Below are 57,671 nucleotides of genomic sequence, written 5' to 3'. Positions count from 1 at the left end.
ACCCCGTACCGGCCAACAACACGGCCACGGCGGCCACCGCCGTTCAGCCCCCCGCCGGCGTGGACGTGTCGGTCACCAAGAGCGGGCCGGCCACCGTCAGCCTGGGCGATGTCCCCTCGTACACCGTGACGGTGACCAACAACAGTGCCACCCTGCCGGCCACCGGGGTGACGCTGGCCGACATCGTCAGCGGTCCCGGTTCCCTGGTGTCGGCCGTGCCCGGCCAGGGCACCTGCACCACCACGGCCACCACGGCCTCCTGTGCGCTGGGCACTCTCGCGCCCGGCGCCGGAGCCACGGTGACCGTGACCGTCGAACCGACCGCCACCGGTACGGTCTCCGACACCGCGACGGTCAGTGCCGCCCAGTCCGACCCCGTACCGGCCAACAACACCGCCCGGGCGACCGCCACCGTGAACAACGCCCACGGCTGCACGATCCTCGGCACCAGGAACGCCGACACCCTCGTCGGCACGAGCGGCAACAACGTGATCTGCGCCTTCGGCGGCAACGACTCCATCAGTGCGGGCGGCGGCGATGACATCGTCTACGCCGGGTCCGGGAACGACATGGCGGACGGCGGCTCCGGCAACGACACGTTGAACGGCGGGCCCGGCAACGACACACTGACCGGTGGACTCGGCAACGACACACTGACCGGTGGACTCGGCAACGACAGGCTCGACGGCGGCCCCGGCACCGACACCCTGAACGGCGGTTCCGGTGTCGACACCTGCACCACCACGCCGGGCGACACGGTCATCAGCTGCCCCTAGCGGGGACCGGAGCACGGCACCCCGACCGCGCCACCGAAGGCCCGGACCACTGGGTGGTCCGGGCCTTCGACCTGCGCCCACGACCGCGCGGGGTCGCAGGCGCCCGGCCGCCGACGCCGTCGCGTCGGACCTCAACCCGGCCCGGTGCAGAAGGACTTGCCGATCCTCCCGCACGTGGAACCCTGCGGGATCGTCCTCGGCCGGCCGGGTCACCTCCGTCGATATTGGTCCAGACCTATTTTGGTCCAGACCTATTGACGCGCCCCGCCACCCCTTCTACGATCCGGTGCGGCACAGCCCCACATGTCCCCACCTCACCCAGAGCCGGGCGTCACGCCCCCACGCGTCGGTCATGTCCATGACGCTCGGCGGGAAGGGAGCACAGCATGTTCCGTCGGAGGTCACGTACTCCACGTCTGTCGGGTGAATTCCGCCCCAGTCCGGCTCCCGGCCGCCTCGAAGGCGACCTGACCGGTGGCGATCCACTGCGGGCCACGCACCCGCAACGGGCGCCCCTGGAACGCGCATCGCAGGTGAACCGGGCCGGCCGCCCCACGCACCGGCCGACCGTCCTGCGACGCTCCGTCGCCGGCGTGAGCGCCGCAGCCGTCATCGGTGCCGCCGTCGTCGTGGCGGGATCCGTCACGGCCGGGGCCGCCACCCCCAACCTGGTGGCCAACCCCGGATTCGAGAGCGGACTCTCCGGCTGGACCTGCTCCGGCGGCGCCGCCGTCGCCAGCCCGGTCCACGCCGGCACCTCCGCGCTCAAGGGCACGCCGAGCGGCCAGGACAACGCCCAGTGCGCCCAGACCATCAGTGTGCAGCCCAACTCCCAGTACACGCTGAGCGCCTACGTCCAGGGCAGCTACGTGTACCTGGGCGCCACCGGCACCGGCATCACCACTGCCCCGTCCACCTGGACGCCCAGCAGCCCGGCGTACAGCCAGCTGAGCGTCGGCTTCACCACCGGGGCGAGCACCACCTCGGTGACCGTCTACCTGCACGGCTGGTACGGGCAGCCCGCGTACTACGCGGACGACGTGTCGCTCACCGGTCCCGGCGGCAGCAGCCCCACGCCGACGGTGACGCCCACTGTCACGCCGACGGTGACCCCCACCGTGACGCCGACCGTCACTCCGACGGTGACGCCCACCGTCACCCCCACGGTGACGCCGACCGTCACATCGACCGCCACGCCGACCGCCGGTGAGACCTGCGCCACGAAGCCCAAGCCGTCGGGCAAGGTCCTGCAGGGCTACTGGGAGAACTGGGACGGCGCCTCGAACGGCGTCCACCCCGGCCTCGGCTGGGTCCCCATCACGGACAGCCGGATCGCCGCGCACGGCTACAACGTCATCAACGCCGCCTTCCCGGTGATCCTCTCGGACGGCACCGTCCTGTGGCAGGACGGCATGGACGCCGGCGTCAAGGTCTCGACCCCCGCCGAGATGTGCCAGGCCAAGGCCGCCGGGGCGACGCTCCTGATGTCGATCGGCGGCGCCGCCGCAGGCATCGACCTGAGCTCCAGCACGGTCGCCGACAAGTTCGTCGCGACCGTCGTCCCGATCCTCAAGAAGTACAACTTCGACGGCATCGACATCGACATCGAGACCGGCCTGTCCGGGAGCGGCAGCATCAACACGCTGTCCGCCTCCCAGTCCAACCTGATCCGCATCATCGACGGCGTCCTCGCCCAGATGCCCGCCGGCTTCGGCCTGACGATGGCCCCCGAGACCGCGTACGTCACCGGTGGCAGCGTCACCTACGGCTCGATCTGGGGTTCCTACCTCCCGATCATCAAGAAGTACGTCGACAACGGCCGCCTGTGGTGGCTGAACATGCAGTACTACAACGGCAGCATGTACGGCTGCTCCGGCGACTCCTACTCGGCCGGCACCGTCCAGGGCTTCACCGCGCAGACCACCTGCCTGAACAACGGCCTGGTCATCCAGGGCACCACGATCAAGGTGCCGTACGACAAGCAGGTGCCCGGCCTGCCGGCCCAGTCCGGCGCCGGTGGCGGCTACATGGCGCCGAGCCTGGTCAGCCAGGCCTACAACTCCTTCAGCGGCCAGCTGAAGGGGCTCATGACCTGGTCGATCAACTGGGACGGCTCCAAGGGCTGGACCTTCGGCGACAACGTCAAGTCCCTCCAGGGGCGCTGACGTTCAGCTGATTCCGCGCTGGTTCCCCGCAGAGTCCGCGCAGATTCCGCGCTGATCACCGGGCCCCGGGAGTGTTGGACGCTCCCGGGGCCCTCCCGCGGGGAAGCAGGAGCGGGGTGAGGAGGACGAGCAGTCCCACGACCGCGAGAGCGGTACGAGGGCCGGTACGGCCGGCGAGCAGCCCGCCGAGCGCGGTGAAGACGGCGATCGACGACTGCTGGCCGATCGACCAGGCCGACAGGGTGCGGGCGACCAGATGCCTCGGCGTGCGTTCGAGCCGGTAGGTGGCGAGCACCGGGGTGTACAGGCTCATGTTGACGACGACCGCCAGCTCGACGGCCATCACCGTGAGGAGGCCGACGACGCCGGGACGGACGAAGGCCAGGCCGATCAGCCAGACGACGCGCAGGGTGCCGACGACCCGGAAGACCCGGTGCCGCCCGTGGCGGGCCACCACCCGGCGGGCCAGCCGGGAGCCGATGAGCCCGCCGAGACAGGGGACGGCGAAGGCGAGGCCGTACTGCCAGGCCGGGAACCCGAGCCGGCGGAGCATGAGCACGGCCAGCAGCGGTTCGGTGGCCATGATCAGACCGGAGACGAGCAGGTTGTTGAGATAGAGCGCCCGTAGATCCGGATCGCCCATGATGTGCCGCCAGCCGTCGATCAGTCCGCCCGCCCGGACCGGGCTCCCGCCGGCCGGCCGGGGCGCCTCCTCCCGGCCGCGGATCGCGGTGATGCCCAGCGCGGAGAGCAGGTAGCTGACTGCGTCGGCCACCACGGTGACGAGCGGCCCGAACAGGCCGACCGCCGCCCCGCCCAGGGGCGGCCCCACCGCGATGGAGCTCCAGTTCGTGGACTCGAAGCGCGCGTTGGCCACGAGCAGGTCGTCGGGGCGGACGAGCGCCTTGAGGTAGGCGCCGCTGGCCGCGCCGAACGTGATCCTGGCCGCGGCGAGCACGGCCGAGACCACGAGCAACTGGGCGATACCGAGCCGGCCGAAGGCGTGGGCGACCGGGACCGACGCCAGGGCCGCGAACCGGATCAGGTCCATCACGATCATGACCGGCCGCTTGCGCCGGAACTCCACCCACGGCGCGAGCGGCACCGCGATCAGCGCACCCACCGCGGGCCCCACCGCGGACAGCGCGGACACCTCGGCGGGCCCGGCGTGCAGGACCAGCACGGCGATCAGCGGCAGTGCCCCGAACCCCAGCCCGGACCCGTACGCGCTCACCGCGTACGCCGCCCACAGCCAGCCGAACTGCCGGCCCAGCGGCCTCCTGCCCACCATGCCCGGCGTGCCCCCTCGAAGTACCGGTCGGACAAACAACCGTTGACCGATGAGAGCTAAGCGGGGAGCACAACACCAGGTCAAACAACCATCCGGCCGTCCAGTGACAACCGCTGGTTGTTCAGTAGGGTCGGGGCGTGGATCTCGAAACCGTACGCACCTGTGTCGCCGCCGCCGACGCGGGCCAGTTCCAGAAGGCCGCCGCCGACCTGTCGATCACCCAGCAGGCCGTCTCCAAGCGCATCGCCGCGCTGGAGCGCGACCTCGGCGTCCGGCTGTTCACCCGCACCGCGCGCGGCGCCGAACTCACCATCGACGGGCAGGCGTTCCTGCCCCACGCGCGCGAGTTGCTGCGCGCCGCCGAGCGCGCGGTCGCGTCCGTGCGCACCGGACACCGTCCGCTGCGCGTGGACGTGATCAACTCGCGCGGCGCGGCGTCCGGCCTGATGCGCGGGTTCCATCGCGCGCACCCCGGGACGGACCTCGACGTGGTGATGCTGTTCGACGTGGAGACGGCCGTCGCCGCCATCCGGTCCGGTGCGATCGACGCGTCCTTCCGTGCCGTCGCCGCGCCCGGCCGGCCCCTGCCCGAGGACATCGAGTCCGTCCGGGTGCTCGACGAGCCCCTCCAGCTCCTCACCGGCCCCGCCCACGCGCTGGCGGGCGCCAGGTCGGTGACCGTCGCCCAGCTCGCCGGGCACCGGATCTGGATGCCCGGCATCGCCCCCGGCACCGAATGGGCCGCCTACTACGACGACCTCGTCGCCGAGTTCGGCCTGACCATCGAGGCGACCGGCCCGAACTTCGGCTCCGACGCGCTCCTCGACACCATCGCCGACACCCCGGCCCTGGCCACCTTCATGGGCGAGCACATCCGCCTCGTCTGGCCCGCCGGCCACGGCCTGCGCCGCATCCCGGTGACCGCCCCGACGCCCGTGTACCCGCACTCGCTCCTGTGGCACCGCGACAACCCCCACCCGGCGCTGGCCACCCTCCGGTCCCACCTCGCCGCCACCACCACCGGCCACGACGCCGCCGGGACGTGGACCCCCGACTGGGTGATCCGGCGCTGAACGCCGCCATCGGGCCCGAGCCCGCACCTGGGTCCGGGGTCCGGGGCCAGGGACGACGAGATGCCGAAGGCCCCGGCCGGTTCTCCCGGCCGGGCCTTCGGGCTGCCACAGCTCCTGTGCTCAGCCGCCGCCGTAGGTGGCCTGGGTGACGGCGAAGACGTTGCGTCCGCCCGCCGGCTCCTGCAGCGACCACAGCAGGTCCGAGGTGGTGGCGTCCTCCCAGTAGGAGAGGCTCTCGCCGCCGCCCACCCAGGCGAAGGTGGAGGGTCCTGCGGCCGGGGTCCAGTAGTAGAGCTTCTTCGACCCCGAGGAGTTGAACCACCACCGGCCGTTGTGGGAGGCCACGCCGTTGAGGTTGTACCAGGGCAGTCGGAGGGCCTGGCCGGCGGTCGTCGTCGCGGCGAACGTCGTCGCCCCGGAGGCGAACGGGAAGCGGACGGCCCTCGGCGGGCGGTTCGGGTAGTCGGTGCAGCCCGACGGGCAGGTGTACTCCGTCATCACCATCGACCGGCTGACCCGGTCGAGGGAGATCGACGACCACACCAGGCTGTCGTCGGAGGTCGTCTGCGCCGTGACCGTGCCGATCTGGGGCAGCACGTAGGCGTAGTTGTGGGCGTGGTAGACGGTCCCGGACTCGCGGCCGATCTGGTCGGCGGTGCCGCCGCTGTCGGTGTTGAGGATCTTGCGCATGTCGAAGACGCGCATGCCCTGCCCGGTGTCGGCGACGTAGAGGTGGTCGCCGTACCACGAGACGCCGCCGGCGTGGATCGGGATGTCCTTGAAGTCCGGTGCCGCCGCGGTGCCGGTCGGCTCCACCAGGAGGATCTTGCGGTAGGTGTTCGGGAAGTCGGCGTCCCAGTCGGCCAGGGTGATCCGGCTGCGCCGCTGTTGCGTGCCGCCGCATTCGTCCTTGGTGTACCAGCTCACCAGTACGAGCTGGTGGCCGTCGTAGTTGCCGCTGTTCGCGGTCCCGACGGCGTCCCGGCTGGTCGTGATGCCCTGCGGGAAGCTCTGGCAGTCGGAGTCGTCGCCGTCGTCGAACCGGAAGCCGGTGGACAGGCCTCCGACGGAGAAGGACGCGGGCAGAGCCTGCCGGACGTGGTTCGCGTTCTCCATCACCGTGTGCACGGGGGAGGTCCCCAGTGCCGTGACGAGGGCCGAGTTGAGCGTGTCGAACCGGTGGTAGTCCGCGGTGAGGGTGTACTCGGACGCGGGCAGCACCGTCGGCGCCGCAGCGGCCGCCGCCGGTGACGCGCCGACGAGCACACCGGCGACGAGCAGGCCGGCCGCGAGTATCGCGCTTGCTGTGGTTCTGAACTGACGTTTCATCAGGACGAGCCCCCGTCGCGAAGTGGACAGACGTTCGCACACGATAGGGGCGGGTGGGGCAGGGCGCAACACCTGGGGGGCGGGAGCGGGATCCGAGGCCGTCGCCACCACGGTCGGGCGCGGCCCGGGCCGCGCCCGGGCGCGGCCGGTACGGCGCCCGCTCCTCCGTAACGGCCCCACCCGGGGCGAGGGTGCCCGCCGTCAGCCGCGCAGGGTGCGGTCGAAGAGGTCGAGCAGCGCGACCCAGTGACGTTCCGTCGCCGCGGAGTCGAACTCGGAGGTGTCGGACTGCGTGTAGCCGTGCCCCGCTCCCCGGTAGACCTCGCAGCGGTGGGTGACGCCGGCCTCGGTGAACGCCTTCTCCAGGCGCTCCTGCTGCTCGGGCGGCATCGACTGGTCCTGGTCGGCGTGGCCGAAGTACGCCTCCGCGGTCATCGTGGCGGCCGCCAGGTGCGGGCTGTCGGGCTGGTCGGTGGCGAGCCGGCCGCCGTGGAAGCCGCCGACGGCGGCCACGCGGTCCGGGAAGGCGCCCGCGGTGTGCAGGGCGAGCCGGGCGCCCATGCAGTAGCCGGTGATGCCGATCGGCCCGTCGGCGACCTGCGGGCAGTCGGCGAGCCAGCCGAGGTGGGCGTGCGCGTCGGCCACCACCAGGTCGGGAGTCAGACCCTGCATCAGCGGCATCAGCTGCGCGAACAGCGCGCCGCGGTTGTCGTGGTCGATGTGCGCGGGGAGCTCGACCACCGGGGCGCGGCCATGGCGGTAGAAGACGTTGGGCGTCAGGACGGCGTAGCCCTCGGCGGCCAGCCGGTCGGCCATCGCGTTCAGCGCGGGCCGCGGCCCGAACGCGTCCTGGTAGAGCAGCACGGCGGGGTACCGCCCGTCGCCCGCCGGGCGGACGAAGTAGGCGTCCGCCGTGCCGTCCTGGGTCGGAATCTCGACAGTGCTGCCTTGTACGGCCGTCATGCCCGGGACCTGCTTTCTTGGGGGGAAGCCCTTCCGGACTCCACCTTCTCACCTGGTCCCGGCGCCGGGCCGTCCGCCGGCGGAGGGCACGGGATCCGAACCCGTAGGGGTGTCCCCGACACAATCTCCACCGGCTGCCGCCGTTGGCCGTCCGCACGGGGTGCGCGGCGGGGCGCACCGGTCGAGAGGTCGGCTTGCGCACCGAAGTGCGGATCACGGCCGTGGTCGCACAAGGGCTTCCGAGGGTGCTCCCGTGCGGTCACCAGGGAGGTCCGTCGGCGGCCCGGGGGTGGGGATGAGCGAGGGCGAGGACGTTCCGGACGGGCAACCGGAGCAGGTCGGACCCGCGCCGTGGCCGGCGCTGGCTTGCCTGGTCGGGCTGCTTTTGGCCTACGTCGTGCTGACGAACTTCACCGGAGAGCTGCGGGCGGCACTGTGGGGCAAGCCCGGCACCGTGACCGAAGCCGACTGCCGGACGTACGACAACACCGTGGCCAACGCGGGAACGTCGACGTCCTGCTCCGGCAACTTCACCCCGGACGGCGGCGGCCGGCCGTTCACCGTCACCATCGAGGGCGACGTCGGCTCGCCACCCGTCCGTGCGTGGGTCGTGGACGGCACGTCCGACACCGCGTACGTCTCACCGACGCCGTTGACGGGGGTTGCTCCCGGTGGGGCTCTCTGCCCTCCGCGTCGGCGTCCCTTCGGCGGTGACGGTGGCCCACGCGAGCCGCGTCCGCACACAGCGCCCGAGGCCGGAGCAGCCGGCCCCGAGCGCCGACGACCCGGGGCTCTCGGACTTCTGACCGCACCACCCCTGCGGCCGCGCCGCAGTCCTTACGTCCCTGGTCGGCCTGCTACATCACAACCGGCTCGCCGAGGGTGATCCCAGGAGCCACAGCCTCGCCGTGCTCTGACGCATCCGACGGGTCTGACGGGAGTGAATGCAACCAAAACCGCAACCATGGCTTCAGGGTGCCGCCTTCCCGGCTCGCGGATGCCTTGTGGCACAGATTCACATCTGTTGCGTTCATTGCATGAGCGACCCCGTGATTGCATCCATGGCCCAACTCCGGAGCCAGCTTGTGGATGTTCTTGACCGCGCGCGTCGGGACGAGACCCCGACGGTCATCACTCGGCGTAGCAAGCAGGATGCCGTAGTGATCGACATCGCCGAGTACCGGCGTCTGAGCCGGCGGCCGAAGAGACTGAGAAGCCCTGGCTCAACCGGCTGGCCGATGAGGCGCAAGCCGAAGCACCTGTAGGCGCCGGAGCCGCATGGTCGGCGGTGCGCCTCAAGGCGGGTCTGCTGCCACCGGAGTTCCCGCAGTCGAGCTATGGTCCACGCGGACCAAAGCGGGTGGAACGCCGAAGGCCCCGGCCGGTTTCCCGGTCGGGGCCTTCGAGCTGCCATGGCTGGCAGAGGCGGAGGATACGAGATTCGAACTCGTGAGGGGTTGCCCCCAACACGCTTTCCAAGCGTGCGCCCTAGGCCACTAGGCGAATCCTCCGTGGGAGAGCTTAGTACATGTTTGGGGGTGCTCGCGACCAGCTATCCGCAGGTGGTCGTGGGTGGGTGCCTGCGGATCCGAGAGTGGGGTCGGCGGTAGGAGGTGGGCCCGGGATCCGCTACTCTGGGGGCAGCCCCTCGTGTGGCGTTATCTCTCTGAACCCCCCCAGGGCCGGAAGGCAGCAAGGGTAGGAGGGCTCTGGCGGGTGCACGAGGGGTCTTTGCGTTCTCCGGGGCCGGTGGTGGCCCGGTTGGGTGGGTGACGGGCGCCGCGTTTGTCCGTGCGTCCCGATATCGTCGGTGGTGTGTCCCTAGCCCTGTACCGCCGCTATCGCCCCGAGACTTTCGCCGAGGTCATCGGGCAGGAGCACGTGACCGCTCCGCTCCAGCAGGCCCTGCGCAACAACAGGGTCAACCATGCCTACCTGTTCAGCGGCCCGCGCGGCTGCGGCAAGACGACGAGCGCGCGGATCCTGGCGCGCTGCCTCAACTGCGAGCAGGGGCCGACGCCGACTCCTTGCGGGGAGTGCCAGTCCTGCCGGGATCTCGCGACCGGCGGCCCGGGGTCGATCGACGTGATCGAGATCGACGCCGCCTCGCACGGTGGTGTGGACGATGCGCGTGACCTGCGGGAGCGGGCGTTCTTCGCGCCGGTGCACAGCCGGTACAAGATCTTCATTCTGGACGAGGCGCACATGGTGACCTCGGCCGGCTTCAATGCGCTGCTGAAGGTGGTGGAGGAGCCGCCGGAGCACCTCAAGTTCATCTTCGCGACCACGGAGCCGGAGAAGGTGATCGGGACGATCCGCTCCCGGACGCACCACTACCCGTTCCGGCTGGTGCCGCCCGGCACGCTGCGCGACTACCTCGCGGAGGTCTGCGGGCGCGAGGGCATCCAGGTCGAGGACTCGGTGTTCCCGCTGGTGGTGCGGTCGGGCGCGGGTTCGGTGCGTGACTCGATGTCGGTGATGGACCAGTTGCTGGCGGGCGCGGACGAGGCCGGCGTGACGTACACGATGGCCACCGCGCTGCTCGGGTACACCGACTCGGCGCTGCTCGACGAGGTGGTGGACGCCTTCGCCGGGCAGGACGGGGCGACGGTGTTCCAGGTCATCGACCGGGTGGTCGAGGGCGGGCACGATCCGCGGCGTTTCGTGACGGACCTGCTGGAGCGCCTGCGGGACCTGGTGATCCTGGCGACCGTGCCGGACGCCGGCGAGAAGGGTCTGATCGACGCCCCGGCGGACCGGGTGGCGATCATGCAGGCGCAGGCCGACTCCTTCGGGGCGGCCGAACTGAGCCGGGCCGCCGACATCGTCAACACCGGGCTGACCGAGATGCGCGGCAACGCGGCGCCCCGCCTGCAGCTGGAGCTGATCTGCGCCCGGGTGATGCTGCCCGGCGCGTACAGCGACGAGCTGTCGCTGCAGGCCCGGCTGGACAAGCTGGAGCGCCGTGCGGCGGCCGGCGGCTTCGCGGCGGGCATGGCGGCCCCGGCGGGCATGGCAGCGGCGCCGATGGCCGTTCCGCCGATGGCCGCTGCCCCGCAGCCCGCCGTCCCGCAGGCCGCCTACGCGGCGCCTGCCGCAGAGCAGCATCCCGCGTCCGTGCAGGCCCCGATGCCCGCACCGGCGGCCGCGCCGGAGCCGCAGGCGCCGCCCGCCGCGCCGGCCGGGCCCGCGCCCGGGGCGTGGCCGATCGCGCGCAGTTTCCCGCCGGCCGGTGGTGCGCCGACGTCGGCGCCCGCTCCGGTCGCCGCGCCGGTGCAGGCCGCACCGGTACCGACCGTGCAGGCCGCGCCGGCGACCGGCGGCCAGCCGTCCGCCGCTGCGGCGCAGGGGGCGGGGCAGGTTCGGCAGATGTGGCCGCAGATCCTGGAGGCGGTGAAGAACCGCCGTCGTTTCACCTGGATCCTGCTGAGCCAGAACGGGCAGGTCGCGGGCTTCGACGGCAGTGTGCTCCAGGTCTCGTTCATCAACGCGGGTGCCCGGGACAGCTTCGTCAGCAGCAACAGCGACGACGTGCTGAAGCAGGCGCTCGCCGACGCGCTGGGCGTGGACTGGCGGATCGAGTGCATCGTCGACCCCTCGGGCGCGGGCACCCAGGCCGCTCCGGCCGGCGGTGGCAACGCCGGTGGAGGCTGGGGCGCGCCGCAGCAGCCGACCCACCCCGCCGCACAACAGCAGCAACAGCAACAGCAGCAACAACATCAACCACCGCAGCAGCAGCAGCAGGCGCCGCCGCAGCCGTCGGCCGCGTTCACGCCGACGGCTGCGCCGGCCGTGCAGCCCGCGCCGGTCCGGGCCCCGGGCCCGGGGACGGCCCCGCAGGTCCAGGCCCCGCCCGCGCCGGTGCCGCCGATGCCCTCGCCGGAGGAGGAGGCACCCCGGCCGGGGACGGCCCCGGGGGAGAGCTCCTTCTCCGGGCAGGAGCTGATCATCCGCGAGCTGGGCGCCACGGTCCTGGAGGAGATCCACCACACGGGCGGGTAGCGGTCGCAGGGCGATAAGGGCGATAAGGGCGACGAGGGAGACAGGGGCCACCGGGGCCACCGGGGCCACAGGGGGAGCCAGGGGAGTCAGGGCTCATCGCGGTGGGACAGGGGTGGAGGGGCGAGCCGGGGGCGGGCCGGACGGGTTCCGCGCCGGGTACGCCCGCGTCGGCCGTCCGCAGCACGTAGGCTCGCCAGTGACGTACGCCGCCGTACGCCACGTGGTGCGCCATGCGGGCCGCGGTGTGCCGTGGTGGCGTGATCCAGTCCGTACCAAGGTGTTCGTACTCAGGCAGGAGTGAGCCGTGTTCCCCGGTGGTGGCCAGCCCAATATGCAGCAGCTGCTGAAGCAGGCGCAGAAGATGCAGGAGGAGCTCGCCCGGGCCCAGCAGGAGCTGGCCGAGGCGAAGGTGAGCGGTTCGGCGGGCGGTGGCCTGGTCGAGGCGACGGTGACCGGGGCCGGTGAGCTGGTCGGCCTGACCATCGCGCCCGCCGCGGTGGACCCGGAGGACACCGAGACGCTCGCCGACCTGATCCTGGCGGCCGTCCGGGACGCCAACCAGTCGGCCCAGAAGATCCAGGCGGAGCGGATGGGCCCGCTGACCCAGGGCCTGGGCGGCGGGGGCATCCCCGGCCTGCCGTTCTGAGCGTCCGGGAAACCGTTCTGAGCGTCCCGGACGTCACGGGCGCCCTGAGCAGGCCGGGCCGTCCGAGCAGTTCGCGCGGGCCGGGCATTGTGTGATTTGTGCGGGAGTCGGGCGTCGGACGGTGTGTCCGGCGCCCGATTCGTTGGATGATGGCACCGGCGGCCCCTGACCGGGACCGCGGGCAGGTACGAGGGAAGGCGCGACGTTGTACGAGGGCGTGGTTCAGGACCTGATCGACGAACTGGGCAGGCTGCCCGGCGTCGGGCCCAAGAGCGCGCAGCGGATCGCCTTCCACATCCTGCAGGCCGACCCCACCGATGTCCGCCGGCTGGCGCACACGCTGCTGGAGGTCAAGGACAAGGTCCGGTTCTGCGCGGTCTGCGGCAACGTCGCGGAGTCCGAGCGGTGCCGGGTCTGCCTGGATCCGCGGCGCGATCTCGCGGTGATCTGCGTGGTCGAGGAGTCCAAGGACGTGGTGGCGATCGAGCGCACCCGGGAGTTCCGCGGGCGGTACCACGTGCTGGGCGGCGCGATCAGCCCGATCGAGGGCGTCGGCCCGGACGACCTGCGGATCCGTGAGCTGCTGGCGCGGCTCGCGGACGGTACGGTCACCGAGTTGATCCTGGCCACCGACCCCAACCTGGAGGGGGAGGCGACCGCCACCTACCTGGCCCGGCTGTGCAAGCCGATGGGCCTGAGGGTGACCCGGCTGGCGAGCGGTCTGCCCGTCGGCGGGGACCTGGAGTACGCGGACGAGGTCACCCTCGGCCGGGCCTTCGAAGGGAGACGACTGCTCGATGTCTGACCACACGCACGGGACCGGGACGCACGGGACCGGGATGCACGGCGCCCACACGCACGCCCAGGGTTCGGAGCCCGACGACTTCGCGGTGCAGATCGCGGACTCGGTGGAGAGCTTCGTCCTGGCCGTCACCGAGGTGGCGAAGGGCGACGAGCCGGGCAGCGCGGTGTCGCTCCTGCTGCTGGAGGTGTCGCAGCTGCTGCTGGCCGGCGGCCGCCTCGGCGCGATCGAGGACGTCCTGCCGGACGACCGCTTCGAGCCGGACACGGGCCCGGAGCCGGACGGCGTGGAGCTGCGCGAGCGGCTCGCGGAGCTGTTGGCGCCGATCGACGTCTACCACGAGGTCTTCGACCCGTACGGGCCGCCGGAGAAGCCGAACGCGTTCCGGATCTCGGACGACCTGGCGGGCGTGGTCAGCGAGCTGCAGCACGGGCTGACGCACTACCGCGAGGGCCGGGTGAGCGAGGCGCTGTGGTGGTGGCAGTTCTCCTACCTGTCCAACTGGGGTTCGACCTGTTCCGCGGTCCTGCGCGCGCTGCAGTCGCTGATCGCGCACGTCCGCCTGGACAGCCCGATCGGGGCGGCGGCGGACGGCGCGGACACCGACGACGACGGGCTGACGGACGAGCAGCTGGAGCAGCAGGCCGGCGACCTGATGGCGGCCGAACTCGGGCTGTAGGCCGCGCCACGGGGTGCTCCGAAGCAGCGGAACGCGTGGAAACCGGCGTGGGGCGGCCGTGGGGCGGGGACTGTGACGCAGGCCTCGGAAAAACTTTCCGGCCGTGGCCGGGCAAAGAATTCCGGGGCCCGGCAGCCGCAGCCCGCCGATTCTTCGGGTCCGCACCGACTCGCCCGCAGACCTGCCCGTCGGTGCGTCGGAGAACTGTCCGAATCCTGGAACGGATGTCTCACCAGCTGGAAAGCGCTGGTCGGACCACCCCCGCTCGGTAGACTGGCGCGGACCGCAGAACCCCCGGCACTTAGGGGGCCTGGGGGCCGTGAGGCGCCACCCGCGCCAATCCTCGGCCCCCGGAAAACCGACTCAAGTCGAGGAGCGCACGTGGGCCTTGTCGTGCAGAAGTACGGCGGCTCATCCGTTGCGGATGCCGAAGGCATCAAGCGCGTGGCACGCCGGATCGTGGACACCAAGAAGGACGGCCATGAGGTCGTCGTCGTGGTGTCCGCCATGGGCGACACGACGGACGAGCTCATCGAACTCGCGGAGCAGGTGTCACCCATCCCTGCCGGCCGTGAGTTCGACATGCTGCTGACCGCCGGAGAGCGGATCTCCATGGCGCTGCTGGCCATGGCGATCAAATCCCTGGGCCACGAGGCCCAGTCGTTCACGGGCAGTCAGGCCGGGGTCATCACCGACTCGGTCCACAACAAGGCGCGCATCATCGACGTGACGCCCGGCCGCATCCGCACCGCCCTGGACGAGGGCAACATCGCGATCGTGGCCGGCTTCCAGGGTGTCTCGCTGTCCAGCAAGGACATCACCACCCTCGGACGCGGCGGTTCGGACACCACCGCGGTGGCCCTGGCCGCCGCGCTGAAGGCCGAGGTCTGCGAGATCTACACCGACGTGGACGGCGTGTTCACCGCCGACCCGCGCGTGGTGAAGAAGGCCCGCAAGATCGACTGGATCGCGTACGAGGACATGCTGGAGCTGGCCTCGTCCGGCTCCAAGGTGCTGCTCGACCGGTGTGTCGAGTACGCGCGCCGCTACAACATCCCGATTCACGTACGCTCGTCCTTCTCCGGACTTCCGGGGACCATCGTCAGCAGCACCAACCCGACCAAGCCCGAAGGGGGCGAGATGGAGCAGGCCATCATCTCCGGAGTCGCCCACGACACGTCCGAGGCCAAGGTGACGGTCGTCGGCGTGCCGGACAAGCCGGGCGAGGCGGCCCGCATCTTCCGCGCCATCGCGGATGCCGAGGTCAACATCGACATGGTGGTGCAGAACGTCTCGGCGGCCGCCACCGGTCTGACCGACATCTCCTTCACCCTCCCGAAGGCCGAGGGCCAGAAGGCCATCGACGCGCTGGGCCGGGTCAAGGAGGGCATCGGCTACGAGTCGCTCCGTTACGACGACGCGATCGGCAAGATCTCCCTGGTCGGCGCGGGTATGCGCTCCAACCCGGGGGTCACCGCGACCTTCTTCGAGGCGCTCTCCGAGGCCGGGGTCAACATCGAGCTGATCTCCACCTCGGAGATCCGGATCTCGGTCGTCACCCGGGCCGACGACGTCACCGAGGCCGTCCGCGCCGTGCACTCCGCGTTCGGTCTGGACAGCACCACGGACGAGGCCGTCGTCTACGGCGGCACCGGCCGCTGAGCCTGCTTCAGGGCGTCTTTCGAGACGGACTGTCAGAATCCCCCTCCCACCCCTGGAGGGGGATTCTGCCTATGCGGAAGAATGTGCCGCGAGCTGGGCAACCATGACAGGGGATCGAGTGTCCAACGGGCGTGGCGAACATGGTCGGGGTAGGAGCCGGTGTCGGGGCGATCTCTGTCGCGGCACTGTCGCCGCGCGCCCCGCGGCCGGTGGATAGGCCGGTAGACAGGACGATGACGGCGGTCGCTGCCGGCACGGCGGGTACCAGCGAAGACCTGCTCACCGAGACCTATCAGGCCCACTACCGCTCACTGCTGCGGCTGGCGGCCCTGCTGCTCGACGACATCTCCACCTGCGAGGACGTCGTGCAGGAGGCCTTCATCCGGGTGCACTCGGCCCGGCGGCGCGTCCGCGAGCCGGAGAAGACCCTCGCCTACCTGCGGCAGACGGTGGTCAACCTCTCCCGCTCCACCCTGCGCCGGCGCATCCTCGGCCTGCGGCTGCTGCCGAAGCCGATGCCTGACATGGCCAGTGCAGAAGAAGGCGCCTACGATGCGCTGGAGCGCGACCAACTGAAGGCCGCGCTGCGGGGTCTGCAACGCCGTCAGCGGGAGGTGCTGGTGCTGCGCTACTACGTGGACATGACGGAGGCGCAGGTCGCCGACACCCTGGGCATCTCGCTCGGCTCGGTCAAGGCGTACGGCTCGCGGGGGATCGCCGCGTTGCGGGTGCAGATGGAGGCCGGGCAATGACCGAGGACCCTCGGCCGGGTGCCCGGCCGGCCGCCGGCCCGCCGGGGCTCTCGGCGGACGAACAGGCCCTGCGGGAACTGCTGCGCCGCTCGGTCGCCGACGTCCAGCCGGACGGCGCCGCGCTGGCGCGGATCCGCAGCGGGGTGCCCCGGCGCCGGGCCGTCCGCCGGGGGGCCTGGACGGGCGCCGCCGCCGTGCTGGTCGGCGCCGCCGTCGCACTGCCCGCCCTGCGCATCCCCGAACAGCTCGGCCTCACCGGCCCGGCGGCCGCCAGCACGGCCGACGGCGGCGGCGCCGACGACGGCCACTCCCACACCGGTGGGGACGGCAGCCCCGCCGGACACCTGCCGCTCCCGTACACCTGGAGCGGCCCGGGCGCGGCCCCGAGCAGCAGTGCGACGGCGGCGCAGAGTGCCGCTCCGAGCGCGGCCGCCGGCGTCCCGCCCTCCGCCGCGGCACCTCCGGGATCCGGCAGCGCGGTGGCGGCCGTCCCGGAATGCGCGCGGACGGACCTCGGCCAGGGCACCTCCCAGGTCGGCGTCCCGGACGCGGCGGGAGCCGTCTACGGCTCCTTCACGCTGGTCAACACGTCCGGGCACAGCTGCACGCCGGCCGGGCCGGGGGCGGTCGCGGTGAGCGGGGCCAACGGCGGCGATCCGGCACTGGTACGGGTCGTCGACCACCTGGCGGGCGACGCCGCGACGGCGCTGCCCGACCCCGGCGGTGTCGCGGCGGCCGGGCCGCTCGTGCTGGCACCGCACGGGTCGTACCGGGTGCTGTTCGGCTGGGTGCCGGGCGCCGCCTGCCGCCGCCCGGGCAGCGCGGCCACGGCCTCGCCCTCCCCGCAGGTGCCGGTGACGGCCTCGCCGTCGCCCGCGGCGGCGGCACTGGCCGCGGGGACCGACGCGGGGGAGGCGGCGACCGCCGCCCCCGGGCCGAGCGCCGAGGCGGAGCCGGGCGCGGGCGGCGGCTCGCCGTCCCCCACGGCCACCCCGACCGGCGCGCCGACCTCCACCGCACTCCCCTCCCCGACCCCGAGCGACCCGGCGCCGAGCATCACGCTCGTCTACACGCCGCAGCCCACCGGCTCGACCACCGTCAAGGCCGTCGTCGACGGCGCGTGCGGGGGCACGGTCTACCGGATGGCCCCGCAGGCAGCGCCCGACCGCCCCCAGGGCGTGCCCGCAGCGGGCTGACCGGCCCCGCCGGGCCAGGGCGCACCCCGACGGTCCGGCCGGCCGGGGGCACTGGTTACCGTGGGGGGTGTGTACCGGTTCCTCCTGACTCCGCGCTGGCTGAGCAGTACCGCCCTCGCCCTCGTGGCCGTCGCGGTCTGCCTGTGGCTGGGCTCCTGGCAGCTCGGCCGGTTCGAGGACCGGGTCTCCGCGCACCACGACACCGGCGTCGCCGTGGCCGCCGCCGCGGATGCGCATGCCGCTCCGCTCGCGGGCGTGCTGACGGACGCCGCGCCCGAGGTCAGCACCACCACCGTCGGCCGCACCGTCACGGTCGTCGGCAGCTTCGATCCGGCCCACCAACTGCTCGTCCCCGACCGCGTGCTGGACGGCCGGGCGGGTTACTACGTGCTCACCCCGCTGCGTACCGCGGACGGCCGCACGGTCGCCGTCGTCCGCGGCTGGGCGCCCGGCGCTCCCGAGGGCCGGGCCCCCGAGGCACCGGCCGGCGAGGTGACCGTCACCGGGCGGCTGCAGGCCGGCGAGAGCAGCGGCAGCAACGGCGCGGTCGCCGGCGGGCTGCCGGCCGGCCAGCTCGGCACGATCAGCCGGGCCGCTCTCGTCAACGCGCTCCCGGCCGACGGCTGGTACGACGGCTGGGTGGCCGCCGACAGCGTGCCGGCCGGCCTCACGGCGGTGCCGACGGTGCAGCCGCAGGGCGGTGACGGGCTCAGCCTGCGGGCGTTCCAGAACCTCGGCTACACCCTGGAATGGTTCGTCTTCGGCGGTTTCGTGGTCTTCATGTGGTTCCGCCTGGTGCGCCGCGAGGCGGAGGCGGAGCAGGACCGGGCCCTGGGGCTGGACCCGGTCCTGGAGTGAGACTCCTGGGGTGACGGTCCCGGGGTGACCCGCCGTCCGGCTACCTGGACGGCTTGACGGTCGGCGTCGGGACCACCGGCGGCACCGGCTTGGACGCCGAAGGCGATACCGACGGCGATACCGAAGGCGACGGCGACGGGGAGACCGACGGGTACGTGCCCACGCAGTCGCTGCTCGACCGGCTGCTGCTGCCGGCCGTGTCGTCGGAGTCGTAGTGGTCGGTGTGGTGGCGGACCTTTCGCCCGCTCTTCGAGCCCTTGGACCCGCTGCTCTTCGAACCCTTGGCGAGCACCCCTGCCTGCACCACCCCTGCCTGCACCACGCCCGCCTGCGTCACGCCCGCCTGCACCACGCCCGTCTGCACCACGCCCGCCTGCGTCACGCCCGTCTGCGCCGCCGTCCGGGTGGTGAACAGCGCCGGGACGGCCGCCGCCCCGGCCCGGCCGTCCGCCGCCGCCTTGGTGGCGCCCGCAGCGGGCGTCGCGGCCCTGCCGGCGGTGGGGCTCGCCGAGGGGCCGGAGCCGGCGGGCGACGACGGGTAGCCGGCGCACGCCTGTGCCTCGGCCTCGCTCGCGTCCGAGCAGCCGGCGAGCGCGAGCACGGCCGCCACGAGCACGGCAGCCGCCGGCACGGTACGTCTAGACAAGGGGTCCCCCAGGTACCAGGTGTCGCCGCGCGAAGTCGATCTCCAGGCGCAGCTGCTTGATCCGTTCCTCCACGACGAGCGAACCGTGCCCGGCATCGTAGCGGTAGACCTCGTGCGGCCGGCCGAGCTGTTCCAGCCGCTGGACGTAGTTCTCGATCTGGCGGATCGGGCAGCGCGGGTCGTTCACGCCGGCGCTGATGTAGACCGGTGCCCTGACCTGCTCGACGTAGGTCAGCGGCGAGGACGCCGTCCAGCGCTCCGGGACCTCCTGCGGAGTGCCGCCGAACAGCGTCCGGTCCAGCGACTTGAGCGCCTCCATCTCGTCCTCGTAGGCGGTGAGGTAGTCGGCGACCGGCACGGCCGCCAGGCCGAGCGCCCAGTGCTCCGGCTGCACGCCGAGCCCGAGCAGGGTCAGGTAGCCGCCCCAGGAGCCGCCCGAGAGCACCAGCCGCGCCGGGTCGGCCAGGCCGCTCGCCACCGCCCACTCGCGGACGGCGCCGATGTCCTCCAGTTCGATCAGCCCGACCCGCTCGCGCAGCGCGTCCGTCCAGGCCTGCCCGTAGCCGGTCGAGCCGCGGTAGTTGACCCGGACGACGGCGAAGCCGTGGTCGAGCCAGGCGGCGGGGCCGGCCGCGAACGAGTCGCTGTCGTGGTGGGTCGGGCCGCCGTGGACCTCGAAGACCGTCGGGTACGGGCCCTCGCCGGCCGGCCGCTGCACCAGCGCGTGCACCCGCCCGCCGGGCCCGTCCACCCAGACGTCCTCCACCGGGACCGACCGGGGCGGCACCTCGCCGGGGGCCCGCAGCACCACCGAGCCCGAGGTCGAGCGGACGGCGGACGGCTCGGCGGCGGAGGACCAGAGGAACTCCACCGTGCCGTCCGGGCGGGCGGTGGCGCCGCCGACCGTGCCGCGCGGGGTCTCCAGCCGGGTCAGCCCGCCCGTCTCCAGATCGAAGGTGAAGAGCTCGCTGCGCGCCTCGTACTCGTGCTCGACCAGCAGGGCCCGCGCCCCCGGCCGCCACTGCGCGGAGACGTCGCCGGGCAGTTCGCGTCCGTTCTCGTCGCGCAGCGCCAGTTCGGTCTCGGTGCCGGTCGCCACGTCCCAGAGCATCGGCTCCCAGCGGCCGCGGCGCTGGTGCGCGACCAGCAGCCGGGTGTCGCCGTCGACCGGGGCGAAGCCGAGGCAGGCCACACCGCGCGGCTCCGCGCGGCCGGTCACCTCGTCGAGTTCGGCGACCGTCGTGTTGTCGGCGAGCCGGACGATCCTGATCGCCGAGTGCATCGCGTCGCCGTGCTCGGTGTGGTCGACCGCCAGCAGCGTGCTGTCGTAGCTGAGGTCACCGACGCCCCCGTACTCCTCGTGCCGGTAGATCTCCACCGGCCCGGCCGCGCCGGGGCGGCGCAGGTGCAGGGTCGTCCCGTCCTCGTCGGTGGAGCGGCCGACCACGACGGTGCCGTCGCGGCCGAGCGCCAGGCCCGCCGAGTAGGAGGCGGCCAGGCCGGGCACGGCCTCCTCGTCCGGTCCGCCGGTGAAGGGCTGGCGGCGCCAGACGCCGAACTCGTCGCCGTCGCTGTCGTCGAACCACCAGACCCAGGCGCCGTCGGGGGAGAGTTCGGCGTCGGTGGTGCCGTTCGGGCGGTCGGTCACCCGGCGGTGCGCGCCGGTGCCGCGGTCCCAGGCGTACACCTCGTACGTGCCGGTGGAGTTCGACACGTACAGGGCCCGTTCGGGGGCGTCCTCGGCCCAGTCCGGCAGGGAGACCCGCGCCGCCCTGAACCGCTGCTCCCACGCCGGTACCGTGCTCTTCTCGTCGCTCATCCGCCCATCCAACCCGATGACGGCGGCGGCCGTGACCCCGAGGGCCCGGCAGCGGCTGCCGGGCCCTCGGACCTGTGACGTCGGTGCCGGTCACCGGGCCGAACGGTCAGATCCGGCGGGGGAGGAGCTGGACCAGGGCGGCCAGGGCCAGTTCCAGCACCGCCAGCACGGCGACGCTCTGGACGAAGCCCTGCGAGAGACCGTCGGCGCCGTAGAAGACGATGCCGATCAGGGCGATCCCGAGCGCCCCGCCCACCTGCTGGACGGTCGCCAGCACCCCTGCCGCCGAGCCGACCAGCTGCGGGCTGACCCGGGCCAGCACCGTCGTCGTCACCGGGGCGATCACCATGCCCATCCCGAGGCCGTCGACGAACAGGCCGGGCACCAGCCACCAGACGCTGCCCGTGCCGCCCGCCTGCTGCGCCGCGAGCGCGAGCAGCCCCAGGCCCGCCGCCATCAGCAGCGCGCCGGTCGCCACCACCTGGCGGCCGAGCCGGGCGGCCAGCCGGTGCGCGACGGTGGAGGTGAGCAGGTAGCCCGCGCCGATCGTGGTGAAGACCAGGCCCGATCCGAGCGCGTCCAGGCCGCGGCCCTGCTGCAGGTAGAGGGCGAGGACCAGGAAGAACGAGGCCTGGCCGAGCCAGAACGCCAGTTGGGCGAGGATCCCGGCGCCGAACGCTCGCTCCCGCAGCAGCCGGGTGTCCACCAGCGGGGAGGAGCTGTGCCGGTGCTGGTGCACCCCGAAGACGGCCAGCAGTGCGGCGGAACCGCCCAGGCAGAGCCACGTCCACAGCGGCCAGCCCTGGTCGCGGCCCTGGATCAGCGGCAGCACCAGGCCCGTCAGCGCGAGCGTGACCAGCAGGGCGCCCACCGGGTCGAGCCCGGGGCGCTGTGGAGCGCGGGACTCCGGCAGGCAGCGCCGGACCAGGCCGAGCGCGGCCAGGCCGACCGGCAGGTTGATCAGGAAGCAGCTCCGCCAGTCCAGCCCGAGGACGTCGGCCCGGATCAGCAGACCGCCGATCAGCTGCCCGAACACCGCGCCCACGCCCATTGTCAGCCCGTACATCGCGAACGCCCTGGCCTGCGCAGCGCCGCTGTACGCCGTGCGCAGGATCGCCAGCACCTGCGGCCCCATCAGCGCCGCCGCCAGCCCCTGCACCACCCGGGCGCCGACCAGTGCGTCGGCCGTCGGGGCCAGCCCGCAGCCCGCCGAGGCGAGCGTGAACAGGGCCAGCCCGAGCGCGAACACCCGGCGCCGCCCGTACCGGTCGCCGAGCCGCCCGGCGGTGACCAGCGCGGCGGCGAGTGCCAGCCCGAACCCGGCGATCACCCACTGGACGGCGGCGGGCCCGGCCCGCAGGTCGACCTGGACGGACGGGACGGCGACGTTGACGATGAAGAAGTCCAGGGCGGTCATGAACGTCGCGGTCAGCACGACCGGGAGCAGCCCCCGGGCCGGGTGGTCGGGCAACCCGGTCGATCCGTGGGGTGCGGGCCGGGTGGTGCTGCGTCGGGCGGCGCTGTGCAGGGTGGTACGGCTCATCTCGGTCTCCTCGGGAGGGCCGGGCCGGGGCGCGGGGCGCGCGCCCCGGCGGGATCGGGGTCGGAGTGCGGGGCCGGTCCGGCGGCCCCGGTCCGGCTGCTCGGGCTCAGCTGCTCGGGACGTGGTCCAGGAAGCCGAGCACCGACTCGACCAGCCCGTCCGGGCCCGCGACCAGGACGTCGAAGCCGACGATCAGGGCCTCGCCGCCGGCCGGTCCGAGGTCCCAGGTGAACCGGGCCAGGTTGTGGTGCGCGTCCACCGGGCCGAGGGTGAACACCAGGCCCGGGAACTGGGCCCGGGCGGCGCCGATCGCCGCCGAGATGTCCTGGTGGCCGGTGACGTCCAGCAGCGGGTCGGTGTAGCGGCCGCCGTCGCTCCACAGCTCGGCGACGAGCTTCTGCCGGGCGGCCGGGTCGCTCTCGTTCCAGGTGGCGATGTAGCGCTCGGCCAGCTGCTGGAGGTTGCTCACGGTGTTCTCCCTCGTCCTGTCTGCGGGGCGTTCCCGCTGGTCGAAAAGGTACGGAGGACGGCCGTCGGGCGAATCAGTCACGCATCGGTAATCACCGTCGGTCCTACCGGCGTTGAGGTGGGTAGGGTCGGGTCATGCTGTACGGGAGGGAACACGAGCAGGCCGCGATCGGGCGACTGCTGGACGGGGCGAGGGCCGGCCGCAGCGGCGTGCTGGTCCTGCGGGGCGAGCCCGGCATCGGCAAGTCCGCGCTGCTGGCGTACGCGGAGGCGGCCGCCGGACCGCACTTCCGGGTGATCCGGGCCACCGGGGTCGAGTACGAGGCGGAACTGTCCTTCGCCGGACTGCACCTGCTGCTCACCCCCGGGCTCGACCGGCTGCCCGCCCTCCCGGTGCCGCAACGCCGTTCACTGGAGGGCGCGTTCGGGCTGGCCGACGACCCCCACGGCCCGGACAGCCCCCACCGTCCGGACGGCCGCCCGGCTCCGGACGGTCACCCGGCTCCGGCCGGCGGCAGGCTGCTCACCGGGCTCGCCACCCTCGGACTCCTTGCCGAACTCGCCTCCGAGAAGCCCCTGTTGTGCCTGGTGGACGACGCACAGTGGCTCGACCGCGCCTCCGCCGACGCCTTGGTGCTCGCCGCGCGCCGGCTCCAGGCCGAGGGCATCGTCCTGCTGCTCGCCGCCCGCGACGACGAAGGCGCGCTCCCGTCCGTCGGCCTGCCCGAACTGCGGCTCACCGCGCTCTCCGAGGAGGCCGCGGGTGAGCTGCTCCAGGCCGGCCCCGCCGCCGTCCCGGCCGCCCTGCGCCGCCGCGTCCTCGCCGAGGCGCGGGGCAACCCGCTCGCGCTGGCCGAACTCCCCGCCGCCCTGGCGGCCGAGGCGCCTGGCGCCGCCGCACCGGGCGGACTGCCGCTCACCAGCCGACTCCAACTCGCCTTCCACAGACAGGTGTCCGGCCTTCCGGCGGCCACCCAGACGCTGCTGCTCGTCGCCGCGGCCGAGGAGGCCGGCGACCTCGGAGCCGTCCTGCGGGCGGGCGCCGCCCTCGGCGCCGGGCCGGAACAGCTCGCCCCGGCCGAGAAGCTCGGCCTGATCCACCTGGCGGCCGACCGGGCACCGGCCTTCCGGCATCCGCTGCTGCGCGCCGCGATCCTCCAACGGGCTCCACTGCAACAGCGGTTGGCCGTGCACCGGGCGCTCGGCGAGGCACTGGAGGACGGCGACCGCCGCACCTGGCACCTCGCCCTCGCCGCTACCGGCCCCGACGCCGCCCTCGCCGACGCCCTGGAGCGCACCGCCGAACGGGCCGAGGCCAGGGGCGGCCACGGCGGCGCGTCCGCCGCGTACGAGCGGGCCGCCCGGCTCACCCCCGACCGCGACGGCGCCACCCGCCGGCTCGTCCTCGCTGCCGAAGCCGCCACCGAGGAGGGGCGGTTGGAGCAGGCCGAGGAGCTCGCCGACCGGGCCGGCGCCCGGACCGACAACCCCTTCGCGCACGCCCTCATCGCCCACATCCACGCCGTCGCGCACTTCTGGCGCGGCGACTACCCCGCCGCCCACCGCCTGCTGCTGGCCGCCGCCGCCACCGACATCGAGGCGCCGCACGCCGCCCGGATGCTCTTCCAGGCCTTCCACGCCGCCTGGTACGTCGGCGAGCAGCCCGTCGGAGCCGTCCTCGACCGGCTGGCCGCGCTGCGGCTGCCGCCGGACGACCCCACCGCGCCGCTCGCCCGCCACCTGCTGGCCGGCGTCCTGCCGCTGCTGGGCCGCCCGGCGCCGCCGCTGCCCACCGCCCGGGAGACCGCCGCCGAGGCCCGGCTGGCCGGGGCGGGCCCGAGCGACCTCGTCCAGGTCTGCGGTGCGACCCTGATCCTCGGACGCGACGACGAGACGTACGAACTCGCGGTCGAACTCGTCGCCGAGGCCCGGGCCAGGGGCGCGGTCGGCATCCTGCCCACCCTGCAGTTCTTCCTCGCCGAGGCCGAACTCTTCCACGGCCGCCACCGGGACGCCGAGATCACCGCGGCCGAGGCCCGCGCCCTCGCCGAGGACACCGGACAGCCCCAGTGGGCAGGCCAACTCGACGCCCTGCTCGCCTACCTGGCCGCCCTGACCGGCAGCACCGGCACCTGCACCGCCCTCGCCGCGGCCGCGCTCGGCGGCGCGGGCGCCGCCTCCGGCAGCGCCCCGGCCGCCGGTGAACCGTGGGCGCAGTGGGCGCTGGCCCTGCTCGACCTCGGCCAGGGCCGGGCCGCCGACGCCGCCGACCGCCTCCAGCACCTCACCACCGGCCCGCACCGCCACCACGTCTCCGCCACCCGCGCGGTACCCGACCTGGTCGAGGCCGCCGTCCGGCTGGGCACCCCGGAGCGCGCCGCCGAACCGTACGAGCGCTTCGCCCGCTGGGCCGCCGCCACCGGCCGGCCCTGGGCCCAGGCCCTGCGCCTGCGCTGCCAGGCGCTGCTCGGCCCGGACGAACTCGCCGAATCCGGCTACCTGTCGGCCCTCGCACTGCACCAGGACGCCGGCCGCCCCTTCGAACAGGCCCGCACCGCCCTGCTCTACGGCGAGTGGCTGCGCCGCGAACGCCGCCGGACCGACGCCCGCCCCCACCTGCGCGCCGCCCTGGAGACCTTCGAACGGCTGGGCGCCCACCCGTGGGCCGAGCGCGCCCGCACCGAACTCACCGCCACCGGTACGGCCGCCCCGGCCGCGCCCGGGGCCGGCCCGCTCGCCGGCCTCACCCCGCAGGAGCTGCAGATCGTCCGCCTCGCCGCCCACGGCCACTCCAACCGCGACATCGCCGCGCAGCTCTTCCTCAGCCCCCGCACGGTCGGCCACCACCTGTACAAGGCGTATCCGAAGCTCGGTGTCGCCTCCCGCGGGGAGCTCGCCGCGTTGCTGTGAGCCGTCGGACGGCCGCGTCTCGCGCGTGCGGCCCGTGCGGCGCGTACATGGTCGCCCATGCCCCCCACCCGGCGGGCATGGCAGAAAAGGTGGGAAGCACGTCGTTGCTGCCGCCCGGCGCCGCTGCCAGGCTGACGGCATGACGACCCGCAGTGTGCTGATCGTCCTCTTCGAGGGCGTGCAGAGCCTCGATGTGACCGGCCCGCTGGAGGTGTTCGCCGGAGGCGGCGCCGCCGCCGGACGCCCGGACGCCTACCGGGTGCGGACCGCGAGCCTCGCCGGCGCGGGCGTCCGGACCGGCAGCGGCCTGCGCCTGCTGCCGGACGAGGACCTCGCTCTCGCCGGGCCGCCGCACACCCTCGTGGTGCCCGGCGGCGCGGGTACCGCCGATCCCGACCCGGCCCTCGTCCGCCGGATCGCCGAACTGGCCGCCGGTGCGCAGCGCGTGGTGTCGGTGTGCACCGGTGCCTTCCTGCTCGCCGAGGCCGGCCTGCTGGCCGGGCGGCGCGCCACCACGCACTGGGCGTACTGCGACGCACTGGCCCGGCGCTACCCCGACACCGAGGTCGATCCGGAGCCGGTCTACGTCCGGGACGGGCACGTCGCCAGCTCCGCCGGAGTGACGGCCGGCATCGACCTGGCGCTCGCCCTGGTGGAGGAGGACCACGGGCGGGACGCCGCGCTGCTGGTCGCCCGGCACCTGGTGATGTTCCTGCGCCGGCCCGGCGGCCAGGCCCAGTTCAGCACCCAGCTGGCCGCCCAGCTCGCCGAGCGGCAGCCGCTGCGCGACGTCCAGGTCTGGATCGCCGGGCACCCGGACGCCGACCTCTCGGTGGACGCGCTGGCCGCCCGCGCGGCCCTGTCGCCGCGCCAGTTCGCCCGCGCCTTCAGGGCCGAGGTCGGGGTCAGCCCGGGCCGGTACGTGGACGGCGTCCGGCTGGAGGCCGCCCGGCGGCGCCTGGAGGACAGCGCGGGCGGCATCGAGGAGATCGCCCGCGCCTGCGGCTACGGCACCGCCGAGTCGATGCGCCGCGCGTTCGTCCGCACGCTCGGCGTGCCGCCGGTGGACTACCGCCGCCACTTTCGTACCGACTGACCACCCCTGCCATCACCCTGGGAGACACCGTGCGGATCGCCGTGCTGCTCTACGACCGGTTCACCGCCCTCGACGCCGTCGGCCCGTACGAGATCCTCGGCCGGATCCCGGGCGCCGAGGTGGTCTTTACCGCCGCCCGCCGCGGGCCCGTCCGCTCCGACCTCGGCAGTCTGGCCCTCACCGCGGATGCCGCGCTCGACGAGGTGACGGCGCCCGACGTCCTGCTCGTCCCCGGCGGGCCGGGCACCGCCGGTGTGCTGGCGGACGGGGCCGTCCTCGACTGGATCCGCGACGTCGACGCCGCCACCACCTGGACGGCTTCGGTCTGCTCCGGCTCCCTGCTGCTGGCTGCCGCCGGGCTGCTCGGGGGCCGCCGGGCCACCACGCACTGGATCGCCCTGGAGCAGCTGGCCGCGCTCGGGGCCGCCGCCACCGGCGAGGAGCGGGTCGTGGTCGACGGCAAGTACGCCACCGCGGCCGGTGTCTCGGCCGGCATCGACCTCGCCCTGGAGCTGACCGGCCGGATCGCGGGCGACCGGACCGCCCAGGCCGTCCAGCTCGTCGTCGAGTACCAGCCCCGGCCGCCGTACGACGCCGGGTCAACGGCCACCGCGCCCGCCTCCCTGGTCGCGTCCCTGCGGGCGAGCAGCCTGGACGTCGGCCCCGCCGTCGCCGCCGGCTAGAGCCGGTCAGGCAGGTTCTGGCCCCGCGCCCCGGCGCTCCAGCGCGGGTCGCGGCCCGACAGGGCGAGGGCACGGACCAGGGCCGGGGAGTCCGCGGGCACCGCCACGGGCTCGCCGAAGCCCTGGTACTTCCGGTACAGCTCCGCGTTCGCCGCGACCACCCCGAGCACCTGCCCGGCGGTCTCCTCGGAGCACCGGAACTCCTGCCCGGTGGCCCGCGCGACGTCCCAGCCGTGCACGACCAGCTCGGCGAGCAGCAGCGCGGCGAGTTCGGGGGCGGGCGTCGGGCCGCCGCCGCTGTCGATCACGCCCTCCCACACCGCCGGTTCGGCCCAGGCGGCCACCGCCCGGTCGAGCTGCGCGGCGTACGCGTCGGCCCAGCCGGGCACGGCGGTGAAGTCGCGGTGCTCCAGGTCCGCCGGGAGCTGCTCGCGGCGGGCCCGGTGCTCCAGGCCGTGGGAGGTGTACAGCACCCAGTGGTTGACCAGCGTGCGGGTGTCGAAATCTCGGCAGGGCGTGGCGCCGGTGAGCTGCCCGGGGGTGATCCCGCGGGCGACCCGGGCCGCCTCGGCGGCGCCCTCCGCCAACGAGCGGTGCAGTGAGCTGTGCAGTGCGCTGTGCAATGCGCTGTGCAGCGAGTTGTGCGGCGAGTCGAGCAGCGGCCCGGCCGTGGACGTCTCGGTGTTCGGGTGTCCGTTCATGCCACGACCGTAGGCAGCCGGCCGGTCCGCGGTATTGAACAAACGCGACAGCTACGCTGGAGCGATGACCGATCCCGGGATCGGGCGGGGCGTGCTCCGGCCGACGGCCGCCGCCGGACACTTCGAGCTGCTGCGCCGCGAACCGGCGGCCGACCTCGCGCCGTTCGTCGAGTTCCACTGGATCGTGCGGTGGGACCTGCGCGGCCGGGCGGCGCACCAGCAGCGCGTGCTGTCCCACCCGAACGTCCACCTGGTCTTCGAGGCACCGCACGCCGCCGTCTACGGGGTGCAGCTCGGCGTCTTCGACCGCCGGCTGGAGGGGGCCGGCCACGTGCTCGGGGTGAAGTTCCGCGCCGGTGCCTTCCGTCCGCTGCTCGGCCACGCCGTGGCGGATCTCGCCGGCCAGGTCCGGCCCGCCGCCGACCTGCTCGGCCCGGGCGTCGCCGCGACGCAGCGCGCCGTCCTGGCCACGGCCGACCCGGCCGTGATGACCGCGCGGGCCGAGCGGTTCCTGCGCACCGTACTGCCGGGCCCGGAGCCGGGACCGGCCGCACTGCAGGCCGAGGAGATCACCGCCCTGATCACCGGCACGCCCGGCCTGCTGCGGGTCGACCAGGTGGCGGCCGAGGCCGGCCTCTCGGTGCGCACCCTGCAACGGCTGTTCGCCGAGTACGTCGGCGCGAGCCCCAAGTGGGTGCTGCGCCGTGCCCGCCTGCACGAGGCGGCCACCCGCGCCGAACAGGGCGCCGGCATCGACTGGCCGGCCCTCGCCGCCGACCTCGGCTACGCCGACCAGGCCCACCTGGTACGGGACTTCACCGCCACGGTCGGCTCCCCGCCGGCCCGCTACGCCCGGTACTGAGACCGGCCCGCGCCCGGGGAGCCGTCACTCACGGGATGGACCAGAGCGTCAGTTCGGTCGTGAAGTCGTAGGCGGTGCCGCTGGGTTCGACCGCGGTGATCCGGAGCATCGCGAGGTTCCCCTTGCTGGTCACGGTGCACAGGATCGTGCCCGGCGTCAGGGTGGCGCCCAGCTCCTTCGCCTGCATCTCCCGGCGCACGGCGTTGGCGCCCGCGTCCGACCGGCACTCGTCGGCCGAAGTACCCGCACTGGTACCGGTGGTGGTCCTGAAGCTCAGCTTGGAGTGCTCGCTGTGGGCATCCTGGTAGACCATCTCCATCTCGTCGTCCCCGAACGGGGCCGAGATGGAGACGACCTGCGGGGCGTCGAGGTCGATCCGGCTGAACTGCGCATCGCCCGGCCCGCGGATCGAGAAGGGCTTCCGGTCGAAGATCAGCTCGTACCTGCCGGTGGCCTTGGGCGTCACCTTCGCGGGCGTGGCGGATGCCGACGCGGCTTCGGCGGGGGAGGACTGCTGCGGGGCGGGGGCCGCGCCGGGTGCGGTCGTGGTCGGGCCTCCGGCGCTGCGGTTCCCCTTCGGATCGTCCTGACCGGACACCCAGACGGCGCCGGCCACCAGGACGGCTGCCGTCAGCACCGCGCCCACCAGCAGCGGCGTCTGCCGCCGGGCGGGCCGGGCGGCAGCCGACGGCGGTCCGGACGGAACCGGTCCGGACGGAACCGGTCCGGACGGAACCGGTGCGGACGGAACCGGTGCGTACGGCAACGGTCCGGACGGCGGCGATGCGGGCGGCGGGTACGAGGTGGAGAGCGGCGGCTGCGCCGGGGGCCGGGTCGGGGCCGGCGGGGCGTAGGTGGCCGCGCTGTCGGGTTCGGCCGGCTCGGGCACCAGGGCTGCGCGTTCCCCACGCCGGGCGATCTCGGCGGCGAGCGGTTCGGGCAGCCAGCCGGAGAAGTCCCGCAGCCGCCTTCCGGCCGCCTGCTCGCAGAGTGCGGCCAGCTCCTCGGGAGTGGCCCGGTCGGCGGGGTCGGCGGTCAGGCAGCGTTCGAGGATCTGCCGCAGGGGCTCGGGATACCCGCTGAGGTCCGGCGGTCGGGCCTCGGTGTTGGCGATCTTCGTGGCGAGGGTGATGGCGCCCGCGTTGCCGTACGGGTGAAGGCCGGTGGCGGCGACCGCCGCGACCAGGCCGAGCGAGAACACGTCGGTGGCGGGCGTCAGCGGCCGGCCGTCGGCGTGCTCGGGCGACATGTACTGCGGCGTCCCGATCAGGCCGCCGCTGCGGGTGAGCTGGGTCGCGTCGGCGGCGCGGGCGATGCCGAAGTCGATCACCCAGGGGCCCTCGTGGCCGAGCAGGATGTTGCTCGGCTTCATGTCCCGGTGGATCACCCCGGCCGCGTGCACCGCCCGCAGGGCCTCGGCCGCGCAGCCGGTGAGCTGCAGGGCGGCGGACAGCGGCAGCGGCCCGCCGGCGCGGAGCGCCTCGTCGAGGGGCAGGCCGGGGACGAACGCGGTGGCGAGCCAAGGCTGTTGGCCGGCGGTGTCGTGGTCCACCACCGGGACGACGTGATACCCCCGGACCTGGCCCGCCGCCTGCGCCTCGTGCTCGAACCGCCGCCGGAACTCGGCGTCCTGGGCGTACTCCCGCCGGATCACCTTCAGCGCGACGGGTTGCCCGCCCCGCGTGCGGGAGAGGTAGACGCTGCCCATCCCGCCCTCACCGATCCGGGCGAGCAGCCGGTAGCCGGACACCTCGCGCGGGTCCTCCGGCCGGAGCGGTTCCAGATAGCCGTTGCTGTCATAGGTGTTGATGAGGTCATCCTCCCCGGGTCGCCAAGCGCGATGCTACTGGGAGCCGAGGACGCCCGGGGTGGATCCGCAGCACTGGCCGGCCCGCCTCCCACCGCCGTGCCACCGGGTTTCGGTGCGGCCCGCCCGGCGACCGCGTGCCCCGGCGGAGCGTGGTCGGGGGGAGCCGCTTGCGCGGCCCGGTACGGCCTCTCCGTCGGGTGCGGTGGTCGGGTCAGCGGGTGGGGGCGACGAACTCGGGCTGGTCCAGCAGCCGCAGCCAGCTGCCGTCGGGCTGGCGCCGGACGACCTGCGCGCGGGCCCCGGAGCCGTCCTTCGGCGGCGTCGAGGTGAGCGCGATGTCCCCGCTGACCAGCGTCGGCAGCGGCTGCTCGGCCTCGAAGACGGGGCCGTTGGCCAGCACCTTCTCCCACAGGGCCTGGATCGCCGCGCGGCCCACCGTCCGGCTGCCGGGCGGGTAGGCCATCACCGCGTCCTCCTCGTAGAGGGCGGCGACCGCGGCGGCGTCGCCGGCGTTGGAGCGCTCGACGAAGAGGCGGGTGATGTCCTCGGGCTGCATGGCCTTCTCGTACTCGGGCACGGGGTTCCTCCTGGCTGACGTCCCGGGGTTCGGGTCTCTGCGTCCAGCCTGGCCGTCCCGCAGTCAGAAATCCAACAGATGGTTCTGCTCGCAGCTAGAATCCACAGTCATGGAACTGAGGCAGCTGGAGTACTTCGTCGCGGTCGCCGAGGAGCAGAACTTCACCCGGGCCGCCGAACGCGTCCACATCAGCCAGTCCGGGGTCAGCGCCCAGATCCGACAGCTGGAGCGCGAGCTCGGCGCCGAGCTGTTCGACCGGTCCGCGCGCACCGCCACCCTCACCGTCGCGGGCAAGGCCGCGCTCGAACACGCCCGGGCCGCGCTCGCCGCCGCCGGTGCCGTCGGCCAGGCGGTCGGTGAGGTCACCGGCCTGATCCGGGGCCGCCTCACGGTCGGGATGGTGATCGGATGCACCGTCACCCCGCTGTTCGAGGCCCTCGCGGCATTCCACCGGGCCCACCCCGGCGTGGAACTCGCCCTCCTGGAGGACGGCTCCGACCGGCTCGTCGAGGGCGTCCGCGCCGGCACCGTCGACCTGGCCCTGATCGGAGCCGCCGCCACCCCGGCCGGGCTGGAGGCCCACACCGTCATCAGCGAACCGCTGGTGGTCGCCGTGCCGCCCGGACACCCGCTGGCCGGACGGCAGGCGGTCACCCTCGGCGAGCTGGCCGCCCACCCGGTCGTCTGCATGCCGCCCGGCACCGGCCTGCGCGCGGTGTTCGACCAAGCCTGCGCCGGGCGGGGCATCCGGCCGCGGATCGCGCTGGAGGCCAGTGCGGCGGACGCGATCGCCGACCTGGCCGCCCGCGGTCTGGGCGTCGCCCTCCTCAGCCGCTCGATGGCCGACCACTACCGCGACCGGCTGACCGCGGTCCCCCTCGACGACGTGGACGCCCCGGCCCTGCTCGCCCTGGTCTGGCGGCCCGCCCCCGGCCCCGCCCTGCGCGGACTGCTCGCCTGCGGCCGGAAGGCCTTCGCCACCGGACCGCTCCCGGCAGCCGACGGCCCGCCGGCCGGCTGACGCAGGGTCTGCATGACGTGGTGCTGCGGGCCCGTCCGTAGCATGGGGCGATGCCGCAGCTCCGACGCCTCCACCCCGATGACGCCCGGGCCCTGCTCGCCTTCGAGCAGGAGAACCGGGACTACTTCGCCGCGTCCGTCCCCGACCGCGGCGACCACTACTTCGCGCACTTCGACGCCCGCCACCGCGACCTGCTGGCCGAACAGGCCGCAGGCCGCTGCCACTTCCACCTCCTGGTGGCCGACAGCGGCGAACTGCTGGGGCGCGTCAACCTGATCGACGTCGCGGGCGGCTCGGCCGAGATCGGGTACCGGATCGCCGGGCACGCCGCCGGCCGGGGGCTGGCCACGGCCGCCGTCCGCGAGGCCTGCGCCCTGGCGGCCGGCGAGTACGGCCTGAGCGTGCTGCGGGCCGTCACGACGGTCGACAACGCCGGCTCGCGGGCCGTCCTGGCCCGGACGGGGTTCCTGCCCGACGGCGAGATCCGGCTGACGGGCCGGCCCGGCCTCCGCTTCGTACGGAACCTGCACCCGGAGCCGTAGCGCGGCGCATCGGACACCGGCGGGCGCCGGGGGTCACCGGTAGCGGGAGACCGGGACGGCCGCCGCGACGCAGACCCCCGTGCAGAGCAGCAGGGCGTACGCGGTGCCGTGGCCGGTGGCCGTCCCGCCGGCGGTCAGGAAGGCGCCCAGGACGCCGACACCGACGGTCGAACCACCCTGCCGGACGGCGTTCAGCAGCCCGCCCGCCATGCCGCCCGCACCTGCGGGCGCTCCCGCGACGACGGCGGCGGTCAGCGCGGGCAGGGCGGACGAGACACCGAAGCCGGCGCACGCCAGGCCGACGGCCAGGACGGGGTACGGCGCCCCGGTCAGGACGGCCGTGCCGGACACCAGGGCGCCGACGGCGAGCAGGCCGAGCCCGGCCAGGACCGGCTTCCACGGCCCCGTCCTGGCCACGATCCGTCCGGTGAGCAGCGGGTTGAAGGCGGTCGGCAACGTCATCGGCAGGAAGGCCAGGCCCGTCTCGACCGGCGTCAGGTGCCGGGTCTGCTGGAACAGCAGCGGCAGCAGGAAGAGGATGCCGCTCATCGTGAAGTTGACCGCCGCACCCGCCAGGAGCGCCGGACGCATCGCCGGAGCCTTCAGCACCGCCGGGGTCAGCACCGGGTTCCGGCTGCGCCGCTCCAGCCGGAGGAAGACCGCCCCGGCCGCCAGCGCGGCCACCGCGGCCCAGGCGCCGTGCGTGCCGGAGCCGGAGCCGAAGGCGATGACGGCGTCGGTCGCCAGGCCCAGGGCCGCGCACACGGCCAGTTGTGACGGCCAGTCGATGGCCCGGTCCCCGCGCGGGCAGTGCACGGCCCGGCCGGCCGTCAGCGCCAGGACGACGAGGGCGAGCGGGACGTTGACCAGGAAGACCGCCCGCCAGCCGGACAGTTCGACCAGCAGGCCGCCGACGATCGGGCCGGCCGCCATGGCGGCTCCGCTCGTCGCCGCCCAGACGGCCACCGCCCGGGCCCGGGCGGCCGGCTCCGGAAAGAGCCGGATGATCACCGCCATCGAGGCCGGCACGCAGGCCGCCGCCGCGACGCCGAGCACGGCCCGCAGGACGACGAGCACCCCGAGCCCGGGTGCGAAGGCACTGAGCAGCGAGCCGAGCCCGAAGACGGCGATGCCGGCCCGGAAGACCCGGTGGGCGCCGAACCGGTCGGCCACCGCCCCCGCGGACAGCAGCAGTCCGCCGAAGGCCGCGGTGTATCCGGTGACGGCCCACTGCAGACCCGCCGCCGAACTGCCCAGCGAGCGGGCCAGGTCGGGCTCGGCCACCGCCAGCACCGTCGCGTCGAGCAGCACCATGAAGTAGCCGAGCGAGATTCCCAGCAGCGGCAACGACGTCCGGCGGCTCCTCGCGGGGGGAGGGGAAACGGTGGCGCGGGGGACTGCGGAGGTCATCAAGGGCCTTACGCCGGAGGGACGGGGACGACTGCGCCCACTCTGCGATCACGCCGAGTACGGCTCCACCGGCTGAGCCGTACGCGGCGTTCGGAATATCCGAACGCTGCCCCGGGTTGCGGCAGTCGGGAGGGAGCCGGGTATGGAACTGCGGCAGTTGCGGACGTTCGAGGCGGTCGTCGCCAACCGGACGGTCACCGAGGCCGCGAGCGCCCTCGGCCTCGCGCCGTCCTCGGTGTCGGAGCAGATCCGTACGCTGGAGAAGTCCCTGGGGGTGGCACTGTTCGAGCGCGGCCCGCGAGGGATGCGCCCGACCCCGGCCGGTGAACGGATGCTCGGCTGGGCCCGCCGTCTGCTGGACCAGGCGGAACAGGCCCGGCAGGAGGTCGTCGCGGCGCCGCCGGTCCTGAGGCTCGGCGCCCTGGAGACGATCGCCGCCACCCACGTGCCGGCCGTGCTCGCCCGGCTCGCCGAACGCCGCGCCGACCTCAGGGTCGAAGTCCGCGCCGACGGCGCCCGCGACCAGCTCCTCAACGCCGTCGCCGGGGCGGAACTCGACGCCGCCCTCATCCTGGACACCGACGGCCCGCTCGGGGAACTCGGCTTCGACCTGCCGTCCACCCTCCTGGCCTTCGTCGACCTGGAGCCCGTCCGCCTCGCCCTCGTCGCGGCGCCGTCCCACCCGCTGAGCACCGAGCCGCACCTCACCCACCACCGCCTGCGAGGCCACCGACTCCTGGTCAACGTCCCGGCGTGCTCCTTCTGGCTCGCCGGAGAACGACTCCTCGGAGCAGACCTCGAACGCGTCCGGGCAGGCGGCATGGCCGTGATGAAGGCATGGGCCCAGCAGGGCCTCGGTATCGCCCTGCTCCCGGAGTTCGCCGTCACCGACGAACTCGCCGCCGGCACCCTGGTACGCCTGCCCCTCGACATCCCCCCGCTGACCCTGCGCCTGGTCTGGCGCCCGGACCGCGAGGCCCTCCCCGGCGTACGCGACATCCTCTACGCCGCGAGCGCCTGACCCGGGCCCGGCCCCCCGACAGCCCGTCAGGGCTCCGGGCATCCATTCCCGAACGGCGGTCAGGAAACGCCAGAGGCCCTACCGGATCTCTCCGGTAGGGCCTCTGTACTGCTGGGTCGGGGTGGCGGGATTTGAACCCACGGCCTCTTCGTCCCGAACGAGGTACGGGTGCTCGGCTGGCCTGCGGAGAGCCGCATCGTCACAGGTCAGAGAGGCGGTCAGCGTTGGTCTCATTAGGCCCAGTGCGGCCCGGAAAGCAAGATCTTCTCCCGAACTTCTCCCAGAGGTTGTCTCGTGGAACGAGTGTCAGCGGCTTTACAGTCCTCTAGCTGTCACTGGGCTACACCTTCACTGACCTGCATCCCAGCTCGCTCTGGCACTCTGGTCGCCTCCCTTGGCCCGGATCATGTTCTGGCAGCGCGAGGGGCACGGCGCACGCGCGTCGGGGAACACCGCTGTGACTGGTCAGTCCAGGAGAACTTCCTCTGGCCGGCGGCTGAGCACGTCGAGCGAACGGCTGCTCAGCAAGTCTTCGACACAGCCCATCAAGTCGCCGCCGTGGTCCTTGGCTGCGATCTCGCGGAGTTCCTTGATCAGGTTCTGACCATTGATCAGGACGACCGGGTACTGATCCTCAACCATCTCCAACTGCGCCGGTTCCGAGTAGGACCCTGTGGTCACGTAGATACCGATCCACCCCCGCCTGAGTCTGGCAACCACCCTGGCGATCTGCTCGGCCGACACCAGGTTTTCCGGCTTGATGCACTTGGCCTGCCCCAGGACGACCAGCTTTGTGCCAGCGAGACCACTCCCGAGGTCCAGGCGCCCGACGAAGTCCGCTCCACCGTCTCCTGACCGGCGAGTGAGCCAGCCTTCGGTGTAGTTGTGCCCGGACCCACGCATCACCTTCGCGGCAACGACCGCGGCCAGGACCTCGAACGCGTGCTTGTCGTTGTCGAAGCGCTTGTAGACCGCTTGGAGGTCCGCAGCCGCAGGGTTGTCAGATGCCAGTTTCTGGTCGCGCACTTTGACTACCTGCGAGCGCGCCACCCGCCGGCGCACCCGTGGCAATACGGAGTGGCCGTGCTTCACCCACTCCTGCCAAGCCTTGGGCGCCAGGGTGAGCACATCTGAGTCCGTCTGCTCGGGATCGCGCCGCGCAGTGATCCAGTCCCAATTCACCTCGTCCTCCTCCGCAGTGAGGTCGATCACCACGAGGTCGAAGACATAGTTGGTGAACGTTGACCGTGCCTTCCCGCCCCACTGCACCACCCGCTCCGCTCGCTCGATCAGCGCCACCCCACAGAACTGGACGTGCCCCTTGTCCACACCGTTCCTCGTTACCGACCGGAACAGCAACAACGGCGCCGCAGCTGCCCGGCCGTCGGCTGTAGGGGCCTGGTGACTGTTGAACGCCTCCAGCAAGGCAGCGTTGCCAGTGGTGGTACCGACCGGCTTTGTGGTCTCCGGCTTGTGATCACCGAAGTAGCGAACGTGCCCGTTGTCGATGTCGAACACGTCATGCCACGGCGTCTGCTCCGATCCGGCCTTCCAAGGGCTCGACCGCACCATGATGGCTGGCCGCCGCAACGCTCCCTCCGCCTTGACCTTCCGCATGGGGTTGATGCCCTTCTCAAGCTGGGCACGGGCAAGACCAGGACTGCTGGTGACGAAGTAGAAGTTGTCGAACCCTCCAACCTTCGTTGGCAGCGCATCCTTCACAGCCGGGTACCGCAGCACCCTCCCTACACGCAACGAACGCCCCACAAGCCCCCCTCAACGGTCAGATCGTTCCACCCACGATCTTGGCACGCTGGCAAGACACTTCGGACTTACCGCTGAAACACCCGGCTGCGCAAGATTGACCATGCATCAACCAAGGGTCTGAGCTCCACGCCGCTTGCTCCCGAAGCAACCCGGGTGCCTAGCTGATCAGAGGTCAGACCGTCACTGACCTGCGAATACAGTCTCCCATTGAACGTGGTCGTCCGCTGGAGTACAGGTCCGTTGTAGCGCAGTTAGACACTCAGCGATTGGCACCGTAGAGCCGTTGACTACTCATGGGCCTGAAGCGTCCTTCATCCGCGATCTAGATCGTCGTCACCCTCTGCTGTCTCAGCGCGGCCGTGAAGGCGGTCAGCAAGATCCTCATCTCTGAGCTTGGAAGCAGAGGTCTTCTTCCTGGCGTCAACCAGAACGGAGATGATCTGGGCCCCCGAGTTCTCTGATGCGATTTCAGCTGCACGCTTTAGCTTATCCCGGACCTGGGTGCTGACCTGCTCGTCCCTGTACGCGACTCCCACGAAGATTCCGAACTTCACCTCTTCTGAAATCTGATACTGGGGCTGCTGGGCCAGGATCCCGTCCCAGAACCTAGTGTTGCGAACTAGCTTCATCTCGATCAGCGCGCGCGAACTCCACCCTTGCGAGAACTTGAAGTCGACCGGACCACGGCCGGCGTTCGACTCCCCGGTGAAGTCAATATCATTTGCACGGCAATAGTGGATCACTGAGCTGCGGAAGAGGGCTTGCGCCAAGCGTTCCTCTCGCCCGGTATTTCCATCCCAGAGCAACTGCCATCCATCTTGCTCTTCGATATTGTGCTTGAAAGCCTCGACGACGGCCTGAATGAACTCGGAGAATTCATCGGGGCTTGTCGGTGCAAATGACAGTGGCGACCGCTTGGCAAAGCTTGCCCCTGCCTCGTACCACTTGATCAGGTAGCGAGGGTCGTCATCGATCGGATAAGGGTGCTTCGGCTCTTCTTCCAGGTGATTCAGGTAGAGGACGGCGACGTCGGGGTTTGCCCGTGCGAGCTTGGCCTTATCTCGGCGCTCGACATGGCGTGCGATGTCGTAGGTCAGATCGCCTCGGAGTTCGTCGGACATCTCGCCCCAGGCCCATGTCCAGAAGCCATCAGGCGTTGCAACTGGGATGTCGCGAAGGAAGCGAGAAGGCGTCAGAAGAACGGCCCTATCGATACGATCGTTCATCGGGAGAAGGTATTCGGCGTCACTCCACCGGTGGAAGTCGGGACTCCACTTGGCATTCTTCACTTTGATCGGCTGCATGGGGATTCCGTGGCGCTTGCAAATTTCCTGAGTGTATTCGATGAAGTACGTCTTCAGAATATTGCAGGTCATGTCACTGAGGCGATCGACTCCCATTCCGCCCTGGAAAAGGCCGATGATTTCCGAGTGCGCCGGGCGAGACATACCCAGCCCTGTAGCTACCCGGATTCCTTCGAGCATATCTTTCTGTAGTCCGTATCCAGATCCGGATCCAAGCGGAGTTCCTTCGGCCACCCCAAGGCAGAATTCGGCCGGCTCGGGAAAGAGTAGGAGCTTAGCGGCCTGGCGCCATGCGAGAGACCTCTCATTCCCCTTGGATTCCTTGATAAGGTCGAATACCATCGCAAAGAAGTCGATCAGATGCTCGTGTGCGCCAGCCCAACGGCCATCCTTCTCTTCCCAAATCAAAAACGGATCGACAAACAGCTTCGTATCCGCCGGCAGGAACGGGTCGAACCAGTCGTCATCGGGGCCAATGCCAACTGCGAACTTCTCGCTGAACCTCATCGAGCGCCCTCCTGAGTTCCACGCTGAACTGAACGACCCGTACGCCCACCCCTGGAAGCTTGCAGGCTGGCTAAGACTCTATGGGCCACCTCTGACAAGTGGGCACACGTTGCGCGAAGTAGCTCATAAGTTCGATTCCAACTGGAGGGGGTGGAGCGTTTTGGTCGGTGTCCTGTCGGGGTTGGGTCCGAGCATGATCGGGGGGCCGTAAGCTGACCCGCGATCTGGTCGAGTGGCCCCCGGTCTTGCTCGGTGCGGGCCCCGGGCTCGACAGGTGGGTAAAACCGTGGAACCGCCCCCAGTCACGGCGGGGTTAGCCGCCCTCGGACCGTCCGTCACCTGGCGCGGCTGGCCGCCGCTGAAGCGGGGCGAAGACAGGAGCGACGGCGAGCGGCTGAGGCCGCGCGGCGCGCTTGCGTGCCCTTGAACCCGCAGAGAAGGCTTTTACGCGTCCAACGTTGCCCCTCCCAACGCCCGTGCCGCTGACCCAAGTAGCTCAGAGCAGGGCATCTGCAATCACCTGCATTGAGTCCACGATGGCAATGGCACCAGCAGCAGCCAGCCTGGCGTCCTTCCCCGGCTTGTTCGCGTAGCCGACGGTTGGGACACGGGCGGCGTCTCCGGCTTCCACGTCCCGAACTGCGTCACCGATGAAGACGCACTCCTCCGGCTGGGTGCCCGCGGCTTCCATGGCTTCCAGCAGGAGGCGCGGGTTCGGTTTCATGGATGACGGGTCGCCCGGGGCACGGCCGAAGACTCCACTCACGTAGCCGCTCAGACCGTGATCGGCTAGATAAGTCTCGATTGCCACGCCCGCGTTGTTGCTGACCACCGATACCGTCCGGCCCGAGCGTGCGCAGGCAAGCAGAACCGATTCCCCTCCCGGGGTCGGCCGACCGACACGGACCGCTTCGCTCTCCAGCGCTGCCAGCATGCTGTCCGAAATGCCGGTGAGATCCGGTCGGGCATCCGAGATCAAACGAAGCAGTGCGAGCGGATCCACCTCGTGCTCGCCTCCCGGCGGGGCCTGCTCACCGGTAGCGAGCAGGCCCTCACGGAGTCGTTGCGCCACCTCAGGGGCTGGGAGCCCCGCGAAAACGGAGCACACCGGACCGTCGAAGTCGAGCAGGACGTGCTTCACCGGCCGGAGCACGTCCGCGAGCGACTCTGGCGCCGCGCTCATGGCTGACGCTCGTACGCGATGGTGGACCACACGCTGTCGAACCACGTCTGGGACTGCTGCACGTACTGCGATCCCAGTGAGGCATCGTCCGGGCCGGCGGAGTGGTGGAACAGCGTGGTGTCCTTCCCCGTCACGTCGTAGAAGGTGTGAGAGTCGCCCTCGACGGTCACGGACCGCTCGCGCAGCGGGTAGAACCCGAAGAACGCTTCGGAGCGATTCAGGATGTAGAGCTTGAAGAGGCTCGATGCCCGGTGCACCTTCACCTCGACCGTGGCGGACTGGACGAGCCCGAGTTCGGCGAGCACCCCCACAGAGTGCGCGATGCCGCCAGCGTTGGTGAGCGCAATGTTCCGCGCGCGGTCCCGCAGGGCGGCCTCATCCCGCAGGCCGTCGACCAGCACAGGCACAGCCATCGGTGCCGAGGTGTCCGGCAGCAACAGTCGGACCGCGATGGACTCGGGGGCAAGTCGCCCGGAGCGGATCTTGTCCAATGGCTCCTGCATCGCGTTGTACAGGGTCTCGCTGGAGAACCCCGCGAAGTCGATCGTCACGTGCGGCTGCGCGAAGGCCGTTTCGATGTGGGGGCGGAGGCCGACGGGCCTTTCCGTCCGCTCGCGGACGAAGGACCCGCTTCCCTGTCGGGTCACGATCAGTCCTTCCCCGCGGAGTAGGTCGAGGGCCTTGTCCACGGTGCCCCGCGCCACGCCGTAGTGCTTGGCCAGCTCAGGGCCGGAGGGAAGTTTGTCGCCCGCCTCGAACCCCTCCTTCTTGGTGAGGATCGCAGCCCGAAGTGAGCTGGTGACCTGCTGATACGGGGGGCGGGGGTCGTCCGGGTCGAGGCTCATGCGCTCATCGTAGTCGGCATGCCCAACAGGGGCGAGAGACCCAACTCTCTTGACCTGCCTAGGCAAGTTGTCTATGTTGAGCATGTCGGCACCGAGAGAAGCGGAAGCGACAAGAGGGGCTTTCTTAAGGCTGCTCTGAGCTGCATGAATGCGTCCCCTGAGCGGCTGAAATGCCGCTCACGGGATGAAGGAGCCCCGGACAGATGGGGCTGAGGCACCCGGCGCCTGGTCAGTCCGGAGGGTTCGAGGCCGAAGGGTCTCGCGTCGTCACACCTAACCGGGAGCGCGCTCCCCAAGGTGACGACACACGTGGGCCTCGCACCGCCGGGAGACCGGCCGGTGCGAGGCCCGCACAGCTTGACGAGTGACTTTGACCCTCGATCCGCCCTCTTCGGGCGGGTCGCGGTCCATGGCTTCTCGTCATCCGACGTGTTGCCCGGGCCCATGAGTCGGGGCCGCCGCGCCTTCCTTGGCCGGAGCGCGGCAGCCCCTGCGGGCCCACCACCACTAGAAGAGGTAGACCCGTGAAACTGATTGTTGCAGGCCAGGAGGCCGCTACGGCTTCCGAGTTCGCCGAGTTGGCCCTCGGCATCGACGTGGAGCTGTTCGCCGGCATCGTCGGTGAGGACGACCTCGACCGGCGGACCCGGCTCGCGGTCGCCACCGAGGTGCTGCGGGACCTGGCCCCGGAGGCCGCCCGCTACGCCAGGGCTCTGATGCGCAACGCCGCCGAGCGCCGCCGGGTCCTCACCTGGAGGGCCGCTTGATGGCTCCCGTTCCGGTCCGCCGGCTCGCCGGCACCATCACCCCGCACCTGACCGGCCGCCCGGCCGTCCTCACGATCGCCGACCTGCGCACCGCCCCCGACCAGGGCCTGAGCGGCGCGGCCTGCACCACCGCCGACCCGGACCTGTTCTTCCCCGAGCCCGGCGACACCTTCGCCGAGCGCCGCGCCAAGGCCATCTGTGCCGCCTGCCCGGTCTGGGCGGCCTGCCTGGCCGGGGCGATCGACCGCGCTGAACCGGTCGGCATCTTCGGCGGCCTGAACGAGCAGGAGCGCGGCATGCCCCGCTGGCGGGAGATCCGCGAGAGTGACCGGCCCGCCGCAGTAGTCCGGGTGCCGGCGGCGGTGACCGGCGCGCTTCGCACCTTCGTCGCGGACCTCACCCAGCAGGCCCGCCAGCTGCACACCTCCGCCGGGGGTGCGGCATGAGCGCCGCCCCGCTCACGGCGCTCACGGCCACCGCATCCGCGCTCACGGTCCGCTCATCGCTGCTCGGGTGGTGGTCGTGGTGAAGGCGTCGGTGAGTCCGGAGCAGATCCGCTCTGCCGAGCGGGCGCTGAGCACCGGGACGTGGACGATCACGTTCGGCGCCGTCCTCTACAGCGTGCTCACGGTGACCCCCCTGATGGCCGGCCACACCCCGGAGGGTTGGGAGTGGACGGCTCCGATCCTGCCGTTGGTGGTGGACGCGGCGGTGGTGATCGTGGTCCGGATGGACAGCATGTTGGCCCGCCTCGGCGGTGACGGCGGCCGCTGGCCGGTGGTGCTGCGGTGGATGACCGGCCTGATGACGGTGCTGCTCAACGTGGGTCTGTCCGCGCTCGACCGGGATCCGGTCGGGGTAGCGGTTCACGCGGTGGCTCCGCTGCTGCTGATCGTCACAGCGGAGACCTCCCTGGCCTACCGGCGGGCCATCGCCGCAGCTCTCACCGCCCGGGACGCTGCTCAGCGGGCCGAGCGGGCTGAGCGGGAGCGGCTGGCGGATGAGCGCCGGCAGCGGGAGCGCGCCGAGCGGCTTGAGCAGTGGGAATCGGCTGAGCGGCGTGAGCGTGAGCGCCGTGAGCACGATGCCCGGATGGCTGCCGAGCAGCGCGAGCACGAAGCCCGGATCCGCCGTGAGGAGCGCGAGGAGGCCGCCCGGCGGGAGGCCGCTGAGCGGTCCGAGCAGGAGGCTCGTGAGCGCACCTTGAGCGAGCGTGAGCGCCGTGAGCGCCAGGAGCGGCAGGCCCGTGAGGACCGTGAGCGTCGCGAGCGGGTCGAGCGTCAGGAGCGTGAGGAGGGAGCCCGACGGGAAGCCGCCGAGCTGGCCGAGCGGGAGGCTCGTGAGCGCGAGGTGAGCGCTCGTGAGCGCCGTGAGCGCCAGGCTGCCAAGCTCCTGGCCCAGGGGCCTGCGGGCGAGCGACTGCCCGAGAGCATCGCCCGGGAGGTCGCAGCGGCGGCGTTCGAGGCCGGCCTGTCACAGCGCCAGGCCGTCGAGATGACTGGCTGGTCCGCCGGGTGGATCGCCGCCCGCTACAAGGACGCGGCGGCACCGGAGCGCCATGCTCTCCACGCAGTCCCAGACGCTGAGGTGATCGCGTCGTGAGCCGCCCCAGGTTCTGGGATCCGGCCGGTGAGCGGTTCGGGATCCCAACGTTCCCGTGGCGGATGGCCCCCGACAGCCTGTGTACCCGCCGCCAGCTCCGCGCCCGGGGCCTGCGGCCGAACGGCCAACCGGTCGCCGCGCAGATCCTGTGGCGCTCCCGCAAGTCGAAGGACGTGCGGGCCGCGTACCTGTACCAGCCCGAACTGGCCTGTCCCGTAAGGCCGATGACCCCCGCCAAGTGGGCCGCCCTCGCGGCCGCGAACCGCGCGCGCCGTACCTGCCCCGGCTGCGGCAGGGACGCCGGATACGTCCTGCCCGCTCGGTACGGCACCTGCCTCCCCTGCGCCGACGACATCCCGAACGCCGCCTGACCTGCGATGAGGAGTCCTGCACATGTCTGAGAACGAGACCTTCGAGGCCCTGCGCTACACCGCTGACGTGGTGTGCTTACGGGGCGAGAGTGTGTTGCTGATCGAGCGTGGCTGGCCGCCCTTCCAGGGTTCGTTGGCGCTGCCGGGCGGCCACGTCGACCCGGGTGAGACGTCCCGGGACGCTGCCGCCCGTGAGCTGCTGGAGGAGACCGGCGTCCGCATCGCCCCGGCCGGCCTGGTGTTCGTGGGTCTGTACGACGAGCCCGAGCGGGACCCGCGTGGCCGGTACATCGGCGCCGCCTACGCGGTGCGGGTGCCCGAGGACACCGAGGCCCTGGCCGGCGACGACGCCGCCGCCGTGCGGTGGGTGCCCCTTTCGGACCTGCCGCGCCTGCTGGCGTTCGACCACCACCTGATCGTCGCCGACGCCCGGCGCACCGTCTTCGACCGCTGATCCGCCCGACCACGAAGGGAAGTCCCGTCATGACCCGCCACCTCGCTCCCGTCCCGTCGCCCGGGGACGGTCCGCACGTCGACATGGAGCTGTTGGCCGCGCTGGTCGCCGCCCAGCTCAACACCAACCAGACCAACACCCTGCTGCCCGCCCCGCCGCCGGCACACCTGCCCGTGCAGCAGGCGCCGGTGAACCCGGTCGTGCAGCGCTACGGCGGCTACCTCGCGATGGGCGCGGGGGCTGCGGCGGTGCTGATCCCGGTGCTGCTGGCGACCACGGCCGCGCTGCTGGCCGCCGGTATGGGGGCCCTGGCCCTGGCCATCTCGGCGCTGGTGATCCGGTGGATCATCCGCGACATGCGCCAGCACTGACGATTGCCCGTCCTCACCCGGCCACGGTCGGGTGGGGGTGGGGAGTCGGGACAGTCCCGGCCCGCAGGGGAGGCACCGCAATGACCACCAGCGAAAGGCCGCCGACCAGCGGCACCAGCAGCAGCCGTCACGGCTTTGGGTCGGGAGCGTCGTTCTCCCCCGGGCTGAACGTCAACATCAACACGAACAAGGGCGTGCCGCCGCAGATGGGCGCCGCCGCGAACCCCGGTACCGGCGTGAACCGCAGCTCGGCCCTGGCGCTGCCGGAGCCGGCGTTCTACTCGGCGGCCGACGTGCGCACCTACTGCGAGTCGCTGCGGGCGTTCGCCGCCTACTCCGCCATCGAGGTCGAGGTGGCGGCGGAGATCCTGAAGGCCGCGCTGGAGCAGGCGCCGGCCGCCCCGGGTGACCACGTGTTCCAGCGCAAGATGCGGGCGCGGGCCGTTGCCCGCAAGCTCGCCAAGGCCGCCGACGCGCTCACCGACGCGGCGAAGGACTCCGCCGCCGCGTGGGCCGCGTTCGAGCGCGAGTACGCCGACGTCATGACCCCCCGCCAGCAGCGCCCGCAGCAGCGGCCCTTCCAGTTCTGACAGGAGGCACCACCGTGGCCAAGCACCACAACAGCACCGACCCCGAGGTCCAGTATCGGGAGAGTTTGGAGGGCGCCAGCGGCGGGGCGGGTGTGCTCGCGTGGGTGGCCCACCGGGCGAAGCCCCACACCCCGCCGTGGCTGATGACCGGCGCCACCGGCATCGGCGGGTCGCTGGCCTACCTTCCGGCGCACGGCTCCGCCGGCTACGCGGTCGGGCTGACCCTCGGGTCGGTCGGGCTTACCGCCGCGACGGCGTGGGCCGGAAAGACGACCACGCCGCAGCGGCGCCTGCACTCCGCCGTCACGGTCGCCGCAGCGTCCGGCTGGTTCACGGGGGTGGCGCTGGCCGGGTGGAACGACCTGACCTTCGGCACGTTCTGGATCGGCGGCGCGGTGCTGGCCCTGTCGTGGAACGTGCGGCAGGTGATGCGCCGCAACCCCGACGCCGTCTCGGCGGCGGCGGACGCGGACGGGTCGCTGCTGGAGAAGGTCAAGCTCGCCGGGGCGAAGATCCGCCGCACCGAGGTCGGACCGAACCGGGTCACCGCCGATCTGGTCCTGCCCGCCGGGGAGTTGAACAACGACGACGTCACCAAGGCGCTGGGCAACCTCGCCTCCGGCCTGGACGTCGCCCCCACCGCCGTCCGCTACCTCCCCGACCCGGACTCCGCCCGCCGGGGCACCCTGACCGTGGTCCCCCGGGACATGCTCGCCGACGTCGTGGAGTGGGAGATGCCCACCCACGTCGGCGGCTCGATCGCCGATCCGCTGGTGATCGGCCGCTACGACGACGGCGCGCCGCTGCTGCTGTGGCTGCCCGGCGACCCGCAGGCCGGCCGCAACAGCACGCACCTGCTGATCTGCGGCATGTCCGGGTCCGGCAAGGGTGACGGCGCGCTCAACGTCCTGACCGAGATCATGGGACGGCGCGACGTCATCGTGTGGCTGTCCGACCCGAAGGCGTTCCAGGATTTCGGCCCGCTGCGGCCCGGCCTGGACTGGTCCGTGGAAGGCGGCGCGGCCACCGAGTCGATGGTCAGCGCGGTTCAGGGCGTCATCCCGGCGCGCACGCGGTGGCTCGGTGCCCACGGCTACCGGCAGTGGGTCCCCGCCGCTGCCGAGCAGCAGAGCGACCCGGCGCACTCGTGCCGCAAGGGCCGGGCCTGCGGGTGCGAGGGGATGCCGTTCCTGGTCGCCTGGTTCGAGGAGGCCGCGAACACCCTGCGGTTCATGGGCGAGGACGCCTTCACCGGCGCCGCGCAGGAAGCCCGGTCCGCCGGTATGGCCCTGGTCATCTCCCTCCAGCGTCCCAGCCACGACCAGATCAGCACCAGCACCCGCGCGTCCCTGCCCTCCGTCCTGGCGTTCGGCCTGGACCAGCGGGACGAGGGCATGGCCCTGCCCGGCCCGGTGCTGGACGCCGGCGCCCACCCCGGTGCGTGGGGCAACCGCCGCCCCGGGTACTGCTACCTGGTCACCCCCGGCATCGACGAACAGCGCCACCCCGCCCCCGGACGCACCTGGCGCTTCACCGGCCAGGCCGCCCGCGTCATGGAACAGCTCGCCGCATGGGCCCAGCGCAACGGCGCCACCGTCGACCCGGTCACCGCCAAGGCCGCCGCCGCCACCGTCGGCAACGCCTACACCCACCGCCACACCCAGAGCGCCGAAGACCCGGACGGGGACAGCGTGTACGTCGACCAGGACCAGGACGGCGAAGCCGGCGACGGGGCGGAGGGCCGGGTGGACCTGGAGGACACCGGCCTGGACCCGCAGGCCGAACTCCCCCCGGTCCCCGACACCCTGGCGTCCTTCATGCTCGCCGGGCCGTCCACGGTCCCGGACTTCACCCCGCAGGAGGCCCGCGCCGCGATGGACGCCATCGTGGCCGGCTTCGAGCAGGCCGGCGTGATGGTGATCGGCCCGAAGGACGTCATGGACCAGGCCGCCCAGTTCGGCCGCTCCCGCCCTTGGGTCTCCGGGGAATTCCGCCGCATGGTCGAGGACGGCCGCCTGGTGCCCGCCGCACAGAAGGGCCGCTACCGGATCGTCCCCACCCCGGCCCTGGTCTGACACCCCTGACACCTGACACCCGCTGACACCCGAACCCCTAGGCAAACACGGGTGTCAGAGGCATCTGACAGCCCCTGACACCCGGGCCTGACACCTCACCTGACAGCCCGGCAGGGCGGCCGCGACAGGCCGTCCCGCCGGGCTGTCCCACGACCGGAGGCAACATCGGTGAACCTCTCCGACCTTCCGTCCAACGGGTTGCGGATCCTCGACGCGTTCTGCTGCGCGGGCGGCGCCGGAACCGGCTACAACCTCGCCGGGTTCGACGTCACCGGCATCGACATCCGCCCCCGCCCCAACTACCCGTACCGGTTCGTCCAAGGCGACGCCGTGGAGTACATCCGGGCCCACGGCGCCGAGTACGACCTGATCCACACGTCCCCGCCCTGCCAGGCCGGATGTGCCCTCACCGTCGGCACCAATACGGCCATGGGGTGGGGCACCGCGCACGTCGACCTGGTGGCCGCGACCCGCGACGCTGCCGAGGCCACGGGACGGCCGTACGTGATCGAGCAGCCCAACGGCCGCGCCGCCGTACGTAAGGACATCAGCCTGTGCGGGGAGATGTTCGGGCTCGGTGTGCTGCGGCATCGGAACTTCGAGTTGGGCGGCTGGACCATGCCCAGCCCCGCACACCGCCCGCACCGGGGCAGGGTGCGGGGCTGGCGCCACGGCCAGTACTTCGACGGCCCCTACGTCGCCGCCTACGGCTCCGGCGGCGGCAAGGCCAGCATCTTGGAGATGCAGCAGGCCATGGGCATCACCTGGACCGACGTCCGCGAGGAACTCACCGAGGCCATCCCCCCGGCCTACACCGAGCTGATCGGCCGCGCCGCCGCCCACGCGCTCACCGGTGCGGCCGGCGCGCTCGCCGCGTAGGAACCCGCGCCGTGGCCGCTCTCGACTGGCGCGACGCCCGGCACTACGGCCGCACCCGCGGCCTGCCCTGCCGCTGGTGCGGCCGCCCCACCCCACTCCGGGACGAGACCCGCAGGCCCTCGCACAAGGTCTGCGCCGAGAACGCCATGAACGACAGCGGCGGCCCCCTTCCGCCAAGAACCGGGGCCGCCGCCAACCCAGCACCTCGAAGAGAACTGGAGACCCCAGCATGACCCAACCGACCCACATCCGGGCAGAGCACCTGCCCGCCGCTCTCACCCTGGCGGCCTCCGGCGTGCCCGTGCTGCCGCTGCGCGCCGGGAAGGTGCCGTTCGGCAACTGCCGCCGGTGCACCGGCAACGCGTGCGGCGGCCGGCCGAACATGAAGACCCCGGGCCCCTGCACCTGCCCGGCCCCCTGCCACGGATGGGCCGCCGCCACCACCGACCCCCACGTCATCAACTCTCAGGAGTGGACGCGGGCGTGGCGGGAGGCGGCGGCGGTGGCCTACCACCCCGGCGGCGCCGGGGTGACCGTCGTGGACCTCGACAACGCGGGCGCCATCGCCTGGGCACGCGCCTTCCTGCCGCCCACCCGGACCGTGTACACGACCCGGGGCGAGCACTGGATCTACCAGGGCGCGATGCCCTCCGCAAACGCGGTGCGGCCCGGCGTGGACATCAAGTCCGCCATGGCCTACGCCCGGTGGCTCGGCCCCGGAGAAGGCCCGATGGCAGAGCTTCCGGACGTGGTCCGCACGATGATCCAACGGGCGCCCGTCCGCGTCCTGCTGACGCCCGTCACCGCGGCCGCCCCGGCCGGGGACGGAAGGTGCCCGCACCGGACACCGGCCTATCTGGAACGGGGCATCGTCATGGCCGAGCAGCGCATCACCGACGCACGCAGCGGGGTGCACGCCACGGTCTTCGAGACGTTCCTCGCGGTGCTGTCGAGGCACGGCCGGTGCGGGTGCCTGACCGGGGCGCAGACGGAGCGGCTGTTCGCGGCCGCGCAGGCCAAGGGCGAGTCGCCCCGGCACTGCGCCGACGCCTGGACCAACGCCCTCCACAGGTTGGGGATGTAGCCGTGTCCGAGGACGACAAGAACCCCGCTCGCGCGGTCATCGCCGATTACGCCCAGGCGCACTTCCGGTACTTCCGCACCGCCGACGGCACCGTCTACGCGCAGCGCAACGGCCACCCCGTGGCCCGGCCGATCCGCTCCCAGGGCACGACCGGCAGCCACCGCCAGGAACTCATGGTCGGCCTGTACCGGGACGGCATCGGCGTCTTCAACGGAACCGCGATGAAGGAGGCGTTGGACTTGATCGAGGCGCTCGCCCTGACCGAGGACGTGCAGCCCGTCCACATCCGCGTCGCACCCGGGTTCGACGGGGCGACGTGGCTGGACCTGGGCCGCGACGACGGGCAGTCGGTGCGCATCCACCCCACCGGCTGGGACATCGCCACCCCGGACCCCCGGGAGGTGTGCTGGCGGCGCACCCAGCTCACCGGTGAACTCCCGATGCCGGTCAAGGACACCGACGGCAAGGGCATCGACCTGCTGTTCGGCCTGACCAACTTCGCCAACGCGCAGGCCGAGTGCCTGGCCATCGCGTGGCTGATCGGCTGCCTGGGCCCGTCCGTGCCCGTCCCGGCCACGTTCCTCACCGGCCCGCAGGGCGCCGGCAAGTCCACCGCCGGCCGGATGCTCACCAGGATCATCGAAGGCACGAGCGGCGACCTGCGCCGGGCGCCCAAGGACGAGGAGAACCTGATCGCGGCGGTCGCGGCCGGATGGGTCACCGCCCTGGACAACCTCTCCTACATGACCCCCGACCTCTCAGACGCGATGTGCTGCATCGTCACCGGGGCCGAGAGCGTCAAGCGCGCCCTGTTCACCGACGGGGACGTCTTCCGCGTCGGCTACCGCCGGCCCCTGCTCCTGACCGGCATCGACGTGGGCGTCATCCGCCCCGACCTCGCGGAACGGCTGCTGCCGCTGCGGCTGGAGCGGCCCCGCGCACGGCGCACCGAAGCCGAGCTGTGGGCGGACTACGAAAAGGCCCTGCCCGTCATCCTCGGGTCGCTGCTCGACCTCACGGTCCAGGTCCGCGCCGCCGACGCGGAAACGCCCACCGACCTGCGCATGGCCGACTTCGCCCACCTCTGCGCGCAACTCGACGCGGCGACCGGTCTCGGAGCGCTGGCCGCGTACCGGGCCGGCCTGGACGACCTGAACGACGACGTGATCGAGGGCGATCTCCTGGCGCAGACCGTCCTGCGGCATGCCGAGAACATCGTCCCGGGGGAGGCGCAGCGGATGACCTCCACCGAGTGGCTTCTGTGCCTCAGCCTCCTCCACGTCGGTGAGGAACAGCGCCCGGTGCCCAAGGGGTGGCCGACGACCGGGAAGGTGCTCTCCGACCGGCTCAAGCGCCTTCAGCCGACCTTGGCGGCTCGCGGTGTTCTCATCGACAGCGGCCGGACCAAGGAGGGCCGCTACCTCGAAATGACCCGCCGGGCCGTCGTGCCGCCGCACGAACAGCTGACGCTCTGACCTGTGCCGCGTTCACCCGAACAGCAAGAGGAGCACCGGCCGCACGAGGGGGGTGCTCCTCTTGCTGTTCGGCGAAGCCGCCCGAGAGTCGCGCCGCGCAGCGGCCCTGCTTCTCGCTCTGAGCGGCACCGAACTGCAACAGACAGCCCCTCTTTTGTCTTAAGAGGAAGATCCTGCGTCACCTGCGTCACCCGGGACGAAAAGCGGTCCCTGACCTGTGGCGTCACCGGTGACGCAAATGACGACCTCTGCGTCATCCTGCGTCACCTGCGTCATCCGATGACGCACGGGTGACGCACGCCCGGACCGCTGCGTCACCCAAAGCCGCAGGTCAGAAGCGCGAATGACGCTGATGACGCGGTGACGCAGAAATCCCCACCTAGGACACACGCGAAGCCCCTCCGACCGCCCGCACCCCGCCGCAGGAGGACCGCTCATGACCCCGAAGCGCGATGCTCTGCCCCTGCTCTACTACCCGGCCGACGTTGCCAAGGCCCTTGGCAAGTCGGAGTGGTGGGTCAAGGAGCAGGCCCGGAACCAGCGGATTCCCTACACCCGACCCGGCCGTGCTTACCGCTTCACGGCGGAGCAGTTCGCGGAGATCATCCGCCTCTACGAGACGCGACCGAGCGGCCGGCCAGCGCCGCAGCCGTTGGTGCGGACGGCCCCTGGACCCGCGCGAGCGCAGGCCCTGCCCCAGCCGGTCCGACAGGGGGCTCCCGCGAGACTTCGCGCTCGGACACCCCGACGCACCGCCGCCCTCCTGAGCCAGCAACAAGAAGCCGCATAGCAACCCGTCCCGCCCGGCGATGCCGGGCGGGGCTCACTCCGAGAGAGACCACTTTGGGATTCGCCGAGAACCGTGGTGACTACTGGCGCGGGCGGTACAAGATCGCGCCCGGCAAGTACGGCACCGTTGCCGACATCAACGGCAAGACCATCCGCTACCGCACGAAGCGCGCCGCCGAGAAGGCTGCGGCGGTCGAGGAGGAGAAGGCCCTCACCAGCAGCCGGGCGATGCCAGAGCCGGAAGCCGAGCGCATCACATTCGGCGACTACGCGAGCACCTGGTACGACGGCCAGGATCTCGCCGCGTCCACCATGCAGAACTACCGCCGCCACATCGAGGAGCACCTACTCCCGAACTTCGAGAGCCTCATGGTCGACGAGATCACCAAGGGTGAGATCGACGCCTGGGAGCGCAGTGAGCGCGAGCGCGGCTACGCGGCGAGCAGCATCAAGACGTGGCGCGGCACCCTGCACCTGATCCTCGCCGACGCGGTCGACGAGGGTATGCGGGACTCCAACCCCGCGACCCGCCGCCGTGGCCGGGGCAAGCGCGCCGGTCGCTCCCGGAACCGTGCCTCGGAGAAGGTGGTGACGTCCGCGCTCGGCGTGCTGCTGATCGCCGAGCGGGCCGCCCTGCTGTCCGGCAGGGACGACGAGTTCGTAGCCGTCGTGCTCAAGGGCTACACCGGCATGCGCTGGGGCGAAATCGTCGGTCTGGAAGCCGAGTTCGTCCGGCCTGCATCCGTGCGGGTCGAGTCACAGCTCTACGAGCTGGACTCCGGCGAGATGCACCGCTGCCCGCCCAAGGACGACTCCTACCGGACGATCGACTCGCCGGGATGGCTCTCCGGCCTGCTGGCCGGTCAGGTGACGCGCGCGGGGGAGAAGCCCTGCGAGTGCCACGGGCTGAGGTACCTGTTCAGCGGTCACGGCGCCGCGAACGGCGCGGCCCGCCGGCCCGGCGCCAAGCTGGTCGACGTGGCGCGTGCCGCCGAAGTCTCCACCGGCACGGTCTCCAACGTGCTGAACCGCCCCGGCGCGGTGGCCGAGGCGACGCGGGCCCGAGTCGAGAAGGCGATCGCCGATCTCGGATACATCCGGGCGTGGGCGTCCGGGGAGAACGCCGCGCATTGGCGACGCAATGGCTTCGCCACCTGGCTGTTTCACCCTGCGGCCACTGGGTGGTACCCCAAGAAGGCGCCGGAGGAGGCCCGCCCAGTGCCGCTGCTGGCCTCACCCTGGCCCGGTATCCCGGCCCGCGGGCGCGGTGCCGCCAGTCGTGCGGAGTCGTGCTGGCTGCCGATCGCCCGCGGCCTCACACCGCACGGCCTGCGGCACAGCCACAAGACGATGATGGACGGCTTTGGCACCCCGCCGAAGCTCAAGGACGAGCGGATGGGCCACGAGGACGGATCGGTCCAGGCGCGCTACTCGCACGTCACCACCGAAATGCGTCGTGCATTGATGGGCGACCTCACGAATGCGTGGGAGGACTCTCTTGCTGCCCGTCGTGAGTTGTCGCCCGGATCTCCCGTAAAAGTGCTGGACGCTCTGCTGAGGCCGGGTTGTTAGCAGCCTGTCCGGCGCGTTGAACCGGCCCCGGCAGCTTCAACGCGCCGGTCCTCGGCCAAGGGCAGGGCGCTGGTGCAGCAATCGACGCGAGGTCGAGTCCCGCAGGCGCCAACCCACACAGGTAGAGCGGGGGATGGCACGGTGTCAGTCGTCTTGCTGAAGGCCGCCCGTTCCTGCTGGCAGACTGCAGCGCGTGACGATTCAATTGGGTCTACCGTTTCCGCAGGATGCTGCTCGGGCTGGCGCACAGGAGTCGCGGGCGTTGGCGGCGATGCACTCGCGCCGCGACAAGTTCCGTACCTGGGATCTCCCGCGCGAGGCGATGAGCAAGATACCCCGAGAGTGGCAAGTTCAGCCTGGTCTTACACAGCAGGTCCCCGACGACCTTGCCCCGTTCGTGGAGTGGTTCAACAACCAGCCGCAGGCGCGAGAGCGGTTCCGATGGGCACTGCGGGACTCCCTCGATGAGTTGCTCGACGGTCAGCGAACGGGGCGCTGGGCGTATCAGCACCTGACGAAGACGGAGAAGACGTATCTCGGTACGGCCGTCGAGGTGAACCTCACCAAAGAGTTCGAAATCGCCAATGGCGCGGACCTCGACTGGTCCATCGCTGGCCTCGACATCGACTGCAAGTTCTCCAAGGATCTCGGCGGTTGGGAGATTCCGATGGAGATGTATCAGTGCGCCGATCACGGTGAGCGGGGCGGTCGTGCCGATCACGCTGCTGTCCTGACCTGGATGAACGACGACACAAGCGAGTGGGCCGCGGGCATCGTACGGATTACCGATGAGCGCCTGCGCTGGAAGAGGGCTCCGCAAAACGGCCACCCTGCCCGTGCATACAACCGCGACAACAAGCGCAAGCTCGCCGACACCGCCAAGTCCGGGGTGTACTGGCTCTGGGGCGGCCGCCAGACGGATTTGCCGACCAACCTGTTGCTCCACCTGGACCGCGAAGCACGGGAGCGGATCCTCCCGGCAACGCCGCCGGGCCGGCGCCCTTCGGGTCAGGAGCGGGTCAACCAACTGTTTCGCGAGGTGCAGAACCGGATAGTCGGCCGTCCGACAGTGTTGACCGTCGCCCAGCAGGATGACGCTCCGAAGCGGGTCCGCGACGCAAGGAAGAAGGTGAGCCCGCAGGGCATCGTCATCCTGGGCCATCAAGGGTCGCACCCACATGTCGCCCGTGCGCTCGAACTGCCGGTACCGATCAAGGGCGAGTGGATCTCTACCCGCCTTGTTCCTGTCACGTGTAAGGACGAGCGGGCCAAGTTCTCACTGGATGGCCAGTTCTGGGCGCGCGCTGGCAGGAATGATCCGTCGACCGATCCTGCGCCTGATCTTCCTGATACGCGGGAGATCGACGGGCAGGGGACTGCGGCTGGATCCACCCACGATTGCGAGGCGGAGTAGCCGATTGCCAGGGCATCCCCGTTCCGGGGATGCCCAACCTTTCCTGTCGCCCGGTTCAAGCCTCCTGGTACTCCTCCACCCCTACGGCCTTGTCCGCGCCGATGGGCTCATGGGCCGGACGGGGTCCATGTGGTGAGGCTCTGGAGGAGGGTCTCGGACGGTGAGGGCCAACCGAAGGCCGCGGAGAGGATGTGCAGGGCGAGTCGCGGCGGGACAGCATTGCCGATCTGCTGGCCGATGTCGCGCCCGGACCACGGGTAGTCGGTCGGGAAGGTCTGCAGCCGGCCGGCTTCAGAAAAGGAGAACCGGTCGAGTTCGGACTTGTCGGGGCCGACCACACGGTTGCGGGAGATCTTTCCGGTGACTGTGGCGGACGGCTCATCCGAGCGCCTGCGTCCACGGGCCTTCGGGTCGCCGCCGGTGCCGTAGTTGGAGATGACCTCAAAGGTGGTCGGACGGGTGACGACGTCTGCCATCGTCCTCCACGGCAACAGGTTCGAGTCTCCGGAGTCCCGTGCAACGCTCTTGCGGTAGATGCGGTGGGTTGCAGTTGGCAGCGTCACCGGATCCTTGCCATACCGGGCGATCAGGACGGCTCGGCGGCGGGTCTGCGGGACGCCAAAGGCCTCGGTATGCAGGATGCCGCACTCTGCTTCGTAGCCCTCGTTGATCAGCGCCTTCCGGTACGCCTCCCACACCGGAAGGACGGCTGGGACCTGCTCAAGGACGATCGCTTTGTAAGGCCGGTCGAGCTTGTCGATGGCATCGAGAGCCCACATGAGGGGTCGCAGCACCAGCCCCGTCCGCTCGTCGTCGAGCTTGGAGAGATCCTTCTCGATCTCCTCTCGGTCCTCGCGCGCGACGATCCGTTCGACGAACTTCAGTACCTCGTCGAGCGCCTTACGCCCGGCGCCCGTGCCGGCGACGGTGAACGTCTGGCACGGGGGGCCTCCGGCCAGCACGTCCGCGTCGGGAAAGTCGGACGGCCCGTACAGGCGGACATCGCCCTCAACCGTCCCCAGGCCCGCGGCGCGGCGCGTGGTGCATGCGGCGGAGTCCCATTCGACACCCACTGTGGGGATGCCGAGCTTCTCCGCTGCCACGTCGAGCCCACCGGGGCCGGCGAACAGATCCACGATCTTGGTGGGCTGCACTTGGATCTCCTGGTTGTCGTAACGGGGCGACGGTGCGAGAGCTCGATGAGCTCGGTTGCCCGCTCTGACGGTCGCTTGATGGCGACCATGCAGCGTACCCCGGCGCACTGACAGCTGTAGTTGTGCGCCGTGGCGTGGTGGCGGTCACAAGTACAGGTGTCCCGCGCTGCCACCGCATGACGGGGTGTCACCCGCCGGCCGCGGCGCCTGGCCGCTCGCGAGCGACGAACCCTTTGGGCGGCCGGGAGACGCCCATAGCCAAGAACTTCTCCCAGGATTCTCCCGAGAACCCTGGGAGAAGCAGTCAGGGCCGGTGTCCCTTGCGGGACACCGGCCCTGAGCTGGTGTTACTGGGTCGGGGTGGCGGGATTTGAACCCACGGCCTCTTCGTCCCGAACGAAGCGCGCTACCAAGCTGCGCCACACCCCGGTCCTGCTGTTGTTGCCTCCGTCTCCGGTGCAACGAGTAGAACTCTACCGGACGCTCGCCGGGAGACGAAATCCGATTCCCGGCGAGCCGTCGGTGCAGGTCAGCGGCCGGGTCAGGGGGCCGGGACGAGGGTGAGGAGGGTGGCCTCCGGCGGGCAGGCGAAGCGGACGGGGGTGTAGCGGTTGGTGCCGCAGCCGGCGGAGACGTGCAGGTGGGAGAGCCGGCCGCCGGCCTGGTGGGTGGAGAGGCCCTTGACCCGCTTCGCGTCCAGGTCGCAGTTGGTGACGAGGGCGCCGTAGAAGGGGACGCAGAGCTGTCCGCCGTGGGTGTGGCCGGCCAGGATCAGGGGGTAGCGGTCGGCAGTGAAGGCGTCGAGGACGCGGAGGTAGGGCGCGTGGACGACGGCCACCGAGAGGTCGGCGTCGGCGGCGGGGCCCCCGGCCACCTCGGTGTAGCGGTCGCGCCGGATGTGGGGGTCGTCGAGGCCGGTGAACTCGATGTCGAGGCCGCCGACGGGCAGCCGGCCGCGGGCGTTGGTGAGGTCCAGCCAGCCGGCCGCGTCGAAGCCGTCGCGGAGCTTCTCCCACGGGTTGTGGACGGCACCGCTGATGCCGCGTCGTCCGCTGCCGTCGGGGTTGTTCAGGCCGTGGACGCCGCTGCGCAGGGCGGAGAGGTACCGGGCCGGGTTCTTGCGGGCGGGGCCGTAGTAGTCGTTGGAGCCGAAGACGTAGACGCCGGGGAACTGCATCAGCGGTCCGAGCGCGTCGAGGGTGGCGGGGACGCCGTGGGGGTCGGAGAGGTTGTCCCCGGTGTTCACGACGAGGTCGGGGCGGAGCCCGGCGAGGCTCTTCAGCCAGCGCTGCTTCTTCTCCTGCCCGGTCACCATGTGGATGTCGGAGACCTGCAGCACCCGGATGGGCCGGGCGCCCTTGGGCAGCACGGGTACGTCGACCCGGCGCAGCCGGAACGAGCGGACCTCGTAGCCGGCTGAGTAGGCGAGGCAGGCGGCGCCGGTGGCGGCGATTCCGAGGGGGACGGAGTACAGCGGTCGCATCGGTCCATGCTCTCAGACGGCGGATCAGCCGGTGCACGGGCCGCCGGGCCTGCGCGGATCCGGGCGGGGTGCGGGGCGGCGCGGAGGTTAATCCGGGGCGGCCCGTTCCGCCAGGTGCGAGACTCGGGGCATGACGACGCTCAAGGAGCAGCTGCATGAGGACCTCACGGCTGCCATCAGGACCCGGGACGAGCTCGTCTCGTCCACCATCCGGCTGACGCTGGCCGCGGTCACCAGCGAGGAGGTGGCGGGCAAGGCGAAGCGGGAGCTCTCGGACGACGAGGTGCTGAAGGTGATCGCCCGGGAGGCGAAGAAGCGCCGGGAGGCGGCCGAGGCCTTCGACAAGGCGGGTCGGACGGAGTCGGCCGCGCGTGAGCGGGCCGAGGGTGAGGTGCTGGCGGGCTATCTGCCGAAGCAGCTCTCGGACGAGGAGCTCACGGCGATCGTGGCCGGGGCGGTCGCGGAGAGCGGTGCCAGCGGCTCCGGGGGCATCGGTGCGGTGATGAAGCTGGTGAAGCCCAAGGTGGACGGGCTGGCCGAGGGTGGCCGGGTCGCCGCCGCGGTCAGGTCGGCGCTGGCGGGCTGAGCACCCGCCGGGGCCGTTACCGGGCCCATGGCCCGTCGGTCCGTAGGCCCGTAGGCCTGTTGGCCGAAACGCCCGAGGGCGCCTCCCGGATCCGGG

Annotated in this window: 50 protein-coding genes, 2 tRNA genes, 1 other RNA gene and 2 pseudogenes (1 of these 55 running past the window's edge); 37 read left to right on the top strand and 18 right to left on the bottom strand. The window is 72.1% G+C overall.

What is annotated here, in order from left to right:
* From ACFUK0_RS16355 to ACFUK0_RS16345, 3 genes and pseudogenes are all read left to right on the top strand, one after another.
* Positions 1-776: the 3' end of a calcium-binding protein gene (locus tag ACFUK0_RS16355; protein ID WP_380250539.1), read on the top strand. It extends 1,642 nt beyond the left edge of the window; 776 of the gene's 2,418 nt are visible here — the last part of the coding sequence; the start codon falls outside the window, past its left edge; it ends in the stop codon at positions 774-776.
* Positions 777-1,162: 386 nt separating this feature from the next.
* Positions 1,163-1,726 (top strand): annotated as a pseudogene (locus ACFUK0_RS16350) (carbohydrate binding domain-containing protein); the annotation flags it as partial.
* Between the two features lie 243 nt (positions 1,727-1,969).
* Positions 1,970-2,941: pseudogene (locus tag ACFUK0_RS16345) on the top strand (chitinase); the annotation flags it as partial.
* A 55-nt stretch (positions 2,942-2,996) separates the two neighbouring features.
* Here the strand turns inward: ACFUK0_RS16345 and ACFUK0_RS16340 are convergent.
* Positions 2,997-4,232: an MFS transporter gene (locus ACFUK0_RS16340; protein WP_380250537.1), complete on the bottom strand. Its 1,236-nt coding sequence runs from the start codon at positions 4,230-4,232 to the stop codon at positions 2,997-2,999.
* Positions 4,233-4,369: 137 nt separating this feature from the next.
* Between ACFUK0_RS16340 and ACFUK0_RS16335 the strand changes: the two genes are divergently transcribed.
* Positions 4,370-5,305, top strand: a complete 936-nt coding sequence (locus ACFUK0_RS16335) for a LysR family transcriptional regulator (RefSeq protein ID WP_380250535.1) — start codon at positions 4,370-4,372, stop codon at positions 5,303-5,305.
* A gap of 120 nt (positions 5,306-5,425) precedes the next feature.
* Here the strand turns inward: ACFUK0_RS16335 and ACFUK0_RS16330 are convergent, their stop codons facing one another.
* The gene (locus ACFUK0_RS16330; RefSeq protein ID WP_380250533.1) at positions 5,426-6,634 is read right to left on the bottom strand and encodes a hypothetical protein; all 1,209 of its coding nucleotides are present in this window, start codon (positions 6,632-6,634) and stop codon (positions 5,426-5,428) included.
* A 201-nt stretch (positions 6,635-6,835) separates the two neighbouring features.
* The gene (locus tag ACFUK0_RS16325) at positions 6,836-7,597 is read right to left on the bottom strand and encodes a dienelactone hydrolase family protein (protein ID WP_380250531.1); all 762 of its coding nucleotides are present in this window, start codon (positions 7,595-7,597) and stop codon (positions 6,836-6,838) included.
* A gap of 944 nt (positions 7,598-8,541) precedes the next feature.
* Here ACFUK0_RS16325 and ACFUK0_RS16320 point away from each other — a divergent pair.
* Complete coding sequence (locus tag ACFUK0_RS16320) at positions 8,542-8,862, top strand: type II toxin-antitoxin system Phd/YefM family antitoxin (RefSeq protein ID WP_380250529.1); 321 nt, start codon at positions 8,542-8,544, stop codon at positions 8,860-8,862.
* A gap of 161 nt (positions 8,863-9,023) precedes the next feature.
* On the opposite strand, the gene ACFUK0_RS16315 is transcribed toward ACFUK0_RS16320, so the two are convergent.
* Positions 9,024-9,108, bottom strand: a tRNA-Ser gene (locus tag ACFUK0_RS16315).
* A gap of 128 nt (positions 9,109-9,236) precedes the next feature.
* Here ACFUK0_RS16315 and ffs point away from each other — a divergent pair.
* The 11 genes from ffs (at position 9,237) to ACFUK0_RS16260 (ending at position 18,900) form a co-directional block, all read left to right on the top strand.
* An RNA gene (ffs, locus tag ACFUK0_RS16310) (signal recognition particle sRNA small type) lies at positions 9,237-9,333 on the top strand.
* 79 nt (positions 9,334-9,412) lie between these two features.
* Positions 9,413-11,599: a DNA polymerase III subunit gamma and tau gene (locus tag ACFUK0_RS16305; RefSeq protein WP_380250527.1), complete on the top strand. Its 2,187-nt coding sequence runs from the start codon at positions 9,413-9,415 to the stop codon at positions 11,597-11,599.
* Positions 11,600-11,903: 304 nt separating this feature from the next.
* A complete protein-coding gene (locus tag ACFUK0_RS16300) occupies positions 11,904-12,245 on the top strand; it encodes a YbaB/EbfC family nucleoid-associated protein (RefSeq protein ID WP_380250525.1) in 342 nt (113 codons plus the stop codon).
* A 205-nt stretch (positions 12,246-12,450) separates the two neighbouring features.
* A complete protein-coding gene (gene recR, locus ACFUK0_RS16295) occupies positions 12,451-13,050 on the top strand; it encodes a recombination mediator RecR (protein ID WP_380250523.1) in 600 nt (199 codons plus the stop codon).
* Between the two features lie 34 nt (positions 13,051-13,084).
* The gene (locus ACFUK0_RS16290; RefSeq protein WP_380250549.1) at positions 13,085-13,726 is read left to right on the top strand and encodes a DUF5063 domain-containing protein; all 642 of its coding nucleotides are present in this window, start codon (positions 13,085-13,087) and stop codon (positions 13,724-13,726) included.
* 381 nt (positions 13,727-14,107) lie between these two features.
* Entirely contained in the window at positions 14,108-15,388 is a 1,281-nt protein-coding gene (locus ACFUK0_RS16285; RefSeq protein WP_380250521.1) for an aspartate kinase, read from the top strand.
* Between the two features lie 140 nt (positions 15,389-15,528).
* Positions 15,529-16,140 (top strand): SigE family RNA polymerase sigma factor, encoded by a 612-nt coding sequence (locus tag ACFUK0_RS16280; RefSeq protein WP_380250547.1) that lies wholly within the window; start codon positions 15,529-15,531, stop codon positions 16,138-16,140.
* Entirely contained in the window at positions 16,137-17,336 is a 1,200-nt protein-coding gene (locus ACFUK0_RS16275; RefSeq protein ID WP_380250520.1) for a hypothetical protein, read from the top strand. The genes ACFUK0_RS16280 and ACFUK0_RS16275 overlap by 4 nt, the downstream gene beginning before the upstream one ends.
* A gap of 69 nt (positions 17,337-17,405) precedes the next feature.
* Positions 17,406-18,194: an SURF1 family protein gene (locus tag ACFUK0_RS16270; RefSeq protein WP_380250518.1), complete on the top strand. Its 789-nt coding sequence runs from the start codon at positions 17,406-17,408 to the stop codon at positions 18,192-18,194.
* A gap of 53 nt (positions 18,195-18,247) precedes the next feature.
* A complete protein-coding gene (locus ACFUK0_RS16265) occupies positions 18,248-18,409 on the top strand; it encodes a hypothetical protein (protein ID WP_380250516.1) in 162 nt (53 codons plus the stop codon).
* The gene (locus tag ACFUK0_RS16260; protein ID WP_380250514.1) at positions 18,409-18,900 is read left to right on the top strand and encodes a pentapeptide repeat-containing protein; all 492 of its coding nucleotides are present in this window, start codon (positions 18,409-18,411) and stop codon (positions 18,898-18,900) included. Before ACFUK0_RS16265 ends, ACFUK0_RS16260 begins: the two co-directional genes overlap by 1 nt.
* On the opposite strand, the gene ACFUK0_RS16255 is transcribed toward ACFUK0_RS16260, so the two are convergent.
* The 3 genes from ACFUK0_RS16255 to ACFUK0_RS16245 form a co-directional block, all read right to left on the bottom strand.
* The gene (locus ACFUK0_RS16255) at positions 18,833-20,659 is read right to left on the bottom strand and encodes a S9 family peptidase (protein WP_380250512.1); all 1,827 of its coding nucleotides are present in this window, start codon (positions 20,657-20,659) and stop codon (positions 18,833-18,835) included. The genes ACFUK0_RS16260 and ACFUK0_RS16255 overlap by 68 nt on opposite strands.
* A 106-nt stretch (positions 20,660-20,765) precedes the next feature.
* Positions 20,766-22,202 (bottom strand): MFS transporter, encoded by a 1,437-nt coding sequence (locus ACFUK0_RS16250; protein WP_380250510.1) that lies wholly within the window; start codon positions 22,200-22,202, stop codon positions 20,766-20,768.
* A 106-nt stretch (positions 22,203-22,308) separates the two neighbouring features.
* The gene (locus ACFUK0_RS16245) at positions 22,309-22,671 is read right to left on the bottom strand and encodes a nuclear transport factor 2 family protein (protein ID WP_380250508.1); all 363 of its coding nucleotides are present in this window, start codon (positions 22,669-22,671) and stop codon (positions 22,309-22,311) included.
* 134 nt (positions 22,672-22,805) lie between these two features.
* Between ACFUK0_RS16245 and ACFUK0_RS16240 the strand changes: the two genes are divergently transcribed.
* The 3 genes from ACFUK0_RS16240 (at position 22,806) to ACFUK0_RS16230 (ending at position 27,359) form a co-directional block, all read left to right on the top strand.
* Positions 22,806-25,580, top strand: a complete 2,775-nt coding sequence (locus tag ACFUK0_RS16240; protein ID WP_380250506.1) for an AAA family ATPase — start codon at positions 22,806-22,808, stop codon at positions 25,578-25,580.
* Between the two features lie 139 nt (positions 25,581-25,719).
* Complete coding sequence (locus ACFUK0_RS16235) at positions 25,720-26,676, top strand: GlxA family transcriptional regulator (protein ID WP_380250504.1); 957 nt, start codon at positions 25,720-25,722, stop codon at positions 26,674-26,676.
* Between the two features lie 29 nt (positions 26,677-26,705).
* Entirely contained in the window at positions 26,706-27,359 is a 654-nt protein-coding gene (locus ACFUK0_RS16230; protein WP_380250502.1) for a DJ-1/PfpI family protein, read from the top strand.
* On the opposite strand, the gene ACFUK0_RS16225 is transcribed toward ACFUK0_RS16230, so the two are convergent.
* Positions 27,356-28,060, bottom strand: coding sequence for a TIGR03086 family metal-binding protein (locus ACFUK0_RS16225; protein ID WP_380250500.1), 705 nt, complete (start codon positions 28,058-28,060; stop codon positions 27,356-27,358). The two genes, ACFUK0_RS16230 and ACFUK0_RS16225, sit on opposite strands and share 4 nt — an antisense overlap.
* Before the next feature lie 64 nt (positions 28,061-28,124).
* Here ACFUK0_RS16225 and ACFUK0_RS16220 point away from each other — a divergent pair, with 64 nt between their 5' ends.
* Entirely contained in the window at positions 28,125-28,922 is a 798-nt protein-coding gene (locus ACFUK0_RS16220) for a DUF6597 domain-containing transcriptional factor (RefSeq protein WP_380250498.1), read from the top strand.
* Between the two features lie 28 nt (positions 28,923-28,950).
* Here ACFUK0_RS16220 and ACFUK0_RS16215 read toward each other — a convergent pair whose 3' ends face one another.
* Together ACFUK0_RS16215 and ACFUK0_RS16210 are read right to left on the bottom strand one after the other, a co-directional pair.
* On the bottom strand, positions 28,951-30,672 hold the full coding sequence (locus ACFUK0_RS16215; protein WP_380250496.1) for a serine/threonine-protein kinase: 1,722 nt from the start codon (positions 30,670-30,672) through the stop codon (positions 28,951-28,953).
* A 271-nt stretch (positions 30,673-30,943) separates the two neighbouring features.
* Positions 30,944-31,309 carry a YybH family protein gene (locus ACFUK0_RS16210; RefSeq protein ID WP_380250494.1) on the bottom strand — a complete coding sequence of 122 codons (366 nt, stop codon included), beginning with the start codon at positions 31,307-31,309 and terminating at the stop codon, positions 30,944-30,946.
* 109 nt (positions 31,310-31,418) lie between these two features.
* Between ACFUK0_RS16210 and ACFUK0_RS16205 the strand changes: the two genes are divergently transcribed.
* Both ACFUK0_RS16205 and ACFUK0_RS16200 read left to right on the top strand, forming a co-directional pair.
* Positions 31,419-32,330, top strand: coding sequence for a LysR family transcriptional regulator (locus tag ACFUK0_RS16205; RefSeq protein ID WP_380250492.1), 912 nt, complete (start codon positions 31,419-31,421; stop codon positions 32,328-32,330).
* 50 nt (positions 32,331-32,380) lie between these two features.
* A complete protein-coding gene (locus tag ACFUK0_RS16200; RefSeq protein WP_380250490.1) occupies positions 32,381-32,872 on the top strand; it encodes a GNAT family N-acetyltransferase in 492 nt (163 codons plus the stop codon).
* A gap of 33 nt (positions 32,873-32,905) precedes the next feature.
* On the opposite strand, the gene ACFUK0_RS16195 is transcribed toward ACFUK0_RS16200, so the two are convergent.
* The gene (locus ACFUK0_RS16195) at positions 32,906-34,219 is read right to left on the bottom strand and encodes an MFS transporter (RefSeq protein WP_380250488.1); all 1,314 of its coding nucleotides are present in this window, start codon (positions 34,217-34,219) and stop codon (positions 32,906-32,908) included.
* Between the two features lie 205 nt (positions 34,220-34,424).
* On the opposite strand from ACFUK0_RS16195, the gene ACFUK0_RS16190 reads away from it, so the two are divergent.
* Complete coding sequence (locus ACFUK0_RS16190; RefSeq protein ID WP_380250486.1) at positions 34,425-35,303, top strand: LysR family transcriptional regulator; 879 nt, start codon at positions 34,425-34,427, stop codon at positions 35,301-35,303.
* Between the two features lie 465 nt (positions 35,304-35,768).
* Here ACFUK0_RS16190 and ACFUK0_RS16185 read toward each other — a convergent pair whose 3' ends face one another.
* From ACFUK0_RS16185 to ACFUK0_RS16170, 4 genes are all read right to left on the bottom strand, one after another.
* Complete coding sequence (locus ACFUK0_RS16185) at positions 35,769-37,025, bottom strand: restriction endonuclease (protein ID WP_380250484.1); 1,257 nt, start codon at positions 37,023-37,025, stop codon at positions 35,769-35,771.
* Positions 37,026-37,381: 356 nt separating this feature from the next.
* Positions 37,382-38,881: a hypothetical protein gene (locus ACFUK0_RS16180; protein WP_380250482.1), complete on the bottom strand. Its 1,500-nt coding sequence runs from the start codon at positions 38,879-38,881 to the stop codon at positions 37,382-37,384.
* A 496-nt stretch (positions 38,882-39,377) separates the two neighbouring features.
* A complete protein-coding gene (locus ACFUK0_RS16175; RefSeq protein WP_380250480.1) occupies positions 39,378-40,064 on the bottom strand; it encodes an HAD family hydrolase in 687 nt (228 codons plus the stop codon).
* A complete protein-coding gene (locus ACFUK0_RS16170; RefSeq protein ID WP_380250478.1) occupies positions 40,061-40,909 on the bottom strand; it encodes a GntR family transcriptional regulator in 849 nt (282 codons plus the stop codon). Before ACFUK0_RS16170 ends, ACFUK0_RS16175 begins: the two co-directional genes overlap by 4 nt.
* 524 nt (positions 40,910-41,433) lie before the next feature.
* On the opposite strand from ACFUK0_RS16170, the gene ACFUK0_RS16165 reads away from it, so the two are divergent.
* From ACFUK0_RS16165 to ACFUK0_RS16105, 13 genes are all read left to right on the top strand, one after another.
* The gene (locus tag ACFUK0_RS16165) at positions 41,434-41,676 is read left to right on the top strand and encodes a hypothetical protein (RefSeq protein WP_380250476.1); all 243 of its coding nucleotides are present in this window, start codon (positions 41,434-41,436) and stop codon (positions 41,674-41,676) included.
* On the top strand, positions 41,676-42,122 hold the full coding sequence (locus tag ACFUK0_RS16160) for a WhiB family transcriptional regulator (protein ID WP_380250474.1): 447 nt from the start codon (positions 41,676-41,678) through the stop codon (positions 42,120-42,122). Before ACFUK0_RS16165 ends, ACFUK0_RS16160 begins: the two co-directional genes overlap by 1 nt.
* 91 nt (positions 42,123-42,213) lie before the next feature.
* Complete coding sequence (locus ACFUK0_RS16155; protein ID WP_380250545.1) at positions 42,214-43,278, top strand: DUF2637 domain-containing protein; 1,065 nt, start codon at positions 42,214-42,216, stop codon at positions 43,276-43,278.
* Entirely contained in the window at positions 43,275-43,649 is a 375-nt protein-coding gene (locus tag ACFUK0_RS16150) for an RRQRL motif-containing zinc-binding protein (protein WP_380250472.1), read from the top strand. Before ACFUK0_RS16155 ends, ACFUK0_RS16150 begins: the two co-directional genes overlap by 4 nt.
* A 22-nt stretch (positions 43,650-43,671) precedes the next feature.
* Positions 43,672-44,103, top strand: a complete 432-nt coding sequence (locus ACFUK0_RS16145; RefSeq protein WP_380250470.1) for an NUDIX domain-containing protein — start codon at positions 43,672-43,674, stop codon at positions 44,101-44,103.
* 29 nt (positions 44,104-44,132) lie between these two features.
* A complete protein-coding gene (locus tag ACFUK0_RS16140) occupies positions 44,133-44,474 on the top strand; it encodes a hypothetical protein (RefSeq protein ID WP_380250468.1) in 342 nt (113 codons plus the stop codon).
* An 80-nt stretch (positions 44,475-44,554) separates the two neighbouring features.
* Entirely contained in the window at positions 44,555-45,064 is a 510-nt protein-coding gene (traA, locus tag ACFUK0_RS16135; RefSeq protein ID WP_380250466.1) for a plasmid transfer protein TraA, read from the top strand.
* Positions 45,065-45,078: 14 nt separating this feature from the next.
* The gene (gene traB / locus ACFUK0_RS16130; protein WP_380250464.1) at positions 45,079-47,139 is read left to right on the top strand and encodes a plasmid transfer protein TraB; all 2,061 of its coding nucleotides are present in this window, start codon (positions 45,079-45,081) and stop codon (positions 47,137-47,139) included.
* 168 nt (positions 47,140-47,307) lie between these two features.
* Complete coding sequence (locus tag ACFUK0_RS16125; protein WP_380250462.1) at positions 47,308-48,018, top strand: DNA methylase; 711 nt, start codon at positions 47,308-47,310, stop codon at positions 48,016-48,018.
* Positions 48,019-48,247: 229 nt separating this feature from the next.
* Entirely contained in the window at positions 48,248-49,102 is an 855-nt protein-coding gene (locus ACFUK0_RS16120) for a bifunctional DNA primase/polymerase (protein ID WP_380250460.1), read from the top strand.
* 2 nt (positions 49,103-49,104) lie between these two features.
* Entirely contained in the window at positions 49,105-50,577 is a 1,473-nt protein-coding gene (locus ACFUK0_RS16115) for an ATP-binding protein (protein ID WP_380250458.1), read from the top strand.
* Between the two features lie 843 nt (positions 50,578-51,420).
* A complete protein-coding gene (locus ACFUK0_RS16110; protein ID WP_380250456.1) occupies positions 51,421-52,938 on the top strand; it encodes a LacI family DNA-binding transcriptional regulator in 1,518 nt (505 codons plus the stop codon).
* 193 nt (positions 52,939-53,131) lie between these two features.
* Complete coding sequence (locus ACFUK0_RS16105) at positions 53,132-54,352, top strand: NaeI family type II restriction endonuclease (RefSeq protein ID WP_380250454.1); 1,221 nt, start codon at positions 53,132-53,134, stop codon at positions 54,350-54,352.
* A gap of 107 nt (positions 54,353-54,459) precedes the next feature.
* On the opposite strand, the gene ACFUK0_RS16100 is transcribed toward ACFUK0_RS16105, so the two are convergent.
* The 3 genes from ACFUK0_RS16100 to ACFUK0_RS16090 all read right to left on the bottom strand — a co-directional run bounded on the left by ACFUK0_RS16100 (position 54,460) and on the right by ACFUK0_RS16090 (position 56,989).
* Positions 54,460-55,506, bottom strand: coding sequence for a DNA cytosine methyltransferase (locus ACFUK0_RS16100; protein ID WP_380250452.1), 1,047 nt, complete (start codon positions 55,504-55,506; stop codon positions 54,460-54,462).
* Between the two features lie 355 nt (positions 55,507-55,861).
* Positions 55,862-55,935: transfer RNA gene (locus ACFUK0_RS16095), tRNA-Pro, on the bottom strand.
* 112 nt (positions 55,936-56,047) lie between these two features.
* Positions 56,048-56,989 carry a metallophosphoesterase gene (locus ACFUK0_RS16090; protein WP_380250450.1) on the bottom strand — a complete coding sequence of 314 codons (942 nt, stop codon included), beginning with the start codon at positions 56,987-56,989 and terminating at the stop codon, positions 56,048-56,050.
* Positions 56,990-57,119: 130 nt separating this feature from the next.
* Here ACFUK0_RS16090 and ACFUK0_RS16085 point away from each other — a divergent pair, with 130 nt between their 5' ends.
* Positions 57,120-57,575: a GatB/YqeY domain-containing protein gene (locus tag ACFUK0_RS16085; protein ID WP_380250448.1), complete on the top strand. Its 456-nt coding sequence runs from the start codon at positions 57,120-57,122 to the stop codon at positions 57,573-57,575.
* The last annotated feature ends 96 nt before the right edge of the window (positions 57,576-57,671 follow it).

Origin of the sequence: Kitasatospora sp. NPDC057223 (assembly GCF_042669755.1) — a bacterium.
GTDB lineage: Bacteria > Actinomycetota > Actinomycetes > Streptomycetales > Streptomycetaceae > Kitasatospora.
This window is presented reverse-complemented; position numbering and strand designations above follow the sequence as displayed.

Bases quoted from the DNA above. Each gene is read 5' to 3' on its own strand.
- ACFUK0_RS16340 (WP_380250537.1), bottom strand. From the start codon at position 4,232: ATGGTGGGCAGGAGGCCGCTGGGCCGGCAGTTCGGCTGGCTGTGGGCG.
- ACFUK0_RS16330 (WP_380250533.1), bottom strand. From the start codon at position 6,634: ATGAAACGTCAGTTCAGAACCACAGCAAGCGCGATACTCGCGGCCGGC.
- ACFUK0_RS16325 (WP_380250531.1), bottom strand. From the start codon at position 7,597: ATGACGGCCGTACAAGGCAGCACTGTCGAGATTCCGACCCAGGACGGC.
- ACFUK0_RS16320 (WP_380250529.1), top strand. From the start codon at position 8,542: ATGCAACCAAAACCGCAACCATGGCTTCAGGGTGCCGCCTTCCCGGCT.
- ACFUK0_RS16290 (WP_380250549.1), top strand. From the start codon at position 13,085: ATGCACGGCGCCCACACGCACGCCCAGGGTTCGGAGCCCGACGACTTC.
- ACFUK0_RS16280 (WP_380250547.1), top strand. From the start codon at position 15,529: ATGGTCGGGGTAGGAGCCGGTGTCGGGGCGATCTCTGTCGCGGCACTG.
- ACFUK0_RS16275 (WP_380250520.1), top strand. From the start codon at position 16,137: ATGACCGAGGACCCTCGGCCGGGTGCCCGGCCGGCCGCCGGCCCGCCG.
- ACFUK0_RS16255 (WP_380250512.1), bottom strand. From the start codon at position 20,659: ATGAGCGACGAGAAGAGCACGGTACCGGCGTGGGAGCAGCGGTTCAGG.
- ACFUK0_RS16250 (WP_380250510.1), bottom strand. From the start codon at position 22,202: ATGAGCCGTACCACCCTGCACAGCGCCGCCCGACGCAGCACCACCCGG.
- ACFUK0_RS16240 (WP_380250506.1), top strand. From the start codon at position 22,806: ATGCTGTACGGGAGGGAACACGAGCAGGCCGCGATCGGGCGACTGCTG.
- ACFUK0_RS16235 (WP_380250504.1), top strand. From the start codon at position 25,720: ATGACGACCCGCAGTGTGCTGATCGTCCTCTTCGAGGGCGTGCAGAGC.
- ACFUK0_RS16225 (WP_380250500.1), bottom strand. From the start codon at position 28,060: ATGAACGGACACCCGAACACCGAGACGTCCACGGCCGGGCCGCTGCTC.
- ACFUK0_RS16220 (WP_380250498.1), top strand. From the start codon at position 28,125: ATGACCGATCCCGGGATCGGGCGGGGCGTGCTCCGGCCGACGGCCGCC.
- ACFUK0_RS16205 (WP_380250492.1), top strand. From the start codon at position 31,419: ATGGAACTGAGGCAGCTGGAGTACTTCGTCGCGGTCGCCGAGGAGCAG.
- ACFUK0_RS16200 (WP_380250490.1), top strand. From the start codon at position 32,381: ATGCCGCAGCTCCGACGCCTCCACCCCGATGACGCCCGGGCCCTGCTC.
- ACFUK0_RS16190 (WP_380250486.1), top strand. From the start codon at position 34,425: ATGGAACTGCGGCAGTTGCGGACGTTCGAGGCGGTCGTCGCCAACCGG.
- ACFUK0_RS16180 (WP_380250482.1), bottom strand. From the start codon at position 38,881: ATGAGGTTCAGCGAGAAGTTCGCAGTTGGCATTGGCCCCGATGACGAC.
- ACFUK0_RS16175 (WP_380250480.1), bottom strand. From the start codon at position 40,064: ATGAGCGCGGCGCCAGAGTCGCTCGCGGACGTGCTCCGGCCGGTGAAG.
- ACFUK0_RS16170 (WP_380250478.1), bottom strand. From the start codon at position 40,909: ATGAGCCTCGACCCGGACGACCCCCGCCCCCCGTATCAGCAGGTCACC.
- ACFUK0_RS16160 (WP_380250474.1), top strand. From the start codon at position 41,676: ATGGCTCCCGTTCCGGTCCGCCGGCTCGCCGGCACCATCACCCCGCAC.
- ACFUK0_RS16145 (WP_380250470.1), top strand. From the start codon at position 43,672: ATGTCTGAGAACGAGACCTTCGAGGCCCTGCGCTACACCGCTGACGTG.
- ACFUK0_RS16140 (WP_380250468.1), top strand. From the start codon at position 44,133: ATGACCCGCCACCTCGCTCCCGTCCCGTCGCCCGGGGACGGTCCGCAC.
- traA (WP_380250466.1), top strand. From the start codon at position 44,555: ATGACCACCAGCGAAAGGCCGCCGACCAGCGGCACCAGCAGCAGCCGT.
- ACFUK0_RS16120 (WP_380250460.1), top strand. From the start codon at position 48,248: ATGACCCAACCGACCCACATCCGGGCAGAGCACCTGCCCGCCGCTCTC.
- ACFUK0_RS16090 (WP_380250450.1), bottom strand. From the start codon at position 56,989: ATGCGACCGCTGTACTCCGTCCCCCTCGGAATCGCCGCCACCGGCGCC.
- ACFUK0_RS16085 (WP_380250448.1), top strand. From the start codon at position 57,120: ATGACGACGCTCAAGGAGCAGCTGCATGAGGACCTCACGGCTGCCATC.